This is a genomic window from Odoribacter sp. N54.MGS-14 (genome assembly GCF_000980295.1).
Taxonomy (GTDB): Bacteria; Bacteroidota; Bacteroidia; order Bacteroidales; family Marinifilaceae; genus Odoribacter; species Odoribacter splanchnicus.
This window is the reverse complement of the sequence record NZ_LARL01000009.1, coordinates 1-57,671: the sequence shown is the minus strand read 5'-3', so window position 1 is coordinate 57,671 and position 57,671 is coordinate 1. Positions and strand designations below refer to the sequence as shown.

42 protein-coding genes and 1 pseudogene (1 of these 43 running past the window's edge) are annotated in these 57,671 nt (G+C 44.0%); 23 read left to right on the top strand and 20 right to left on the bottom strand.

Going from position 1 to position 57,671, the window contains the following annotated elements:
• From WS42_RS03590 to mscL, 3 genes are all read left to right on the top strand, one after another.
• Nucleotides 1-579 carry the end of a nucleoside kinase gene (locus tag WS42_RS03590; protein WP_013611637.1) on the top strand. Its footprint begins 1,086 nt before the window's first position, so only the last 579 of its 1,665 coding nucleotides appear in the window; its start codon lies off the left edge, out of view; it ends in the stop codon at nucleotides 577-579.
• Between the two features lie 82 nt (nucleotides 580-661).
• On the top strand, nucleotides 662-1,702 hold the full coding sequence (locus WS42_RS03585; protein ID WP_046450756.1) for an efflux RND transporter periplasmic adaptor subunit: 1,041 nt from the start codon (nucleotides 662-664) through the stop codon (nucleotides 1,700-1,702).
• A gap of 24 nt (nucleotides 1,703-1,726) precedes the next feature.
• Nucleotides 1,727-2,152, top strand: coding sequence for a large-conductance mechanosensitive channel protein MscL (gene mscL, locus WS42_RS03580; RefSeq protein ID WP_013611639.1), 426 nt, complete (start codon nucleotides 1,727-1,729; stop codon nucleotides 2,150-2,152).
• 71 nt (nucleotides 2,153-2,223) lie between these two features.
• Here mscL and WS42_RS03575 read toward each other — a convergent pair whose 3' ends face one another.
• Together WS42_RS03575 and WS42_RS03570 are read right to left on the bottom strand one after the other, a co-directional pair.
• Nucleotides 2,224-2,808, bottom strand: coding sequence for a porin family protein (locus tag WS42_RS03575; RefSeq protein WP_022160217.1), 585 nt, complete (start codon nucleotides 2,806-2,808; stop codon nucleotides 2,224-2,226).
• Nucleotides 2,809-2,889: 81 nt separating this feature from the next.
• The gene (locus WS42_RS03570; protein ID WP_046450755.1) at nucleotides 2,890-3,339 is read right to left on the bottom strand and encodes a NanQ anomerase/TabA/YiaL family protein; all 450 of its coding nucleotides are present in this window, start codon (nucleotides 3,337-3,339) and stop codon (nucleotides 2,890-2,892) included.
• Nucleotides 3,340-3,432: 93 nt separating this feature from the next.
• Between WS42_RS03570 and era the strand changes: the two genes are divergently transcribed.
• Together era and der are read left to right on the top strand one after the other, a co-directional pair.
• Nucleotides 3,433-4,314: a GTPase Era gene (gene era / locus WS42_RS03565; RefSeq protein ID WP_022160219.1), complete on the top strand. Its 882-nt coding sequence runs from the start codon at nucleotides 3,433-3,435 to the stop codon at nucleotides 4,312-4,314.
• A 90-nt stretch (nucleotides 4,315-4,404) separates the two neighbouring features.
• Nucleotides 4,405-5,712, top strand: coding sequence for a ribosome biogenesis GTPase Der (gene der, locus WS42_RS03560; protein WP_013611643.1), 1,308 nt, complete (start codon nucleotides 4,405-4,407; stop codon nucleotides 5,710-5,712).
• A gap of 72 nt (nucleotides 5,713-5,784) precedes the next feature.
• On the opposite strand, the gene WS42_RS03555 is transcribed toward der, so the two are convergent.
• Nucleotides 5,785-6,546: a hypothetical protein gene (locus WS42_RS03555; RefSeq protein WP_147378096.1), complete on the bottom strand. Its 762-nt coding sequence runs from the start codon at nucleotides 6,544-6,546 to the stop codon at nucleotides 5,785-5,787.
• A gap of 229 nt (nucleotides 6,547-6,775) precedes the next feature.
• Here WS42_RS03555 and WS42_RS03550 point away from each other — a divergent pair, with 229 nt between their 5' ends.
• The 9 genes from WS42_RS03550 (at nucleotide 6,776) to WS42_RS03510 (ending at nucleotide 15,535) form a co-directional block, all read left to right on the top strand.
• The gene (locus tag WS42_RS03550) at nucleotides 6,776-7,204 is read left to right on the top strand and encodes a SoxR reducing system RseC family protein (RefSeq protein ID WP_013611644.1); all 429 of its coding nucleotides are present in this window, start codon (nucleotides 6,776-6,778) and stop codon (nucleotides 7,202-7,204) included.
• Nucleotides 7,205-7,213: 9 nt separating this feature from the next.
• Nucleotides 7,214-8,206, top strand: coding sequence for a Fe-S cluster domain-containing protein (locus WS42_RS03545; protein ID WP_046450754.1), 993 nt, complete (start codon nucleotides 7,214-7,216; stop codon nucleotides 8,204-8,206).
• 20 nt (nucleotides 8,207-8,226) lie between these two features.
• Nucleotides 8,227-9,558 carry an electron transport complex subunit RsxC gene (gene rsxC / locus WS42_RS03540; protein WP_013611646.1) on the top strand — a complete coding sequence of 444 codons (1,332 nt, stop codon included), beginning with the start codon at nucleotides 8,227-8,229 and terminating at the stop codon, nucleotides 9,556-9,558.
• Nucleotides 9,559-9,583: 25 nt separating this feature from the next.
• Nucleotides 9,584-10,573, top strand: coding sequence for an RnfABCDGE type electron transport complex subunit D (locus WS42_RS03535; protein WP_046402396.1), 990 nt, complete (start codon nucleotides 9,584-9,586; stop codon nucleotides 10,571-10,573).
• A 58-nt stretch (nucleotides 10,574-10,631) separates the two neighbouring features.
• Entirely contained in the window at nucleotides 10,632-11,249 is a 618-nt protein-coding gene (locus tag WS42_RS03530) for an RnfABCDGE type electron transport complex subunit G (RefSeq protein WP_022160222.1), read from the top strand.
• 62 nt (nucleotides 11,250-11,311) lie between these two features.
• Nucleotides 11,312-11,899 (top strand): RnfABCDGE type electron transport complex subunit E, encoded by a 588-nt coding sequence (locus WS42_RS03525; protein ID WP_013611649.1) that lies wholly within the window; start codon nucleotides 11,312-11,314, stop codon nucleotides 11,897-11,899.
• Between the two features lie 84 nt (nucleotides 11,900-11,983).
• Nucleotides 11,984-12,556, top strand: coding sequence for an electron transport complex subunit RsxA (rsxA, locus tag WS42_RS03520; protein ID WP_013611650.1), 573 nt, complete (start codon nucleotides 11,984-11,986; stop codon nucleotides 12,554-12,556).
• 113 nt (nucleotides 12,557-12,669) lie between these two features.
• Nucleotides 12,670-14,082, top strand: a complete 1,413-nt coding sequence (locus WS42_RS03515) for a thioredoxin family protein (RefSeq protein WP_022160223.1) — start codon at nucleotides 12,670-12,672, stop codon at nucleotides 14,080-14,082.
• A 49-nt stretch (nucleotides 14,083-14,131) separates the two neighbouring features.
• Nucleotides 14,132-15,535 (top strand): CCA tRNA nucleotidyltransferase, encoded by a 1,404-nt coding sequence (locus WS42_RS03510; RefSeq protein WP_022160224.1) that lies wholly within the window; start codon nucleotides 14,132-14,134, stop codon nucleotides 15,533-15,535.
• Nucleotide 15,536: 1 nt separating this feature from the next.
• Here the strand turns inward: WS42_RS03510 and WS42_RS03505 are convergent, their stop codons facing one another.
• Together WS42_RS03505 and WS42_RS03500 are read right to left on the bottom strand one after the other, a co-directional pair.
• Nucleotides 15,537-16,418 (bottom strand): diacylglycerol/lipid kinase family protein, encoded by an 882-nt coding sequence (locus WS42_RS03505; RefSeq protein ID WP_013611652.1) that lies wholly within the window; start codon nucleotides 16,416-16,418, stop codon nucleotides 15,537-15,539.
• A gap of 1 nt (nucleotide 16,419) precedes the next feature.
• Nucleotides 16,420-17,739 carry a UDP-glucose dehydrogenase family protein gene (locus WS42_RS03500; RefSeq protein ID WP_013611653.1) on the bottom strand — a complete coding sequence of 440 codons (1,320 nt, stop codon included), beginning with the start codon at nucleotides 17,737-17,739 and terminating at the stop codon, nucleotides 16,420-16,422.
• 302 nt (nucleotides 17,740-18,041) lie between these two features.
• On the opposite strand from WS42_RS03500, the gene WS42_RS03490 reads away from it, so the two are divergent.
• Entirely contained in the window at nucleotides 18,042-23,441 is a 5,400-nt protein-coding gene (locus WS42_RS03490; protein ID WP_286728210.1) for an alpha-2-macroglobulin family protein, read from the top strand.
• A 385-nt stretch (nucleotides 23,442-23,826) separates the two neighbouring features.
• Nucleotides 23,827-24,462, top strand: coding sequence for an AlbA family DNA-binding domain-containing protein (locus WS42_RS03485; RefSeq protein WP_013611655.1), 636 nt, complete (start codon nucleotides 23,827-23,829; stop codon nucleotides 24,460-24,462).
• A gap of 4 nt (nucleotides 24,463-24,466) precedes the next feature.
• Here the strand turns inward: WS42_RS03485 and WS42_RS03480 are convergent, their stop codons facing one another.
• The 5 genes from WS42_RS03480 to WS42_RS03460 form a co-directional block, all read right to left on the bottom strand.
• Complete coding sequence (locus tag WS42_RS03480) at nucleotides 24,467-25,072, bottom strand: MarC family protein (RefSeq protein WP_013611656.1); 606 nt, start codon at nucleotides 25,070-25,072, stop codon at nucleotides 24,467-24,469.
• Between the two features lie 237 nt (nucleotides 25,073-25,309).
• The gene (locus WS42_RS03475; RefSeq protein WP_046450751.1) at nucleotides 25,310-28,222 is read right to left on the bottom strand and encodes a M16 family metallopeptidase; all 2,913 of its coding nucleotides are present in this window, start codon (nucleotides 28,220-28,222) and stop codon (nucleotides 25,310-25,312) included.
• Nucleotides 28,223-28,249: 27 nt separating this feature from the next.
• Entirely contained in the window at nucleotides 28,250-28,831 is a 582-nt protein-coding gene (locus WS42_RS03470) for a flavin reductase family protein (protein WP_046402438.1), read from the bottom strand.
• 130 nt (nucleotides 28,832-28,961) lie between these two features.
• The gene (gene rocD, locus WS42_RS03465) at nucleotides 28,962-30,173 is read right to left on the bottom strand and encodes an ornithine--oxo-acid transaminase (RefSeq protein ID WP_013611659.1); all 1,212 of its coding nucleotides are present in this window, start codon (nucleotides 30,171-30,173) and stop codon (nucleotides 28,962-28,964) included.
• A 149-nt stretch (nucleotides 30,174-30,322) separates the two neighbouring features.
• Nucleotides 30,323-34,855, bottom strand: coding sequence for a translocation/assembly module TamB domain-containing protein (locus WS42_RS03460; RefSeq protein WP_195427009.1), 4,533 nt, complete (start codon nucleotides 34,853-34,855; stop codon nucleotides 30,323-30,325).
• Between the two features lie 75 nt (nucleotides 34,856-34,930).
• On the opposite strand from WS42_RS03460, the gene tsaD reads away from it, so the two are divergent.
• Together tsaD and WS42_RS03450 are read left to right on the top strand one after the other, a co-directional pair.
• Nucleotides 34,931-35,950, top strand: a complete 1,020-nt coding sequence (tsaD, locus tag WS42_RS03455) for a tRNA (adenosine(37)-N6)-threonylcarbamoyltransferase complex transferase subunit TsaD (RefSeq protein WP_046450749.1) — start codon at nucleotides 34,931-34,933, stop codon at nucleotides 35,948-35,950.
• Between the two features lie 29 nt (nucleotides 35,951-35,979).
• The gene (locus WS42_RS03450) at nucleotides 35,980-36,909 is read left to right on the top strand and encodes an NAD(P)-dependent oxidoreductase (protein ID WP_046403588.1); all 930 of its coding nucleotides are present in this window, start codon (nucleotides 35,980-35,982) and stop codon (nucleotides 36,907-36,909) included.
• A 697-nt stretch (nucleotides 36,910-37,606) separates the two neighbouring features.
• Here the strand turns inward: WS42_RS03450 and WS42_RS03445 are convergent.
• The 10 genes and pseudogenes from WS42_RS03445 to WS42_RS03400 all read right to left on the bottom strand — a co-directional run bounded on the left by WS42_RS03445 (nucleotide 37,607) and on the right by WS42_RS03400 (nucleotide 52,225).
• Complete coding sequence (locus WS42_RS03445) at nucleotides 37,607-38,476, bottom strand: ChaN family lipoprotein (RefSeq protein ID WP_046450760.1); 870 nt, start codon at nucleotides 38,474-38,476, stop codon at nucleotides 37,607-37,609.
• Between the two features lie 10 nt (nucleotides 38,477-38,486).
• A complete protein-coding gene (locus WS42_RS03440) occupies nucleotides 38,487-38,819 on the bottom strand; it encodes a DUF2149 domain-containing protein (RefSeq protein ID WP_013611665.1) in 333 nt (110 codons plus the stop codon).
• Nucleotides 38,816-39,418 (bottom strand): MotA/TolQ/ExbB proton channel family protein, encoded by a 603-nt coding sequence (locus tag WS42_RS03435; RefSeq protein WP_013611666.1) that lies wholly within the window; start codon nucleotides 39,416-39,418, stop codon nucleotides 38,816-38,818. Before WS42_RS03435 ends, WS42_RS03440 begins: the two co-directional genes overlap by 4 nt.
• A 29-nt stretch (nucleotides 39,419-39,447) precedes the next feature.
• Nucleotides 39,448-40,158, bottom strand: coding sequence for an HmuT family protein (hmuT, locus tag WS42_RS03430; protein ID WP_046402406.1), 711 nt, complete (start codon nucleotides 40,156-40,158; stop codon nucleotides 39,448-39,450).
• Nucleotides 40,159-40,166: 8 nt separating this feature from the next.
• Nucleotides 40,167-44,252, bottom strand: a complete 4,086-nt coding sequence (locus tag WS42_RS03425) for a cobaltochelatase subunit CobN (RefSeq protein ID WP_046450748.1) — start codon at nucleotides 44,250-44,252, stop codon at nucleotides 40,167-40,169.
• Nucleotides 44,253-44,354: 102 nt separating this feature from the next.
• Nucleotides 44,355-45,767 (bottom strand): HmuY family protein, encoded by a 1,413-nt coding sequence (locus WS42_RS03420; RefSeq protein ID WP_022160969.1) that lies wholly within the window; start codon nucleotides 45,765-45,767, stop codon nucleotides 44,355-44,357.
• A gap of 28 nt (nucleotides 45,768-45,795) precedes the next feature.
• Complete coding sequence (locus tag WS42_RS03415) at nucleotides 45,796-48,102, bottom strand: TonB-dependent receptor (protein ID WP_046450747.1); 2,307 nt, start codon at nucleotides 48,100-48,102, stop codon at nucleotides 45,796-45,798.
• A gap of 264 nt (nucleotides 48,103-48,366) precedes the next feature.
• Nucleotides 48,367-48,720: pseudogene (locus WS42_RS03410) on the bottom strand (DUF362 domain-containing protein); the annotation flags it as partial.
• A gap of 45 nt (nucleotides 48,721-48,765) precedes the next feature.
• Nucleotides 48,766-50,682: a TonB-dependent receptor gene (locus WS42_RS03405; RefSeq protein WP_046450759.1), complete on the bottom strand. Its 1,917-nt coding sequence runs from the start codon at nucleotides 50,680-50,682 to the stop codon at nucleotides 48,766-48,768.
• A gap of 190 nt (nucleotides 50,683-50,872) precedes the next feature.
• A complete protein-coding gene (locus tag WS42_RS03400) occupies nucleotides 50,873-52,225 on the bottom strand; it encodes an MATE family efflux transporter (RefSeq protein ID WP_046450758.1) in 1,353 nt (450 codons plus the stop codon).
• Between the two features lie 287 nt (nucleotides 52,226-52,512).
• On the opposite strand from WS42_RS03400, the gene WS42_RS03395 reads away from it, so the two are divergent.
• The 5 genes from WS42_RS03395 to WS42_RS03370 form a co-directional block, all read left to right on the top strand.
• On the top strand, nucleotides 52,513-54,207 hold the full coding sequence (locus WS42_RS03395) for an NUDIX domain-containing protein (protein WP_046402411.1): 1,695 nt from the start codon (nucleotides 52,513-52,515) through the stop codon (nucleotides 54,205-54,207).
• Nucleotides 54,208-54,243: 36 nt separating this feature from the next.
• Nucleotides 54,244-54,762 (top strand): dCTP deaminase, encoded by a 519-nt coding sequence (dcd, locus tag WS42_RS03390; protein WP_013611674.1) that lies wholly within the window; start codon nucleotides 54,244-54,246, stop codon nucleotides 54,760-54,762.
• 61 nt (nucleotides 54,763-54,823) lie between these two features.
• A complete protein-coding gene (locus tag WS42_RS03385) occupies nucleotides 54,824-55,384 on the top strand; it encodes an AAA family ATPase (protein WP_013611675.1) in 561 nt (186 codons plus the stop codon).
• A complete protein-coding gene (locus WS42_RS03380; protein WP_046450746.1) occupies nucleotides 55,368-56,363 on the top strand; it encodes a hypothetical protein in 996 nt (331 codons plus the stop codon). Before WS42_RS03385 ends, WS42_RS03380 begins: the two co-directional genes overlap by 17 nt.
• A gap of 654 nt (nucleotides 56,364-57,017) precedes the next feature.
• Nucleotides 57,018-57,671: Fic family protein (locus tag WS42_RS03370; RefSeq protein WP_046450744.1), on the top strand; the 654-nt coding region annotated here is incomplete at its 3' end.

Here is a 57,671-nt window from a genome sequence, read left to right as displayed (position 1 = left end):
TTACTAAAAGGGGAAGAAGTCGAAATTCCTAAATTCTCTTTCGAAACCGGACAACGTTATTATGACGGTGAAAAGCTAAAAATCGCCCGGAACAATGTGATCATCGTCGAAGGTATTCATGGGCTGAATCCCCAACTCACCCGGTTGCTGCCGCCGGAAACCCTTTTCAAGATATTCGTTTCTGCGCTGACCTCTATCGCTATCGATAATCACAACCTGATCAATCCTACAGATAATCGTCTGATCCGGCGTATGGTACGCGATTACAAATACCGGAATTATTCCGCCCTCGATACCCTGAAACGTTGGGAAAGTGTATTACTGGGCGAACAAAAACATATCGTACCCTACCAGGAAGAAGCCGACGCGATCTTCAATTCTGCTTTGATTTATGAATTAGGAGCATTAAAAACACAGGCAGAACCTTTACTCCGGGAAGTAACCCAACAGCACCCCGAACATTCCAAGGCTTTACGCTTATTGAAATTTTTCTCTTACATCCGGGCTGTACCGACCCGTGAAATTCCACCGACCTCGATCATCCGGGAATTTTTAGGAGGAAGCAGTTTTAAATACTAAAAAACAGTAAATATATCTCTTTCCTTGCAACCAGTGAGGTGACTTTCATCGTAAAAATGAAAAAACATTTACGATTTTTACGATGAAATTTCGTTACCTGGTTTTCATATCGATACTTTCTTTTTGTCTGGCGTGTCAGGGAAAAAAAAAAGCTACTCTTTCCGAGCTGCCCCGGCCGGTAAGGGTGATAAAAGTCGAAGCCTTAGGCACTTTCGACCATCAATATACCGGAACCGTAACAGCCCGGAATTTCAGTATACTGGCCTTCCGTTTGCCGGGTACCCTGACCGAAGTCAATGTCAACACCGGCCAAAAAATAAAAAAAGGAACGGTGATCGCCCGAATCGATCCCTATGATTACCAACGGCAATATCAAACCGCTTTAGCCAATTATAAAACAACCGAATCTATCTACGAACGTAATCAGCGCCTCTATGCTGCCAATGCCGTAGCCAAACAAAACCTGGAAATAGCCCAAACCGATTATATTCAGGCCACTTCAGCCCTGAATATGGCCCGGCGTACTCTGGATTACACCGTACTGACCGCACCATTCGACGGGTTTATCGAACAACGCTTCGTCGAGAATCACGAAGAAATACTTACCGGGCAATCGATCGTCCGTCTGATAGATCCTAAAGACATCGAAGTTAATTTCATGCTTCCCGAAACCAGTATCCAACTACTCGACATCCCGAAAAAGATCTATGTCGAATTCGATTCCCAAAAAGGAAAACTTTTCACGACAGAGGTCAAAGAGTATATCTATTCCTCGAACGGTTCGGGGATACCGGTGACTCTACTTATTACGGACAAACAGTTCGCCCCGTATCGGCAAAATGTATTTCCAGGATTTTCGTGTAAAGTGATCGTTGAAGTCGACAATATGATATCCGACAAATTCGTCCTTCCGGCCAGTGCCTTACAAGAAGCACACCATCAGGAATATGTATGGATCGTCGACCCGGCAAGCCATACAGCTCATCGTCAACAAGTCAGGATAAAAAAATACAACGATCACATCCTTGTCGAGGCTGGCTTGAACCCGGACGATCTGATTATTATAGCCGGAATAGCTTCCATCCAGGAAGGACAAAAAGTGAGACCAATCAAAAATCAGTAAATAAACACCCAAAATAAGACCAATATGAGCTTTTTAAAAGAATTCAAAACTTTTGCCATGCGTGGCAATGTTGTAGACATGGCTGTCGGTATCATTATCGGAGGCGCCTTCGGTAAGATCGTCTCTTCTCTGGTAAGCGATATCATTATGCCCCCGATCGGACTGCTGATCGGAGGAGTAAAGTTTGAAAGTCTGAAAATCGTCCTGAAACATGCACATACCGATGCCGTTACAGGAAAAGTCACTGAAGCCGTCAGTATCAATTACGGCAATTTTATCAATACAGCCCTGGATTTTCTGATTATCGCCTTTTCTATCTTCTTATTCGTCAAGCTGATCAACAGTATGAAAAGAAAAGAAGAAACTAAGCCCACTCCTCCACCGGCTCCAAGTAAAGAAGAACAATTGCTGACCGAAATCCGGGATTTATTGAAAGGAAAAAATAGTTGAAAGGGCTGAAAACCATAAAAAAGCTCCCGGTGATGTGCCGGGAGCTTTTTATATGACCGATTCATTTTATCCTAGAACAATCCACCTAACCGATATCCAACCGACAGCTGGAATACACGGTTTTTATTGTTCCCATTATAATTATCCTTATCGAAAGCATTACTCAACCCCAGATTATAACGGGCCGAGAACATAAAATCATCCCAATTATAAGAAAGCCCGATAGCAAAATTCACGGCCAGTGTATTTATATCATTCATTTTATGTTTGACCGTCGTACCGTCGTCTTTATACTTTGCTTTAGCATTCAGGGCAAAACCGAACTCCGGTCCCAGGTCGACGCTCAATTCATCCAACACATATAACTTGGCCAATACCGGAATATTCAGGTAATTAGCCCGCAATTTAAGTTTATCGCCATTGACTTTATCCCGGGCTCCTTGTCTTGAATACACCAATTCGGGCTGGATAGCAAGATAATCGTTAAACCTGAATTCAGCGAATCCACCCACATGGAAACTCAGTTTATTTTTCTTATCGAAATTCGAAATATTGGTCATATTCAAACCGACTTTCGGTCCGACTACAATTTCCGTCTGTGCCTTTGCACCGACCACCATCAAAACAACAACAACTAGTGTAAATAATTTTTTCATACTTTAAATTGTTTTTAATTATCTAACATCACATAGCAAAAACTATGCCTTTCCATACGCAAATCTCTCCCGATTGTTAATCTATAATTTAACTTTAACCACCATTTTCTTCATTTTACCGTTCCCGATGCAAGGAGCATGAGCATCTTCCGGGAAAAAGATCACAAAGTCTCCAACCGGCAGCGTAAAATACAAAGCAGGCCGTTCCTGATAAAACAGGATATCATTTTGTACCTGATAGCCTTCTTCTTCTTCCATCGCCAAGCGGCCCCGCTCTTCCCACCCGAAAGTTTCCTCCTGCAATAAGGGGATCTGGATATCGATAAACCGGTTATGTGCTTCCAGTTTCGCCGCTTCCCTGGATTTCCCCGTCACTTCATCCACATTCACCCAAATTTTATCTTCTTCAAGTATTATTTTCCCGGCAGTCACCTGCTGCCAATCCCCCGACCGAACATATTCGAATACCTTTTTGAAATCGGGATGCAGAATTTCAAATCGTTTCGTCTGTGTTAATGAACCTATTATCATTTTTTTTATTTTTTTTCAGTAGGTAGCAAAAGTATTAAAATTCCGTATAAATCGCTATCTTTGCCGGATAAAACCATAATATCGAAACCGAATATGCATAAAGCTGGATTTGTCAATATCGTAGGAAATCCGAATGTAGGGAAATCTACTTTAATGAACCGATTGGTCGGAGAGAAAATTTCTATTATCACCTCCAAATCACAAACTACCCGTCACCGGATCAAGGGAATCGTAAATACCGACGACTATCAGATTGTATTTTCGGATACTCCGGGAGTGGTAAAGCCCAGCTATAAGATGCAGGAATATATGCTGGAATTTTCTAAATCGGCTTTAGTCGATGCCGATATCATTCTTTATGTAACCGATGTAGTCGAAAACATAGAGAAAAACCTGGATTTTATCGATAAAGTCAATAAATCGGACATCCCGGTATTGTTGGTTATCAATAAAATAGATCTTACCACTCAAGAGAAATTAGAAGCACTGTTCGATAAATGGAAAAGCCTGATTCCCCGGGCAGAAATTTTTCCTCTTTCGGCAACCGAGAATTTCAATGTCGACAATTTATACAAACGGATTGTAGAATTATTACCCGAAGGTGAACCTTTTTTCCCCAAGGACGAACTGACCGATTTACCTTCCCGGTTCTTTGTGAACGAGATTATCCGTGAAAAAATTTTGCAGTATTACGACAAAGAAGTACCCTATTCCGTAGAAGTGGAAGTGGAAGAATTTAAAGAAGACGACAAACGGATCAACATCATGGCTGTCATCTATGTAGAACGTTCTTCCCAAAAAGGGATTATCATCGGAAGCCAGGGAGAAGCCCTGAAAAAAGTCGGTACCCAGGCCCGGCTCGATATCGAAGCCTTCTTCGGTAAAAAAGTATTTCTCAATTTATACGTCAAAGTGCTGAAAGACTGGCGTAATAAAGACAGTGAGTTAAAAAATTTCGGATATGCAAACAAATAAAGTAAAAGGTTAAAAGTTAAAAGCTATAGGCCGATCGATTTTCAGCCCTAGCTTTTAGCCTTTAGCCTTTAGCTTTTTACTTTATATTTTATGAGTAACATAGTAGCAATAGTAGGAAGGCCCAATGTAGGGAAATCGACACTTTTCAACCGCCTTGTCGGAACACGGAAAGCGATTGTAAATGAAGAAAGCGGTGTGACACGTGACCGGAACTACGGTAAATCGTCCTGGAACGGGAAGGATTTTTCAGTCATCGATACCGGTGGATATGTCTCCAACAGTGACGATATTTTTGAAGAGGAGATCAATAAACAAGTCATTCTGGCTCTCGACGAGGCAGATGTCATTCTTTTTATGGTAGACGCCGAGATCGGAGTGACCGACCTGGATCAAAATTTTGCCCGTTTATTACGGAATATCGATAAACCGGTTTACCTGGTAGCCAACAAGGTCGATAATCACGAGCGGCTTTATGAAGCCCAAGATTTTTACCGATTGGGAATAAAAGGAGATTTATTTTGTATCTCTTCGGTCAGTGGCTCGGGAACAGGTGATTTGTTAGACCAGGTCGTCTCTCATTTTCAAGAGAATACGATCGAAGATACCGACCACCTTCCGCGAATCACGATCGTCGGACGTCCCAATGTCGGAAAATCTTCTACGATCAATGCCCTGATCGGAGAAGAACGGAATATCGTTACGGACATCGCCGGAACGACCCGTGATACGTTGAATACCCGTTACAACCGTTTTGGTTACGATTTTCTATTGGTCGATACGGCAGGATTACGTAAAAAGGCAAAAGTAAGCGAGGACGTCGAATTTTACTCGGTCATGCGTTCGATCCGTGCCATCGAAGAATCGGATGTGTGTATACTTCTGATCGATGCGACACGAGGAATGGAAGCCCAGGATCTCAATATCTTCCATCTGATCGAAAGAAACCGGAAAGGAGTAGTTATTGTCGTCAATAAATGGGATCTGGTAGAAAAAGACGGGAAAACACTGATCGAATACGAAAAAAGCCTGCGTGAAAAAATAGCTCCGTTCAAAGATGTCGATATCATCTTTGCTTCAGCCCTGACCAAACAACGATTATTGAAAGTATTGGAGGCTGCCCTGCAAGTGTATGCAAACCGGACTCAAAAAATAAAAACATCGGAGCTCAACCGGATCATGCTTGAGGCCATCGAAAATTATCCACCTCCAAGTCTTAAAGGGAAATACGTCAAAATCAAATACATCACCCAGTTGCCGACCCATGCCCCTTCTTTTGCTTTCTATTGCAATCTGCCGCAATATGTAAAAGATCCCTACAAGCGGTATCTGGAAAATCAAATCCGGGAAAACTGGAAATTTACCGGTGTCCCGATTCAGATTTTCATGCGCAAGAAATAAGACTTTCTTAAAATAAATGTCACATAACTCTTTCAAAAGATCGGTTATGTGACATTTTTATCGAAACAACGTTCAATAGTACACTTCCTCCATCAGATAAGGAGTAAAATCAAAACCGGAACGGTCTTTAAACGAATCGGCCAGCGGAATAATAAATTTAGCAGCCACTTTATCTTTATCTGTACGTAAACTAAATACATTTTCCGGTTGGTAAATCCCCCCTGCGGGAATCTGAAATAGCAGTAGTCTTTTCAAATTCTGGTCATGAAGCACCATATGGAATCCGCTTTTTACTTTTTCAAGCGTCGGTTCTAACCACCACACAGACTGTACGTTATTAATATTTGAATAGATTGTCGTCTGATTATCCAATACTTTCCCCAATTTCTCTTCCAGAATCAGAAGTGCCTTTTTCTTTTTCAAAGCGGTTTCCTGTATATAGCTTACCATCCATTTTCCTTCTTCCCCTGTTTCCCGCTCATCCTCAGCTGTACATGTCTCAGGTCGGCGATCATATGTACGATGACAAGGTTTGCATAAGATCCGGATTACATTTTCAGGCGGCTGATGTGCCTGATCGAATATTTCCTGAAAAACATTCAAATCTATCTTAACCACTCCGTCTTCCGTAAAATCCTTTAAAATTTCACCAATAATCACAAGCCGCTCTTTACCGTGCAAATGAGCTGCATCCAACTGTTTCGTATGCGAACCGCATTCCTCACACTTTCCTATTTTCTTACGATAAGCAGAGGTAAGAGACTGTACCCGATTTCTCGCATATCCACCGAGAAATCTCATAAATTCTTCAACTGTTCCTTCAAAATAAGCCATAATATTATTTTTATAAATATCTTCCACATTCAATCTACCAACTCATTAATTCAACAATAGTTACAAATATAAATATATTTTTACTTCCAGTTTCTTTTACCAACCGATTCCAATCCGATACTTTCAAAATAATCCCGATCTAACAGATAAATCCTTAGCTAAAATTAACTTTTTACCTTTTACTTTTAACCTTTAAATATTACCTTTGCATCTGTTTTAAAAAGGGAATATGGGTAAAAGCAGCAGAGTACAACATGAAGGTATTGTAAAAAGCATCTCTACACAAACGTTGGAGGTGAGTATTATCAGTCACTCTGCTTGTTCGGGTTGTCATGCTAAAAGTGCCTGCGGAATTGCCGATATGAAAGAAAAAGTTATCACGGCTCAACGTCCCAGGGAAGAGCTTCGTCCGGGAGACAAAGTAATCGTATACGCATCGGTAAATAACGCCTTCTACTCGGTATTACTGGCTTATATTATGCCGTCCATATTGATTATCGCCACCATCTTTTTTTTAGAGAAATCCGGAAGTAGTGAACTATACGCAGCGATCAGCAGCCTCATCCTACTGGCCGGATATTTTATTATCCTGTATTTCTGCCGGAATAAAATTGCCCGGAAAATTAATTTTACCGTTGAAAAAATAGCCAACTATTAAATATAAAACATGAGTACACTAGTTATTACTATTATTTCGTTATGTGCTATTGGAGTTGTATCTGCGGTGATACTCTATTTCGTAGCGCAAAAATTCAAGGTGGAAGAAGATCCGCGTATCGACATTGTCGAAGGCTTACTTCCGGGGGCCAATTGTGGCGGATGTGGCTATCCGGGCTGCCGGGGATTAGCAGAAGCTGCCGTAAAATCGGAAACGATGGAAGGTATCCTGTGTCCGGTAGGAGGAGCAGAAACCATGAATAAAGTTGCAGCAGCCTTAGGCCGGGAAGTAAAAGCCCAGGCGCCTAAAATTGCTGTAGTCAGATGTAACGGAACTTGTGAAAACCGTCCCCGCACCAGCCAATACGACGGAGCCCGTTCTTGTGCCATCGAACATTCCTTATATGTCGGCGATACAGCCTGCGGATTCGGCTGTCTGGGATGTGGCGACTGTGTTGCAGCCTGCCCGTTCGATGCGATACACATGGATTCTACGACATTATTGCCTGTAGTCGACGATGACAAATGTGTAGCCTGTGGCGCCTGCGTGAAAGCCTGTCCCCGGAACATCATCGAATTGCGCAACAAAGGACCGAAAGACCGGCGGGTATTTGTTTCCTGCGTCAATAAAGACAAAGGCGGAGTAGCCCGGAAAGCTTGTAAAGCAGCTTGTATCGGTTGCGGGAAATGTGCCAAGGAATGTCCGTTCGATGCAATTACGGTGGAAAACAATCTGGCTTATATCGATTACAGTAAATGCCGTCTATGCCGGAAGTGTGTCGGCGTATGTCCTACCGGAGCGATCCACGAAGTGAACTTTCCTCCCCGGAAGACAGAAACCGAAGCTGAAAAAAACCAGCAAACCACGATCAAACCGACTAACAGTTGTGCAACCTCCGGACAAACGGCAACCGATCCGGTAGGTAAAGCACCGGTCAGTGCTTCTCCTCAGGTCGAGTCTATAGAAGCACAGAAAACACCAGAAACAGATAGTAAAAATTAAAAATCTAAAACTTATACGCTGTGTTAAAGACATTCAAAATCGGTGGTGTCCATCCACCTGAAAATAAATTATCGGCAGCTGGGAAAATACAGGTCTTACCTATTCCCGAAAAGGTGATTATTCCGCTCGGTCAGCACATCGGAGCTCCGGCAACCCCTATCGTTCAGAAAGGTGATAAAGTAAAAACCGGACAGTTGATAGCACAAGCTTCAGGTTTTGTTTCAGCTAACATACATAGTTCGGTTTCCGGCACAGTATCGGCAATCGATAACATCATCGATGCCGCCGGATTATCGAAACCTGCCATCACCATTCAAGTGGAAGGCGACGAATGGATACCCGAAATCGACCGGTCGGAAAAGCCGGCACATAATATTACTTTATCGAAAGAAGAAATAGTCAAAGCAATCGCTGCTGCCGGTATCGTCGGTATGGGTGGAGCGACATTTCCTACTCAGGTAAAACTGACCCCTCCTCCCGGCAATAAAGCCGAAGTATTGATTATCAACGGAGTGGAATGTGAACCTTACCTGACCGCCGATCATCGGATCATGCTCGAGAAAGCCGAAGAAATTATTATCGGTGTACAAATTCTGATGAAAGCGATCGATGTTAAACGGGCTATTATCGGCATCGAGAACAATAAAAAAGATGCGATAGCTCATTTGCAGGATATAGCCGGAAAAGTACTTGGCGTAGAAATATGTCCGTTAAAAGTGAAATATCCGCAAGGAGGTGAAAAACAACTGATTCAGGCTACGGTCAACCGGGCGGTTCCTTCCGGAGCACTTCCGATCGCCGTAGGAGCCGTTGTACAGAATGTGGGAACAGCCCTGGCGGTTTACGAGGCCGTAATGAAAAACAAACCCCTGATCGAACGGGTAGTCACCGTCACCGGTAAATCGGTAAAAAATCCGGGTAATTTCCTCTGCCGTATCGGTACACCGATTTCGAAGCTGATCGAAGCAGCCGGAGGTATGCCTGAAGATACGGCTAAAGTGATCGGCGGAGGTCCTATGATGGGAAGAACGATGGTAAACATCGATTCACCGGTGATGAAAGGCACCAGTGGTGTATTGCTGATCAACGAAAAGGAAGCGGCCCGCCGACCCATGCGTAATTGTATCCGTTGCGGTAAATGTGTTTCTGCCTGCCCGATGGGGCTCGAACCGTATTTACTGATGAAATTATCGCAATTCAATCTGTTGGAACGTATGGAAGAAGAAAAAGTCATGGACTGCATCGAATGTGGATCATGCAGTTTTACCTGTCCCTCAGATCGTCCGTTGCTCGACTATATCCGTTTAGGTAAAGCCCGGACAGGTGCTATGATCCGTAGTAGAAAGAAATAAATAACGTCAATGGTGTAGATCAAATATTATGAATAAATTACTAATATCTCCTTCTCCGCACGTTCACAGTGGCGATTCTATCGAAAAGAACATGTATGGAGTACTTATAGCGCTCATTCCGGCTTTCATCTGTTCTGTGCTGTTTTTCGGCATGGGAGCTATCATCGTCACCCTGACTTCGGTGGTGGCTTGCCTCTTTTTTGAATATGTAATTCAAAAGTTTCTTCTCAAGCAGCAACCGACGATTTTCGACGGTTCAGCTTTGATTACCGGTGTATTACTGGCTTTCAACGTACCTTCGAACTTACCGGTCTGGATTATCGTTATCGGTGCCCTGGTGGCAATCGGCATCGGTAAAATGAGCTTCGGCGGCTTGGGGTGTAACATTTTCAACCCGGCTTTGGTAGGCCGTGTATTTTTGCTTATCTCTTTCCCTGTGCAAATGACCACCTGGCCGCTTGCTCAGGGATTTGCAGGATCTTATATCGATGCACAAACCGGTGCCACTCCTTTAGCTATGCTCAAAGAAGCGGTGAAAAGCGGACAATCCGTTACCGATTTATTATCGGCCGAAAGTTTTATCGGTTACAAGAACATGCTGATCGGAAACATGGGTGGTAGTTTGGGTGAAGTTGCGGCATTGGCCTTACTGATCGGTTTTGCCTATATGCTATTCCGGAAAATCATTACCTGGCATATTCCGGTAAGCATTTTCGTCACTGTAATTGTATTTTCGGGTATTCTGAATCTTTGCAATCCCTCTTTATATGCAGGTCCTGTTTTCCATTTGTTATCCGGAGGTTTGATGTTAGGTGCAATCTTTATGGCTACCGATTACGTTACTTCACCGATGAGCAACAAAGGAATGATCATCTATGGAATAGGAATCGGCCTCCTCACGGTTGTGATCCGCGTGTTCGGTGCCTATCCGGAAGGAATGTCGTTCGCTATCCTGATCATGAATGCTTTCACTCCGCTGATCAACAGATATTGTAAACCAGTGAGATTTGCATAATTTATGATTTACGGTCCCGATCGACCGGTGTAAATCAAAAATCTTAAATATATTAACGATGGGAAAGAAATTAGAGTCTAACTTTACAAATATGGTGGTGGTCCTGTTTAGTGTCACCCTGATTGCTTCAGCAGCCGTAGGCTATGTCTACTCACTGACAGCAGGCCCGATCGAAGCAGCCAAGCAAGCCAAACAAGTAAATGCGATCCGCGAGGTGATTCCGGGAGAGTTCGACAACGACCCGAATGCCGACGTTTGGAAAAGCCAGACCGCTGACGGCGGAGAACTGGAATTTTATCCGGCGAAGAAAAACGGAGAACTGATAGGAACAGCAGTAAAAACCTATACCAACAACGGATTCGGAGGAAAAATATGGTTAATGGTAGGATTCAATCCGGATGGTAGCGTAGCCAATTATTCGGTGCTGGAACACAAAGAAACGCCGGGATTAGGTTCCAAAATGGATGTATGGTTCACCCCCAACGGGAAAGGAAATATTACGGGTAAAACTCCCGGTACCCAAGGGTTGAAAGTATCGAAAGACGGTGGAGACGTAGATGCGATCACAGCAGCAACCATCTCGTCACGGGCATTTCTGGACGCTGTAAACCGGGCAGCAGCCGGTTTGGCAGGCAATGCGGATGCAGCTTCCGGAGCAACACAACAAACAAAATAATTTATGATTTCAGATTTACGATGAATCTAAAATCGTAAATTCAAAACAAAAATTCCAATTCTATGAATAATTTAAAAGTCTTAACCAACGGCATATTCAAAGAAAATCCGACTTTTGCGCTTTTATTGGGTATGTGTCCGACCTTAGGGGTGACCACTTCGGCTATCAACGGCATGGGAATGGGGCTGGCTACGGCATTTGTACTGGTGATGTCCAATCTGGTGATCTCACTGGTTACCAATATCATTCCAGATAAGATCCGTATTCCTTCCTTTATCGTCATCATCGCAGCTTTCGTAACTGTGGTGGATATGTGTATGGCCGCTTATCTGCCTTCGCTGCATGAATCATTGGGTTTGTTTATTCCTTTGATCGTAGTGAACTGTATCGTATTGGGACGTGCAGAAGCTTTTGCTTCTAAAAATAAAGCGATTCCTTCCATGCTCGACGGTTTGGGCATGGGACTGGGCTTTACATTGAGCCTGACGCTTTTAGGAACGATCCGTGAAATACTGGGAAGTGGTAAAGCATTCAATTTCCCGATCTTCAACGAGAATTACGGTATGCTGATCTTCGTCCTGGCTCCGGGAGCATTCCTGGCATTGGGTTATTTGATCGCTATCGTAAACCGGATCAGAAAAACAAATTAAATTTCAGATTTTAGATTTACGGCTTACGATTCCTGTTTCATTTCTATCACAAAGCTGAAATCATAAATCAAAAACAATCGAATTATGGAATATATCTTAATATTTATCGCTGCGGTCTTTGTCAATAACATCGTACTGGCACAATTTTTAGGAATCTGTCCGTTCCTGGGCGTATCTAAAAAGGTCTCTACGGCTTTAGGGATGACCGGAGCCGTAACCTTCGTGATGATCCTGGCCACCCTGGTTACTTTTATCGTCCAAAAGACTATCCTGGATCCGTTCGGAATCGGTTTTATGCAAACCATTACTTTTATTCTGATCATTGCAGCCTTGGTACAAATGGTAGAAATCATATTGAAAAAGGTCAGTCCTTCGCTTTATCAGGCATTAGGTGTGTTCTTGCCCTTGATCACCACCAACTGTGCTGTACTGGGAGTTGCCATTATGGTGATCCAAAAAGATTTCAACTTACTCGAGTCTTTGGTATTCGCAGCCTCTACAGCGATCGGTTTCGGATTGGCCCTGACGATTTTTGCCGGTATCCGTGAACACCTCGAACTGGTTGCCATCCCCAAAGGGATGAAAGGTTCTCCTATCGCATTGATTACAGCCGGCCTGCTGGCCATGGCCTTTATGGGATTCTCCGGGATCGTATAAAGACTAACGCCCATATCTATAAAGAATAAGCGGTATTAAATAAGTACCGCTTATTCTTTATATTTAAACCCTCCTCCTTCCTGTACGTCATAACCAGAATCCAAATTACAGCGATGAAATTCATTTTATTATGCATCTTGCTTTTTGCCTGTAACTTTTCGGGAAATGCGATCCATTTTTTCAACGGTACTTACGAAGAAGCCTTACAATTGGCTAAAAAAGAAAAGAAGAACCTGTTTATTAGTTTTACAGCCAGTTGGTGCGGTCCCTGCCGGATGATGAAAAAGGTAGTATTCGAAGATCCTCAGGTAGTCCAATACGCCGACCAACACTATATCTGTCTGAATGCAGATATTGAATATCCTGAATTCCGATTGCTCCAATGCAGAGTAAATCCCAACAGGGCGGGCATAATCCCGCACATCTGCATTCTGACGCCGGACGGAAAAATCATCAAAGAATCCTCCTCCGTTACGACAGGCCAAATGATGAAATTTCTAAAAACAGATCCGCAAGCGGTCCCCCTCAGAGATTTAGTACCTGCCAACTCCCCGTCTTTACAGATGGAATCCCCCCACCTATTCCAGTACCGGACCCCCTACAGTCAGGTTCTGGCCCAGGCAAAGCGTGAAAATAAAAATATGCTCCTTTGTTTTTCTTCCCATTTCTGTGGTCCCTGCAGGCAAATGGAAGAAACTATTTTTCAGAATCCCGGAATCATACAAACGGTCGGAGAACGGTGTATCCCCGGTTATTTCGAAATCGGGGATCTGAAGGATAGGGCCTTATGTTACCGTTACCACAATACCCAAACCGCAATTCCTTATCTGGTATTAGTCAGTCCGGACGAAAAGATCCTTCGTCGGCATACCGGTTATATGGATTCGACCGCTTTCATGAATTTCCTGCAACCGGCCGCTTCTGCCCTCGACAGTATTTCCCCGCAAACTTTCCATCTCCAGGAGAGCGAACCGACTTGCTTCCAAAAATTTTTATATAAACAGAGACATCATGCCTGGAAATTACAGATTACGGCAGCCATTAACACAACCACCCTGAAAACCTCAGGTTCGTTATCCGCAGTCGATTTTAACTACCGGATCGGTTATGAAGTCGGATTTTCCTTTGCTCATCAGAGAAAACATTGGGCGGTGATGCCGGGACTGTATTTCACCTCTAAAGGAGGTAAGAACCAAGAGGTTACTATCCGGCAAAACTATCTGGAACTTCCGGTGAAATTTACCTGGCTTTACCAGGATCGCCAGAACGGCTGGTGGAAAGGCTTGAGTGTGAGTCCTTACGGGGCTGTCCGTATCGGAGAAAAACTTAAAAACAACACCGGATACGGCAACGATTTATTTAAAACCAGTCCCTGGGATTACGGTTTACGGTTTGCCACCAACATGCGTCTCACTTCTTTTGACTTTGAATTCGGCTACCTGTTAGGTCTGGGAAATATCTCCGATGTACAGGGAGGAAAAATGTATAACCGGGGCTTTTTCCTGAATATGTCCTTATGCTTCTGAAATAGTCGGTTAAATTTCGTATTTTTGCAGGCAAAACTATTCAGACGACATGCAATTACCGTTGAAGCATCCGATTTTTAAAATACTTTCCGGGATAGCCGCCGAAAAAGGCATAGAAGCCTATGTCATCGGTGGCTATGTCCGTGACCTGTTATTACAGCGTCCTTCCCAAGATATCGACATTGTCGTTCACGGCAGTGGTATCGAGCTAGCCGAAACTGCTGCCCGGCGGTTAGGTAATCTGCGGGTATCGGTATTTAAAAACTTCGGTACTGCCATGTTCCGGTATAAAGGTATGGAGATCGAGTTTGTCGGAGCCCGCAAAGAGTCCTACCGGGCTAATTCACGTAAACCCATCGTCGAAGAAGGAACGATCGACGACGACCAAAAACGCCGCGATTTTACGATCAATGCACTGGCTATCTCCTTGAATCAGGAGAATTACGGAGTTTTGATCGATCCTTTCGGAGGCTTGCAGCATCTGGAGGAACGCCTGATCAAAACACCCCTGGACCCGGGCCTCACCTTCTCGGACGATCCCCTACGCATGATGCGAGCCATTCGTTTTGCTTCACAATTGAATTTTCAAATCGAGGAAAATACCTTCCAGGCCATAGCCGAATACCGTCACCGTCTTCCGATCGTATCGATGGAGCGGATTATGGATGAATTCAATAAAATCATGCTTTCCCCCGAACCATCCCGGGGTATCCGTTTATTGGACGAAGCCGGATTATTGGAAATCTTCTTCCCGGAACTGACCGCGCTTAAAGGTGTAGACCGTGTACAGGGAGTCAAACACAAAGATAATTTCTATCATACACTGACCGTCCTGGACACCTTATCGCTGTACAGTCAGGACTTGTGGTTACGCTGGGCCGCTCTGTTGCACGATATCGGCAAACCGGCGACTAAAAAATACATTCAGGGACAGGGGTGGACCTTTTATGGGCATAATCACGTGGGTGAACGCCTGGTCGGTAAAATATTCAACCGTTTAAAACTCCCTCAAAACGAAAAAATGAAGTATGTACAGAAACTGGTCAACCTGCACATGCGTCCTATCGTTTTGTCGGAAGAAACCGTGACCGACTCGGCGGTACGGCGGTTATTGTTCGATGCCGGCGACGATATCGACGACCTGATGACCCTGGCCGAAGCCGATATCACCTCAAAAAACGAAGAGAAAGTAAAGCGTTTTCTCGAAAATTTCAAGACGGTACGCCGCAAACTCAAAGAGGTGGAAGAAAAAGATTCGATCCGGAATTTCCAGCCCCCCATCAGCGGTGAAGAAATCATCGCCACTTTCCATCTGCCTCCCTGTAAAACTATCGGGGATATCAAAAATGCAATTAAAGAGGCGATATTGGATGGAATTATCGGTAACAATTACGAAGAAGCCCGGGAATATATGTTCAAAGTAGCGAAAGAACTTGGAATAGACTCCCAATAAATCAGTCTATTTTCTTGGGAACGACAACTTTCAGTATGCCCTTATGCATTTTCAGGTGAATCGGCGAATGCATGATATAGGCATCCCCGTCGATATGTACACGCTCGATATCGCCTTCTACGATAGCTTCCTCGCACTGAATTTCCTTATAATAGGACAATTTGTACAGTTTCGAATTGATGAAGAAAAGTAAAAACCACAGGATCTCGAAGAAAGCCGGCCGTTTCAGGATGCAGATATCCATCAAACCGTCCCGCACCGAAGCATGAGGGGCGATATAGGCATTGTTGCCGTATTGGGAACTATTGGCAAAGCTAAGGATAAAACAATTTACCTTCATGACTTTGCCGTTGCCGGTGATCTTGTATTTCTTTTCCGGATAACGGAACCATAGTTTAATAGCCGCATAAATATAAGAAAATACTCCCCTCAATTTCAAATGGTTAAATTCATGGGCCACCTCGGCATCGAATCCTACCCCACTGACATTCAGCGAATACTTGCCATTCATCTCCAACACATCGATTTGAGCGAATTGATCGGTCAGTACCTGTTTCAATGCCTTGGTCATAAAAACCGAATAACCCAAATGCCGGGCAAAACCATTGCCACTCCCCAGAGAAACGACCCCAAAAGCAACATCACTACCACACAAAGCTCCTCCCACCTCATTCACTGTACCATCTCCCCCAACCGCTACAATATGAGTATATTTTCCTTCTTGCCGGGCATCTTCGACCAATTTACGGGCATGTCCTGCATACTCGGTAAATACAATATCATAAGGAATAGAATCATACTCCGGAATCCGACGGATCTTCTCCGGCAATTCTTTCCCAAGGCCTAGCCCCGATATCGGATTTACTATAAAAAGAATATGCATATTATCGATTTTTCCCTATCCCATAATAGGTGTATCCAAATTCTCTCATTTGTTCAGGATTGTAAATATTACGTCCATCGAAGATGACTTTTTCTTTCAAGGCTTTCTCTATAAAAGTAAACTTCGGAACTTTAAATTCCTGCCATTCGGTCACGATAATCATGGCATCGGCATCCGTTAAAGCGTCGTACATATTGGCAGCGTACCCGATACGGTCGCCCAGCCGGCGCTTGGCTTCTTCCATTGCAACCGGATCGAAAGCTTTGACGGTCGCTCCCGCTTCCAGCAATTGGCCGATCAGTACCAGAGAAGGAGCCTCCCGCATATCATCGGTTGCCGGCTTAAACGACAATCCCCAAAGTCCGAAATGCTTTCCTTTTACATTTCCTTCATAATGTTTCTGAATCTTATCGAATAAAACCGTCTTTTGCCTCTCATTCACCCGCTCTACCGCTTTCAACAATTCCATTCCATAACCATATTCGTCTCCGGTACGGATCAAGGCCTTCACATCTTTCGGGAAGCAAGACCCGCCATATCCACAACCTGCATTCAGGAATTTTTTACCGATCCGGGTATCGCTCCCGATCCCTTTTTTCACCGCCTCGATATCAGCACCGACGATCTCACACAAATTAGCGATATCGTTCATAAATGAAATACGGGTAGCCAACATCGAATTAGCAGCATATTTCGTCATCTCCGCAGAGGGAATATCCATAAAATAAATGGGAGTATTATTCAGGACAAAAGCATGATACAATCGTTCCATCACTTTTTCCGCCCGGGCCGATTCTACACCGATCACCACCCGGTCAGGCCGCATAAAATCGTTTACCGCATCCCCTTCTTTTAAAAATTCAGGATTCGAAGCGACATCGAACACTACTTCTACTCCCCGCTTATCCAGCTCTTCCTGGACAGCCAATTTCACTTTCCGGTTCGTCCCCACCGGTACAGTGGATTTGGTCACCACCACTACATATTCCTCGATCAAACACCCGATCTCATGCGCCACTCCTATAACATAAGACAAATCGGCACTACCATCCTCATCGGGGGGAGTACCTACTGCAATAAAAACAGCATCGGCATCTACCAAGGCTTCTTTTAAAGAAGTAGTAAAGAACAACCTTTCGTTGGCCCGGTTTTTGATCACCAGCTCAGCCAAACCGGGTTCGTAAATCGGAATTCCTCCCTGATTCAGCTTATCGATCTTCGAAGCATCGACGTCTACACAGGTAACGGTGACTCCGGTTTCTGCCAAACAAGTACCGGAAACAAGTCCAACATATCCGGTTCCTACAACAGCTATTCTCATATTTGCAATTTTCTTTGTTACGAAAGTTTGCTCAGATCAATTCCTATTTTTAACGACTCCTGCCCCTAAAGGTTACAATGATCTATATACTCTGAGCACTTTGATTTATTTTGACAAAAATATAAAAATAAACCCCTTCACCCAGTATCTTTGTAAGATAATTCTCTAATTTTGTTAGACAATAAATTGAAAAACGTATCCAGAACAGGCTGGAAACGTAATATTCAGGTATAAAATAATCTGTTATAAACAAATACCCTTGCGCCATGATACACAGGATGAACCTAGCGGCACTATTTTTTATGGCTGTTCTATTGCTGACAGGCTGTACAAACAAAGAAAAAACCGATTTCAGTAAATACATCACCGGTTATACGAGTGGAGTCATCAAGTCCTCTTCTTCCCTTTCGGTCTATCTGGGTCAACCGTCCGATAAAGGTTTCCAGGCCGGTAGTACCCTCCCGGCCGATTTATTCAGGATATCTCCGGCTATAAAAGGGGAATTGATTCTAAAAGATAACCATAGTATAGAATTCATTCCGGCAGAACGTTTCAAAAACGGTACGACATACAAAGTCACGTTCAATCTGGGAGCACTTTGTAACGTCCCCAAGCCTTATGAGAAATTCAACTTTGAATTCGATATTGTCCCGCTGGTTACGATTTTCGAACCCGGTGTTCTGATCAGCGAACCCGATCATGAAAATGAATTACAATATCAGGGGATGTTGCAAAGTTCGGATGAAACCGATCCGACAGAAATGGAACAAAAACTGACGGCCACCTATAACGGTCAATCCGTCACACCGGAATGGAATCATCAGGGTAACCGGCATTATTTCGCTATCCGCCATCTGTTAAAAGAAAAAGAAAGTAAAACACTGAATTTAAAATTCAGTAAAGACATTAAAGCAACCGACGGCACCGAGATCTCCATCCCCGGTCTGAATGATTTCACGGTGTTGAATGTCAAAGCCAGTGACAGTGAACCACCGGTAATCCGTATCTATATGTCGGAGAATATCGATCCGAACCAGGATTTAAAAGGTTTGTTCAGCCTGGAAGGAGCCTCTACCCTGAATTACAAAATATCGGATAACATCATTTACCTTTATCCGGGTAACGCTATCGAGAATAGTCAACCGAATCTGACTATCCATGCCGGGATACGCAGTGCCAACGGTAATACGTTGCATACCGAATATATCCGGTCGGTACGTCTCTCCAGCACCAAACCACAAGTACAACTCATCGGCAAGGGGATCATCGTCCCGGGCAACAATCAGGTACTCATTCCTTTTTCTGCTATCGGACTGCAAGCCGTCGACCTTGAAATCATTCAGGTGCTCGACCAAAACATGAACTTTTTCCTGCAAGAAAATTCTTATGACGACCGCAGCGAACTGACCCGTACAGCCCGACCGGTATTTATGAAAAAAATCGATCTGAAAAAAGATCATCCCCATATCGACCTCGATAAATGGAATGACTTTACCATCGACTTAAGCGATCTGGTCAATCTGGAGAAAGGTAATATTTATCGTTTCAGACTGAAATTCAAGAAATCATATACCATTCTTTCCTGTGCCGATGAAAGTCCCGACTCGAATTATGGGGATACGGACTGGGACAACCCGGGTTCCTACTACAGCGAATATTATTATCCATCCGGTTTCGACTGGGAACAGCGCGAAAATCCTTGTCATATCTCCTACTACACCGGTGATCGGTTTGCAGCCCGCAATATCATCAATACTTCACTGGGAATTATGGCCAAACAAGGAGCCGACAATCAGTATGTCGTATGCGTTTCCGATCTCAGTACCGCTGAAGCGATTCCGAACTGCAACATCAGTCTTTACAATTATCAGAATCAAAAGATCGATTCGGCAAGGACCGATAAAGAAGGATTCGCGTATTTAAAACCGGCATCTCCGGGCTTTATCGTACTGGCACAGAAGGGTAAAGACAAAGCCTGGTTGCGTTTAGCAGAAAACAGTGCTCTATCCCTCAGTAACTTCGACGTCAGCGGACAACATGTACAAATGGAGGTAAAAGGATTCATTTATGGTGAAAGGGGGGTATGGCGTCCGGGAGATGAAATCTATTTATCCCTGATCCTGGAGGACAAGCTCGGTGTCTTACCGGAAGGTCACCCGATCGTTGCACAACTGGTCGATCCCAACGGGCATATTACCCAAACTTTAAAAGGAGCGATTACTCCCAATAATATCCATTGTTTTACCTTCAAAACCGAACCCGAAGACCAAACCGGTTATTGGCATGTCCTCTTCCGTATCGGTGGCCTGACTTTCAAACAGACATTACGCATCGAAACAGTGAAACCGAACCGTCTGGCTATACAAATGTTATTTCCTAACGATAAAATTATCGGTACCGGTGTTTCCCTGAAACCTGTAGAAGTGAAGACCAAATGGCTGAACGGAGCACCGACTTCCAATCAAAAAGCGATCACAGAGGTACGTTTATACCATGCCGATGCAGGTTTCTCCGAATTTCCGGATTATCGTTTTTCCGATAAATCCAGGTATTTCGAACCTTCGACAGAAACCCTATTCGACGGGCAAACCGACCAGCAGGGAAATTTTTCATTCAGCCTGAACAAGATCAAAACCGAAGATGCTCCCGGAATATTAAATGCAGTCTTCACCACCCGGGTATTTGAAAACGGTGGGGATTTCAGTATCAGCTCACAAAGTATCCGCTATTCCCCTTACGATGAATATGTAGGAATACGTCTACCTGAAAATGACGATAATTGGTACTCCACCGAGCAACCTGTTCGATTACAAGGCGTTACGGTTACCCCAACAGGAAAACAATCAGGAAATGCGACCATTCAGATTGAAGTATATAAACTCGACTGGCATTGGTGGTGGGATTCGGAAGATGAAAACCTGGGATCTTATGTCAACCGGGAATATAGTAGCAGTGTATTGAGCCAGAAAGTCAAAGCCACCGACGGTCGTTTTCAGTTGGACCTTCACATCCCGAAATATGGACGTTATTTTATCCGGGCCACCGATCCTTCGGGGCATACCTCCGGTTTAATCGCCTATTTCGGTAGCTGGTCGGATAACGCCGATCAAACTGCAGCGACCACCTTACACCTGAGCAGCGACAAAAAATCTTACCGCGTCGGCGAAAAGATAAAAGTTACAATTCCTTCAGCAACAGGTAGTGTAGCCATCGTCAGCCTTGAAAACGGGAAAACCGTCAGCAACATGAAACGGATCAATACCTCTGCCGGTAACACCACCTTCGAGTTGGAGGCCACCAGCGAGATGTGTCCCAATACATACATTGCAGTCACTCTGCTTCAACCTCACAACAACCGGGACAACGACCGTCCGATCCGAATGTATGGAGTTGTCAATATCCATGTAGAAGACCCGGCTCTCCATTTGAATCCGAAGATCAAAATGGCTCAGGAACTCCGACCGGGAAAAGAGTTCAATGTGGAAGTTTCTGAAAAAGACGGCAAGGCGATGAATTACACCATTGCGATAGTCGACGAAGGACTGCTTTCGCTGACCACTTTCCGTACTCCGGATCCCTTTGCTGCTTTCTATGCACGGGAAGCCCTGGGCGTAAAAACCTGGGATTTCTACGACTATATCTACGGTGCTTATGGAGCCCGTCTGGATAAAGCTTTTGCTGTGGGTGGCGACGAAGCCTTGAAGGATTTACAGGACGAAAAGACCAACCGGTTCAAACCGGTCGTCTTATTCGACGGTCCTTTCAGTTTGAAAGCCGGAGCTACTCAAAAACACACCTTCAAAATGCCGGAATATATCGGCGAAGTACGGACGATGGTCATTGCAGCTACCAATGGACAATATGGAGCAGCCAGTGTCAACAGTACGGTAAATAAACCCCTCATGGTATCGGTTGCCCTTCCCCGTCTGTTCACACCGGGAGATGTCATCGATATTCCGGTTACCGTTTTTGTCCTGAAAGATCATATCCGGGAAGTCACCGTAAAGATGACTACCGACGACAAAATCACCCTGACAGGAGAAAAAGAACAACACATCCAATTCGATAAAAAAGGAGAACAAGTTGTCTATTTTAAGGCTCGGATCAATAGCCAAACCGGGATGTCGACACTTCGGACAGAAGCGACATCGGGCAATGAAACAGCTATTGTCACCGAGGATGTTCAGGTACGTATTCCTAATCCGAGAATGACAGAGATCGAAGAAAAAGAAGCTAAAGCAGGAGAGACTGTTTCTTTCGATACCCGCATTACAGGAACCGAACCGCTTTCTGTCCTGGAGGTATCCTCTATCCCACCGTTAAACCTGGAACAACGCCTCAGTTACTTGCTCGACTACCCTCATGGCTGTGCAGAGCAAATCACTTCACAGGCATTTCCGCAATTAGCTTTATCCTGGCTTCTGGCATTAAGCCCGGAACAACAGATCACGGCAGAAAATAACGTCAGAGAAGTCATCAACCGTCTGAGAAGTTATCAGACCCCGGAAGGAGGCTTTGCTTACTGGCCTGGAGAGCCGTATATTTCGGAATGGGCTACCTCTTATGCTGTAAATTTCCTGGCAAATGCCCAAAAACAAGGCTATGCAGTCCCGATTCAGATGTTACAGCATGCCACGAACTATATGCGTCAGGTGGCTAACAGCTGGAACCGCACAGAACCGTGGTCACAGCAAGACCAAGCCTATCGTTTGTATGTATTGGCTTTAGCCGGTAAACCCGATCTGGCAGCCATGAACCGACTGAAAGAGACCCGCTTGCAACGTCCGGTTTCACAATGGCTGCTGGCCTCCGCTTATGCTTTAAGTAATCAACAGGAAATCGCTACGAAAATGATACGCGATCTGTCCTTCGAAGTCACCCCTTACCGGGAAACGGGAGGAACGTTCGGTTCTACTACCCGGGACAATGCCCTGATTCTGCAATCGATGGTCATCCTGAACATGCAACAAGATGCTTACCGCATGTTAGAGAAGATTTCTAAAGCCATGGGATCCGGCAATTGGTACAGTACCCAGGAAACCTCTTTCGCTCTTTATGCAGCCGCCCAGTTCGTACAAAAATACCTGGGCAGCCAAAAAGGAATCGATATCACAGTAAAAACAAATTCAGGTAACGAAAACGTCAAAACCGACAAGACAATCTGGCAAAAACAACTCGTTTTGCAGGGTGACAAAGCTTCGGTTACGGTGACGAACAACGGTCAAGGTTCACTTTTTGTCCGTCAGATCAATAGTTCCGCCCCTCTGGAAGTAGTCAAGGAAAAAGTTATGTCCGGAATGTCGATGCATGTGCGTTATTATAATGACAAAGGTACTCCGCTCAACATCGAACAGCTGCAACAGGGGGAAGACATTACAACCGAAATTACAATCAAAAACACGGGCCTGACCGGTACTTATCAGGAACTGGCTTTAAACTATCCGGTACCTTCCGGCTTCGAGATCATCAATGACCGTCTTACCGGAAACACCAGTGCCTGGAAAGAGGCAGAATATGTCGATATCCGGGACGACCGTTTTTATGTCTATTTCAGCTTGGAACAAAATCAGTCTAAGACTTTCCGTTTCCGTTGCAATGCAGCGTTCCGCGGAGAATATATGTTACCGGCAATTTATTGTTCAGCTATGTACGACAATAGTATACAGGCTATTTTACCGGGAGGAAAAGTGAAGATTGAATGAGTTGTAGAGTTGCTGAGTTAAAAGAGTTACTGAGTTAAAAGAGTTACTGAGTTAAAAGAGTTACTGAGTTACTAAGTTTTTGAGTTTTTGAGTTTCTGAATTATTAAGTTATTGAGTTAGAAGAGTTAGAAGAGTTAGAAGAGTTACAAGGCATTAGCTTAATAATTTAAATACAAAGCAAGATCATATTTGCAACACATTGTTAAAGTAAATATATGACTACAAACATTAGCCTATGCACTCAGGGGTCACACCAATCCAATAACAAACTCTTTCAACTCAACAACTTTATAACTCAGCAACTCAGCAACTCAGCAACTCTTTTAACTCAGCAACTCTTTTAACTCAGCAACTCAGCAACTCTATAACTCAGCAACTCTATACCATGAACAGTAAAGATTATATTTATAAACTGATAGAAGAAGGAGAGCACCAACAACAGGATTTCAAATTCGAGATCTCGGATGCACGGAAAATAGCCAAATCTTTATCGGCTTTTTCCAATACGGACGGAGGGCGCTTGCTTATTGGGGTGAAAGATAACGGAAAAATTGCAGGAGTGCGTTCGGAGGAGGAAATTTACATGATCGAGGCAGCAGCAAAATTGTATTGCCAACCTCAGGTAAACTGTCAAATGCAGATTCACGATATCGACGGACACACTGTGTTGGAAGTCATTGTACCTCCCGGAACAACCAAACCTTATTATGCCAAAGATCAGACAAATAAATGCTGGGCTTATATCCGTATAAAAGACGAGAATATCCTCGCTACTCCGGTACATTTAAAAGTCTGGCAACAAGAAGGGACCCCAAAAGGTTCCTTTCTTCATTATACAGAACAAGAACGATTACTATTGGATTATCTCACAACCCATCCGGCTATAACCCTTAATCAGTATTGTCGTCTGGCCCGTATTCCCCGGATAAAAGCAGAAAATACACTGGCAAAATTCATCCGCTTCGAATTAATCGAACCCATATTTGAAAATCATCGGTTTTATTTCCGAGGCTGTACCTGATCGTTCAGGCTAATGTCTTAATAAATAAAGTAATACCGTCGAATACCATTTGAAGGCCGATCGTAGCAACGATCAATCCGATAATCCGGATCAAAGGATTCATAAAATTATATTTAATCAGAAAACTACCGATCCTTCGGGCTTTCAGCATAAAGAAAAGGTTCACAGCTAAAGCCAGTAAAATAGCAACGATCGTGACAAAACGGCTATACTGAACAGGGAAAGTAACTGCAGCAGTAATCGTAGCAGGTCCGGCAATCATCGGAATAGCTATAGGTACAGTGGTTAAATCGGCAATCTTAATATGTTCATCCACTTTCATAAAAAATCCTTTCAACAAACCGGACAAACCGTTATACATCAGCACAGCCCCACAAGTAATCTGAAAAGAGTAAAGCTCGACCCGAAAAACATAACTAAAAGTCACCTGTCCCAGATAAAGAAAAAAAATCAGAATAAGCATTGCCGTAATCGTCGATTTAATCGAAATATACCGTAACTCGGTTGGAGAAAAACGTTCCTGCAAAGACGTGACGATCAACACCTTCTGTATCGGATTTACCAAAGCCAGAATGGCCACGAAACAACTCAATATTAAATTAAATTTCATTACTTTCCCCTATTAGATCTGCTCAACAAAGATAGTACAAAGGAATGGGGTTTCAAATTTATTTTGAGTCAGTGATAAAGAGTTACAAAGGTTACAGAAGTTACAGAGATCGCAAGGATTTAACCGCCCCTATACAACCTCTTCCCTCCCTCATGTAACTCAGTAACTCTTTTAACTCAGCAACTCAGTAACTCTTTTAACTCAGCAACTCAGTAACTCTTTTAACTCAGCAACTCTCTAATACCCAAAAATCTGTTCGGTAGTCAGTCGCTCTACGGGACCATAAGAAGATAATTTTTTCATATCCAATTCTTTTTCATCTCCCAATACACAATAGGTATATTTGCGGTCTTTCACCCATTTTTCCTGAAAATCCTTTACCTGATCCAGGGTCAGTTTCTGCAAATCGTCGAATAACATTTTCCGGCGGTCACTGTCCAATCCCAGGTCCTTTGCTTCCTGATAGGCATCGAAAATTCCGGCTCCGGTAATCCGGTCGGTCCGTAACCGGGCAATCAAAGCTTCTTTTGCCAGATTAAAGGCAGCTTCAGACTCAGGCATATGATTGATAACTTCATCGAATGCAGTCAAAGCATCTCCCATCTTATCATTCTGAGTAGCGATAAAAGTAGAATAAATATAAGGCTTGTCCAGACGGGAAGGCTCACCCAAACCGGCAGATGCCGAATAAGCCAATCCCCGGGCTTCACGCAATTCCTGGAATACGATCGAATTCATACCTCCCCCGAAATACTCGTTATATAAGGTAGCTACCGGATAAATATTCGGATCGAATTTTTCTCCCCGGTTAGAAATAGCAGCCATATATACCTGAGCAGCAGCATACGGAGCTAACAAAACCTTACTTTCTCCGGTTTCTCTGATCTTAAAAAGCGAAGCCTTATCTGCAGCGATCAGCTTTTCAGGCACCTGATGGTACCGATTCACTTCTGCCACAACTTCTTCCTGGGTCTTCGGGCCGTAATAAAGGACAGTATGTTCGGTCTTGCTCAGATCACGAAGGTGGGCCAACAGCTCTTCCGACTTTAAATTTTGTATTTCATCAGCCGAAAGCACATTGGTCGCAGGCGATTTCGGTCCGTATAAACCATATTGCATCAGCATTCTGAAATTTGCCTGCTGATTTAATTTTGTATTCGCTCTCCCTTCCAGAATATCACCTTTCATAATTTCCAGTACTTCCGGATTGGGTTGAGCATCTGCCAGCAGAGATTCGACCAATTGAATCGCCTCTCCCATATTTTCGGATAAACCCGAAATAGTGAGATAGGTACGGTCAGCTCCCGGACGAATACCAAAATCACAAGCCAAACGGTAAAACTCTTCCTTCACCTGTTCCGGACTCAATTCGGAAGTACCCAAATAATCCAGATAGCCGGCAGCAGTGGAAAGATAACGATCCTCATTATTTCCTTTCTCAAAAGCATAAGTTAAAGAGAACAGGTCGTTCGTCGGGTTTTTCTTATACCACAAAGGAATATCGGATTTGAGTTTTCCTTGAGCCATATCTTTTGAAAAATCGACAAATACAGGTTCGATGGGTTTTACCGGTGCTGTCCGGATCTCCCGCAAAAAAGCACTACTCTTATCCCGGTTGGTCACAATCGGAGTGATGGCCGGTTTAGTCATTTTCTTTACACTTTCGTCTTTCCCCTGCCGTTTATTGACCACGACATAATTATCTTTCAGATGAGTATTGGCAAAATCTATCAGCTCTTGTTTGGTAATTTTACTCATCCGGTCGAGTGAAGCCACTTCATCGGCCCAATTCGTACCGTTGACAAACGACTCGACAAACCAGGTTGCTCTGTCTTCATTGCTTTCCAATTGTTTTTGTCTGTCGCGTTTGTTATTATTGATCGTCGCAGCGATCAGGTTCTCGTCGAATTCTCCTTTTTTCAACTTTCCGATTTCTTCCAACAGCAATGTACGTACTTCTTCGAGGGTTTGTCCGTTTTTAGGTGTTCCTTCCATTAAAAATACACTGTAGTCAGCTAATAAGAAAGGATAGGCAGCAGCTCCCAACATTTTCTGTTGTTGATTGATATCCAGGTCGATCAAACCGGCTTGTCCGTTGTACAACACCTGAGCCAGCAGATTCAGGGTTTCTACGTCCTCACTGTTTGCTCCCGGAAATCTCCACGCCAAAGTCACATTTTCAGCTTCCGGTCCCACCACTTCTTTCACTATAGGAGAGGTAATCGGCTGCTCCGGTTGAAAGTTCAGTTCAGGCAAGTTCTGACTCGGTTTCATTCCACCGAAATAACGGTTTATCGTTTCGATCATTACATCGGGATCAAAATCTCCGGAAAGACAAACCGCAATATTATTAGGCACATACCATTGAGTATAGAAATTCTTAATATTCGTAATAGACGGATTTTTCAGATTTTCCTGTGTTCCCAAAATGGTTTGAGTTCCATAAGGATGGTGGGGGAAGAGACCGGCCATCACCTGATCGATCACTTTACGGTTATCTTTGGTCAGGGACATATTTTTTTCTTCATAAACAGCTTCCAGTTCGGTATGAAATCCCCGGATAACAGGATGCTGAAACCGATCGGCCTGTATTTTAGCCCAGTTCTCTACCTGATTCGAAGGAATATCTTCCTCAAAAACAGTCTGGTCGTAAGAAGTATAGGCATTTGTCCCGGTAGCTCCGATCGCCGCCATCAATTTATCGTATTCATTGGGAATAGCGATCTTAGAGGCCTCATAAGACACACTGTCGATCTGACGATAGAGAGCAGTCCGCTGAGCCTCGTCCGTCGTTTTCCGATATACCTCGAACAAAGCTTCTATCCGGTCCAGCATCGGTTTCTCCTGTTCGTAATTCTGTGTTCCGAAACTATCCGTTCCTTTGAACATCAGGTGCTCAAAATAGTGGGCCAACCCGGTCGTCTCTGCCGGATCGTTCTTTCCACCGGCGCGGACGGCGACATAGGTCTGAATCCGGGGTTGATCTTTATTGACCGTCATATACACCTTTAAGCCATTGTCTAAAGTATAAATCCGGGCATTCAACGGATCTCCGGGCACCGACTCATACTTAAAGCGGGAATGATCCCCGCACGCAGCGATCAGGACCAGTACACCCAATAGCCACATCGTTTGAAACATTTTTTTCATCTTATCTTTTCATTAAAATTCCTTCTCTTATTTCTTATTTTTCTTCTTCTTTTTCTCCACGGACCATCCGAATTTCCCGATCTTCTTGCCCAGACCGAAATATTCCCCATGAGTATACACCAAAGGATTTGCACGGTCGAGTTCAAATTTTCCCGTTTCGGGGTTCAGATACCGGTCATCGGCCTGTACATTCACCACTTCGGCCAGAAACAGATCATGTGATCCCAGAGGGACGATCTCTTTCACCCGGCATTCGATGCATACAGGGGCTTCTTCAACAATCGGCGCCCGAACCACTCCGGCCTTTCCGGGCGTGAGTTTCATCTCTTCGAATTTCCGGTAATCGCGCCCTGAACGAACTCCACACCAATCCGTAGCAAAAGCCAGGTCTTCGGTTGTCAGGTTGATAACGAATTCGCCCTGTCGCCGAATGATCGGATAAGAATACCGCTCCGGCCTTACCGAAATATAACACATGGGCGGATTGGTACAAACCGTTCCAGTCCAAGCCACTGTAAACAAATTATATTCTTCGGGAGTCGCACCGCAACTCACCAGCACTGCCGGTAAAGGATAAATCATCGTTCCCGGTTTCCAATTGTGTTTCATACCCATTCGTTTTCCAGACCGTCGTATGAACCGATCAGCCTGCGACAAAGATACAAAAAGACGAAAGGCATTCTCTCGCCCTTCGTCTTTTATTTTAGCAGCCGGCACCTATGCTCCGGCTGTTGTCAAGCTATTCGAATTCAGCTATCGTATTTTCTATAATACCGATGGCTTCCATGAGTTCCATCTTGTTGATCACCAAAGGTGGGGCAAAACGGATAATATGCTGGTGGGTCGGTTTAGCCAATAAGCCTTTATCTCTCAATTTCAAACATACATCCCAAGCGGTTTTACCGTTCTTAGGCTTAATCACAACGGCATTCAACAATCCTTTACCACGTACCAGTTCGATCATATCCGAATGGATTTTACTGATCCGATCCCGGAACACTTGTCCCAATTTCTCCGCATTCTCGGCTAGTTTTTCGTCCCGTACCACTTCCAAAGCAGCAATGGACACTCTGGCTGCAATCGGATTCCCCCCATAGGTCGATCCATGTTCGCCGGGCTTGATACAAAGCATAATATCGTCGTTGGCCAGTACACAGGAAACCGGCATCATTCCCCCCGACATCGCTTTACCTAGCACCAGGATATCCGGATGTACTCCTTCATGGTCACAAGCCAGTAATCTACCGGTACGTGCAATTCCCGTTTGTACCTCATCGGCAATAAACAAGACATTTTTGGATTTACACAGTTCATAGGCTTTTTTCAGATATCCTTCATCCGGCACAAAAACACCGGCTTCCCCCTGAATCGGTTCCAACAGAAAACCGGCCACATCAGGATCCTGAAGTGCTTTCTCCAAAGCCGGAATATCATTATAAGGAATCTTGATGAATCCGGGAGTGAAAGGTCCGTATCCGGCATACGATTCGGGATCGTTAGAGAGCGAAACGATCGTAATGGTACGTCCATGAAAATTCCCGTCACAAACGATAATCTTGGCCTTTCCATCGGGTACCCCCTTTTTCATATAAGCCCATTTCCGACAGAGTTTCAACGCTGTTTCATCGGCCTCTGCTCCTGTATTCATCGGTAACACCTTGTCATAACCAAAGAATCGGGTCACAAATTCTTCCCATTCTCCCAGCACATCATTATAAAAAGCCCGCGAAGTCAATGCCAGTTTCTGAGCCTGATCGGTCATTGCCTTCACAATCTTCGGATGACAATGTCCCTGGTTCACAGCCGAATAAGCAGAAAGAAAATCGAAATACTTTTTTCCATCTGTATCCCAGACATAAATACCTTCTCCCCGTTCGAGTACCACAGGTAGCGGGTGATAGTTGTGAGCCCCGTAACGAGCTTCTCTGTCTATAAATTCTTGTGCTGTCATAATATATAAAGTTTAAGTTCGTAATCGTTTGCAGCATGCAATTTGTAAAAAAAACAGCATATTAAAAACAATTTCCCGTTTTTTTTATAAAATCATTTTCAAACCGGAATTTATCATAACGGTGAAAACAGACAGAACACCTATCCCGCTTACTTTCTCTTTCGTAAAAAGCCGAAATATTTCCGCAACAGTTCCCGCAAAGTATCGAATGATTCCTGATAAGACACCCCTACTCCCTGAATGGTTTCCGTATTATTATATAGCAGCTTCTCGTTCGTATGGGAGTAAGCCTTCATTTTCAACGATCCTTGTTTATTTAACTTCACTTCGATATCGAAGTCTCCGGCAATATTATTTTTGCGATTCTCGTCCCCGGCAGCGTTCCGATTACCTCCGACATCCATATTTCCGTTAGCAGAAATCGTAATCCGGTCATCGAGAAGCTGAGTTGAGACAGCCAGTTCGAACTCATCCGATGTCATTTCTTTTTCCCGGTCTCCCCGACGGTAAGCAAACCCGATATCTACATTGCTGCTAAACTGTGAAAACCAACGGGATAACTGATTGGAAAACATCTCCGTCAAAGTCGTCACCCCTGCCGTCTGGGCTTGTAAACCATAATCCCCCGTATTGTCTGTCCGGTAGAATCGATTCAATACCAACAGAGAAAACATTTGTTTATTAATCTCGTCCTGGCTGGAAAAAAGACTCTGGATATAACTTTTACTCTGGGTTTCCAGTGTCGGGAAGTTTATATCGAATTTTACTACCGGATTGGTCAGGTTATCACTCAGATTCAGGATACATTCCACCGGAACCTTTCTTCCCGATTCCGTAGCGATCTTTTCATCGGGATTCGACTCATCGGAAGAGAGTTTTTCTGCCGGTAACAATTCGGTAATCGTCGTTTTCAAATTATATACCGCATTGATATTCAACATTGCCTCATAAGGCGAACCGCTCCAGGAAATCGTTCCCCCGGGAGTAAGTACAAATTTTTTATTCACCAGGTTGCTCAAAGTAAAGAGATAATCCCCTTTTGCAATCTGATATTCCCCGAACATATTCAGATTTCCGTCTTTATCGAAAGTGATCTTAATATCTCCGTTTCCCGTAGTTTTCAGAATATCTCCGACCGTCGGGTCAAAAATCACCTGTACATTCAGCTTATCGTTGACCTCCAGGTTCGCATTCAAATTAATATCCGATACTGCCGATTTAGGTTGTATCTTCTGATTCTCCGGCTGTCCGGTATGGACAAAATGCAAAAAATTATTGGACTGCTCCGTCATGCCTGCCGACAAGGGAAGATACAAACGGGAATCATTCTCCGTCCGGGCATTGATCGTGACATTATCCACCCCATTATGGTTATCCAAATCGGCCAACCCACTCAGATATACCTGACCATAAAACGATTCGTTATCTGCAAAACCGGTATTCAGCACCATAAACTTTTCAAACCGGGCATCGAGGCGGTAACGATTTTCCCAAAACTGATATTCTCCATTCAACACCGCTTGCTGCCCATGAATATCTTTCATATAAAAATTACGAAACAACAGATGATTATTTACGATATGAACGCTATCGTGAACAAAAAATTTAGTATTCAAAACATTGACTTTCATCCCTACCGAATCGAAATAGACAAAACCGGAAATATCCGGCTTATAGGTATTTCCTGAAATCCGCACATTCCCGGACAAATTCCCGGCAGTCTCCGTAACAAAATCAGAAGCATAGATTCCTAACCGCTCCAATCCCACTTTTTCCAAATGTATGCCGACATCAATCGTATCCTTCTCGGGCGTATAATACCCCTGTACCACTAAGGGCACAGCATCGTCTACTCTGTTTTCAGCTCCGACAATGACGTTTCTGTTATCCGCATCCCAATACGAACGCAGGCTCAACGATCCTAAAGTATCCCGGTTAATTCCCCAGTTATCGACATTAAAATCGGTAATCAACATAAAATTTTTATAATAATCCTGAAGAGTCAGCGAACCGGTAGCGATTCCGAACAAAAATGGCCGGTGTTTCAAAGCGATCCGGCTTACATTCTCCAGATTGAAATTCTCGAGTTTCACGAATAGCTTTTCTTCAGTAGATTCGGAGAGTTTACCGTTAACCGACAAACTCTCTTTTCCCCGCTGTATAAAAAAGTCACTTACATCAATCTCTTTACCGGCGATAAAAACCGAAGATTCCTTGACCCGCCAAACGCTATCGTTCATCACAATGACTCCCGGATGAATCCGGATTTCCGTGTTATAACCATACTTTTCATCGGGAGAGAAAACGACACAGGCAGACAATTCCCCGCTATAAGTCTTATCTCCCCAATTACACCAGCTCAATCTATTGTCCAGATGGTTATCCGCAAGCGTTAATTCATTCCTGACATTATAAAGCTGGTATCCATTGCCATAAATGAGACGGTCGGTAGTATATTTCATATCCAGCCGTTGCATATCCCCCACAAGATCGATTTTGGAATGAAGCAGGCTGATATCCTCATAACCGATCGAATCGGTCGTCAGGCGAAGACGCAATTGTCCGGTTTCATTCCGGTAATCGGAAGTAATCAATGTACCCGAAGCTATATACAAATCAGGATAGAGAACCTGCAAAATCCGGCCGGCATCTTTTACCTGCACGGTATATTGAAAATCGAACTTTTCAGGTTCTTTCCGTTTCGGATACTTCCGGGTCTTTTTAGGCTGATGTACCGAATAAGCCGGTAAATAATTTTGCATCAATCGAAAAACAAACGGAGCAGGGCGCAATTCCCGAAAATTTCCCGAAATAAAAAGATCCACGACATCCGATTTTAAAGTAGTAGTATTATGGTCTCCCTTCTGGTTATCCTCCATACTAATTTTATCTATCGTGAATGTAGCTGTATCACAGGTATATTTGAAATCCGTCAGGGATAAATTGGTAAAACTCTTATTTTCCTGCCCGGCATGAATGATCTCGAACGAAGTTTCGAGCGCCTCCTGTCCCCCTTTTATATCCAAACCGAATGCCGCCAATTCATCGATCCGTAACTGTCCCCGGGTACTCAAAAAATTCAGGGAATCACTCAAATCATAAGCCAGCAATACCCCTCCCTGCATCTGCTCGTTCTCCACGGTGGCCATCACATCCAGCTTTCCCGTCTCATAAGTCATGGCCACTTTCATATCTTTGACATTCCCTTGATGGATATTCAGACGCTCCACTTTCGAATCTATATGAAACGAAGGTCCCCGGGTATCCCAGACTCCTGCATAACTACCGGACAAACTACCGTATCCCAGCATCGACAGCCCGGACAACTTTCCACAGTCGACCTGATAAAAATGAAAATCCCCACCCATGGCATCACAATCGGGCTTTTTGTCCGGACAAGGAGCATAACGAAACGTCAGATTTCCTGCCAAAGCCGGAGTAATACTCTTCGCCTTCACCATAAAATCCGATAATGTACCTTCGAAACAAATCGACTCGAAATCGACAAAAGAAAAATGATGCAGAGGTTCCGGAACCGGAATATACCTATCGAACCAGGGCAAATAGACGGTTTCCAGATCATCGGGATTCAAATGCGCCTTATACAAATCGATATGAAACCGTGTATTCCATACATCCGGCAACCCTTCCGATTTAAAACTTCCCTGAAAAACGGTTTTATCCCCTAACTCAAAATAAAGGTCATGACCTTCCAGCTTATTGATGGTGTTATTGACAATACCGCTGCATTTCACCGTATTATCGATCCCTCTCAGCACTCCGTTAAAATATGCCAGATCGATAAAACTCACCGACGAGGGCCCTAATTCATAATATTGTTGCATCCGGGTCGTAAAATAACGCCAGTCGTGCTGATCGGGTGTCCAGCTGAATTCCAGTTTCATCAAGTCGAGACTACTCCGTTCAAGTTCTATCCGTGCATCCGTAATCGTCAAATTACTCTCCCGGATCCGAACCCGTCCATCCAATTCCTTCATCCTCAATCCCGACTTCTCGATAAAACTCAAACCGGAAACGACGATCTGTGAATATTCATCCCCAAAGTCAAAATCTGTAATATCGACATTCAAATCCCGGCATTCCACATCCGTCCAGTTAACGCCATAATCCACCGGTTCATATTCTTCTTCACGATAAGTGAAACGGGAATCCCGCAGACTGACCTTCTTCAATCCCATCAACCAACCGCTCTGTTTTTCACCGCCCTCCCCCTCTGTATCGGCAGGAGCGACCCGCTGTAAAGAATCCAGAAACATCTCTATATTTGTCGGCGATCCTTCCCCACGCGATATCCATAAATTAAAATCAGCCTGATTCAAAACAATTTCACCGATCGTGAAACTCTTGTTTACGATATTGAAAGAATCTGCCTTTACCCGCAAATCCTGGCAATATAATAAAGTATCGTTTTTAAAGTCTTTTAATAAAACTTCTTTCAGTACCAAAGATTTTACCGGACGGAAATCGACATGGCCGATCTGAATAGTAACACCGGTAGACGCTTTAACCTGCTGAGTAATATATTGAACCAACGCAGTTTGTACATACGAAGTCTGTAACAGGAGATAAAGCATCCCTGCCAGTAACACCACTCCCGTTGCACAAAACAATAATATCCGAAGAACCTTTTTTATACCCGCAGTTATTTTTAGTTTGCTCACAAAAATATTAATATTGCATCAGATTTGAAAACGATTGGAGTTCAAAGATTAGAGAATAAAGTTTAAAGAATAAATATGACTGTAATTTTAGGAATCGAGTCTTCTTGTGACGATACCTCTGCTGCAATATTGAAAGATGGCCTTGTGCTAAGTAATGTCATTGCCAGCCAGAAAGTGCATGAAGCTTATGGCGGAGTTGTCCCTGAACTGGCCTCACGGGCACACCAGCAAAATATAATTCCCGTGGTATCAGAAGCCATCAAAAGGGCCGGTATCGAAGTGAAAGACATCGATGCTGTAGCTTTTACCCGCGGACCGGGGTTATTGGGCTCGCTCCTGGTAGGAACTTCTTTTGCTAAAGGTTTTGCCCTGGCCAATCATTTACCTATGATAGAAGTAAACCACCTGCAGGCGCACATCCTGGCTAATTTTATCAAAGAACCGGGAGTGGAAAGCCGGCAGCCTCCTTTCCCTTTCCTGACCCTGCTGGTATCGGGCGGAAATTCGCAGTTGATCGTTGTACACGATTACCTGAAAATGGAAATGATCGGACAAACGATCGACGATGCTGCGGGGGAAGCCTTCGACAAATGTGCCAAAGTGATGGGATTACCCTATCCCGGCGGTCCGATTATCGACCGACTCGCGAAAGAAGGTAATCCGGAACGCTTCACTTTCAACAAACCGCAAATACCGGGGCTCGATTACAGTTTCAGCGGACTGAAAACTTCATTCCTCTATTTTCTGCGGGATGAACTGAAAAACAATCCCGATTTCATTCAGGATAACCTGAACGACTTATGTGCTTCTCTTCAAAAGACTGTTATCGATATTCTGATGTCTAAATTGAAAAAAGCAGCCAAACAAACGGGAATAAAACAAATAGCCATCGGCGGAGGTGTTTCGGCCAATTCGGCTTTACAAAAAGCAGTACATGACGAAGCAGCCCGCTCAGGCTGGGAAGTTTTTATTCCGCGTCTGGGATTTTCCCTCGATAATGCCGGGATGGTAGCCGTTACCGGTTATTACAAATACCTGGCAGGACAATTTATCGGCCTGGACGCAGCTCCCTTTGCCCGAACCACTCTCGAGTAAATCCGTATAATCCCTATAATAACGATGTTATGAAACTCCTTGTCACCTACAATATTCCCCGGGAACCCTTCCAGAATCTGCCTGCAGATTGGGAAATCACCTTTCCGGAAAAGGAAGAATTCAGTAAAACGGAATTGCTGCGCATACTACCCGATTACGATATTATGCTGGCCATATTTCATGCTCCGATCGACAGGGAAATCATCGATGCCGGAAAAAAGCTGAAGCTAATCAGCAATTATGGAGTGGGTTATAATAATATCGATATCACCTATGCCCGTGAAAAGGGTATAGCTGTGACCAATACCCCGAAAGCGGTCAATAGTCCTACGGCCGAGCTGGCACTGGCCCTGATGCTGAGTGCAGCCCGCCGGATTGCCGAATGCAATCAACGTATCCGCATAGAAAAAGAAAGTATGTGGGGCACTATGCGCAACCTGGGATTCGGATTGGAAGGAAAGACCTTGGGCATTATAGGCCTGGGCAATATCGGTAAAAATGTCGCCCGTAAAGCAGAAGCTTTCGGAATGAATATCATTTACTATAATCACCACACCGAAGTTCCCGGTTACCGACGGGTCGAACTGGATACCCTGCTCCGGGAATCCGACTTCGTCACTCTTCATACCCCCTTGACTCCCGCTACCCGGCACCTGATCGGACAGCGTGAACTGAGTTTGATGAAACCGACAGCCATTCTCGTCAATACAGCCCGGGGAGCTGTTGTCGATGAGCAAGCACTGGCCGAAGTATTGAAAAAACGTCAAATAGCAGGTGCAGCCCTGGATGTCTTCGAAGACGAACCTCACATCACAGAAACCCTCTACGCTTTGGAGAACGTCGTACTCACCCCCCACATCGGAACCGGCACCATCGATGCCCGCATCGCCATGGGTCGTGAAGCCCTCGAAAACATCCGTCATTTCCTGGCAGGTAATCCAACCAATGTCGTCAATTAATATCATAGTTACAGCGGTCAGGGTTAATTTTTCCGTTAAAACTATTCTAAATGTAGAATTATTTTGTTACTTGTTCGTCTTCGGTATTCGTGTTCGGGGACCCGGTCGCTTCTGTCGGTCGTCTACCTTTTTCTTTCACTGACCGGCGGAACTCCTCGCAGGCTCGTCAGACACCACCGGTCGGGCGTTCAGAAAAAGCAAGACGACACCCGACAGAGCTCCAATGGTCCCCGAACACGAACACCTCCGACTTACGTTATCACTACATAGGAAACGAACTGTGACCTGAAAAGTATAAATTTCTATCAAACAGCTGTTTTTCTGAACCCTTACATGAGGGATTAATTCAGCCATCGGTATTTTATAGGAATAATCCGGTCAGGTAACCCAGGTATCCGTACTCCGGTCAGGGTGGCCTGCCCTTTCATTCAATAAAACTTTCCTTCTTTGCCCTGTAGTGCTGACGGAAGATGCAGGGTTTTGTGGCGGAAGACCATTGGAGCAGGAACGAGGGTCCGGTTAGGGTTTCCGAACGCCCGACCGGTGGTGTCTGACGAGCTTGCGAGGAGTTCCGCCGGTCAGTGAAGGAAACCCTAACCGGACCGTTCCAGGCGAACCGGTCTGACGGCACAAAACCCGGAATCGGAATAGAAAGAAAAAATAAACCTACCTATAACTTGAGATTCGCAACTTCTTTTCAATAGGTCGTTGTCATATCCGTAGGGACACAAATATAAAAATCGGCTTTTCGCATGACATCCTTATCCAGTTTATCCGTCTTTTCCTGACGCACCACTTCAACAGTGGCTATTTTCAAACCGGGGCGATACCGGTTGAGATAAGTGATGATTCCGGCTTGGTTAGCAGAATGAAAGCTGCCGTTCAAGTGGACGAAGTACGATCCGATGTTCTGAGCAATCGACCATCCCATCGTTGCATCCTTCAAAGCCTGAGCTTTGGCCAGCTTCTCCGTATCCTCTTTTTTAGCTCCCGGCATTTCCATCGAACGGAAATATGTTTCAACCCCTTCATTCCGGACATAATTTAAAGGCAGCGGTGCGATATAATTTTTCGCTTCTTCCGACAATTGTTCCAAAGCCTCGAATCCTCCGCGGGATACCATAGCGGCATACCTGCGGGGTACATTCGTAGCAACGAAAGGAATCCGGTTGGTTTTAGCAAACTCTACGATCTTTTTATAGTCGGTCGGATAATTCGGCCATAGTTTTGCTTCCTTAGTGAAACGCTCGGCTGTAATCAATCCACTCAAATATTCATCCAACACCAGTTGATCGTCCCGTTCGAACATTTCAGCCCCGATCATCAACCGATCTTTATGAAGAGCATATAGATCCCGGACAATCTCATATTCCATCCAATGTGCTATCGGGCAATTGTGTATCTCTCCGATAAATACAACCTGTTGTTCACCCAAAACACTCATCATATGGGCATAGTCGGTTTCCTGCCCGTCGGCATCGAATAAAGTATAGGCTCTTTTCTCCTGAGCAACGACCAAGCCGCCAGTCAGACAGAACCAAAGTATTATTATCATTCCTATTTTCATCATCTTTCTATTATTCAGGCACATAGATAATTTCTCCGTTTTCAAGTTCATAAGCTATACCAACCCTTTTTCCTTTCGAGCCGGAGCTTTGTTCGTTCGAAGGCGTATATTTATTGATTTTATTTCCCTCTTTCATGATAATCTCCATATTGTCTTTCCCAGGATTTTTCACGATAGTAAAATCTTCCTGAGTAAAAACTTCGGTCATATTCATGTGCATCACCATTGCCACCATCAGGGCTACCGCAAAAACCATAGCCACATCGAACAGGTTGACCACCACACTCAGCGGATCGGCATCTTCCTGAACGGCAAATTTGCTCTTTCGCCTCGCTGTTCTCATGCTTCTGTATTTTTCTCGTTTAACTTCCGGGCCACATAATCCAGATTATTCACATCTTTTGCATACCAGCGTTGTTTAAATTGCAACGACACCAAACCGACGGCACTAACTACCAAACCGACAACCGTAGTTGCAAAAACCACCTGCATATTATAAGCCATACCGGCGATATCTCCGGTAGAAAGTCCTACCAAGGCAGGGCTCATAGCAATCAAGGTGCCGATCAATCCCAATACCGGTCCCATCTTAGCCAGTAACTTCGAAAGAATAACATCCTTCTCTGCATCGTTCTCAAAATTCGTGATCAGATAATCCGAATAATCCGGACTGGGAGGTGTGGTCAATAAATCACGGAGATAGCGGATATACAAAGAGTTATCCCTACCGGGTAAAGCACCTTTCAGTTCACCGATCGTATCGGGCGTCAGTTCTTTGATCAGTCTGTTCATCTGTTTGTCATTTTTCCGTTTGGTCATGTATTGATTATAAACTCCTCCGATTAGCAACAACGACCGGATAAACAGTAATAATAAAAGAATAATATCCGGTATAAGCAGGCTGTTGGCCACCCAAAAAAGCACTTGTGAAATAGTTTCCATAGATTATAGTTTAATTTAAATATTATCGATTATTTACGAGAAGTCGTTTGGTGGGTACTTCGTTTCTGTAAAAGGACCCATTTCAATTTATTCCAACCCATACCCAGCAAGAAAAAGATCAGAAACAAGCCAAAAGCAAAAGCCAATGCCTTCCAATTTGTCGGTTCTTTAACTGCCTGATAGGTAACATTTCCATTCACTGTAGTCAGCAAGCCGATGATACAAACAAAAAGACTAACGAGAAAATGTACTTCCAGCCGCAATTCTTTTTCAGGTAAAAGATACCTGAAAAAGTAACACAGCAGAGGAATCATCACCACCACTCCTATAGCAAAAACATAGGACAGGATCGAAAAGGATATCCCCGGAAAACTAAAGATCAGCTCGGTCTGTAAATAAAACAGAACGGGAAAAATAAGCAGGGTCGGATACCATTTCAAAGACTTCACCCACCACTTTTCCTGTTGGCCGAACCATCCCCGCAATACAGCCACACAATACGCAAAACAAACGACAGCCTCGAGCGTAATGATCACTGCCATATTTTGCAAAGCCACTGTATTCTGAAGGTAGTCGGCCAGCTGGGTTTTGGATTGCAGGATAGCAACCGGATAAGTAGCGGTAATGAAAATACCACAGATCAATCCGAACAAAGCTGCCTGCCAGCCTTTCCAAAAACTAAGCTTCAACAGGCAATTGACCAGGATAAATAAGATAAGTATACTGATAACTAATTCCATATCGATATTTAATTCCCTTTTCTTTTTTTCTTCAAAACCAGCAACAGTATCACAAACAGAGCGAATACCCCACCAGCGATCCATACGCCGTTCAACACATTTTTCTCTCCCCGTTCAGCCTGAGCTACCTCATCTTTTTTCAGGACCATTCCTTTTTTATCGGTAGCCACCTGAGCCGTTTTCATGGATTGAATCTGCTCTTTGTAAACAGTGGCACGTTCCGGCTGTACCCGGCTGGCGATATAATCCTGCAGTTTGGCATTTCCTCCGGCAAATCCGCTCCCAGCCGATCCGAACTCTTTCACCAGATCGGTATGCAAATTTGCCAGGGTACTGATCTGTTGTTCCGAAGCCTCCCACATCCCCTTCCGGGCAGTCTCGAGCATCACTGCTGTGATCTCCTGCAAAGCGGCCGGATTTTGTTGTTTGAAAAAATCTTCGGTTCCCAACTTGTAAGAATCCGTCACATAAACATCATAAATCTGATTCCACATAGCGTCGTCGATTACTTCAGGCTTGGTGACATTCCACCCGTAAGTGTTCGTTACCACTTCTGTAATCTGTGAAGCACTCGACGCCCCTCCTTTCATCACTTCTTTGATATATTCCGGATTGAAAATCGTCGAACGCGATTCCACTCCGATAGCCTCCTTCAAATCCTGCATTCTCACCCGGTTGCGATTCCGGTAATCGGCAAAATAAGCCTCGGGATCTTTACCGGTGACATTACGTACAGCCAAGTTCATGCCTCCCATAAACTCATATACATGATCCAGGCTCAATGCTCCCCAGGTATTGCTTTGCCGGGGTTGAACGACAACATCCGTATGGTGTAATACGGCCCGCAACAATCCGCTTTTCATTTCTCCCCATTCTTTCTCACTTCCGTAGACAGCCCCCATATTATTGATGTAGGTATCGGCTATTTCTTTTTCATCTTCCCATTTATCCCCACTGGTGATCATTCCCTGAATTCCGGTTCCGTACATGCCGTTCACACCACCGAACACTCGTTTTGCAGACATTTCGCGGGCTTCTTTAGGCGAAACTCCCTGTTCCACCAGTAACCGTTCCGTCTCTACCGTGCTTTCCGCCACCCGATTGTCGTATTTATCATTTGCAGAAGCGGCCGCCATTTCCACAGCTCTCGAGATCAACGCAAGCCGTGAAGCCGCTAAATCCCGGAACTGGCCGGAGGTCTGAACCACCACGTCGATACGGGGACGTCCCAAAGTTTCCGAAGGAATCAAACGCAGGTCCGACACCCGTCCATAAGCATCACGCACCGGCTCTACACCCAACATATAAAGCACTTGTGCTATAGTCGCTCCTTCACTTTCGATAAATTCACTGCTCCAGAAAGTATAACTCACTTTACGAGGATAATCACCGTGAGTCTTCCGGTATTGAGCAAGCGTATTTTCGACCAATTCTTTTCCTTTCGTCCAAGCCTGTTCCGATGGAGTGGCCTCGGCATTGACAGCATATAAATTACGACCGGTAGGTACTGCCTGCGGATTAGCGACTGCATCTCCTCCCGAAGTGGGAGCGATATATCCACCCGACAAAGCATTCAATACCGACTGCATTTCCTGCTCCGGACTATTTTCCAAAGCCAGCTTATAATTCACAATATTCGTAATCGTACGTTCCACTTCGGTGATCGCCCGGGCTTCCGCTTTCTGTTCATTGGTATACTGCACTACCGGTTTCGCCTTACCTTTCCCCATCATCCCCCTTTTCGGAGGAGTAAGAATCGTATGTGCTTCTTTCAATTTTTCAGGAGTGATCCCCGCGATCTGACAAACCAGTGCCTCATCGGCTTTTTTACCGTCCAGTACCTGACTGACCAACCGTTTGGCCGGATCCAGATATCGCTGAGTAAAAAACACCTTACTATTCAATTGTTTATCAGACACTTTTCCATTTTGTTTATCCAAAGCTGCCAAGCTATAAGCTATCGGATCTGTGCTCATCGCCAAAACCGATGAACGAATTTTTTCCGGGGAATAAGGAATACCGGTCGTATAAAGCTGTCCGGTCATTTTTTCATTGGCAATCTCCTCGGCAAAATTCTCGATACGCTCGATCTCCTCGGTCGAATAGGGACGGTCCAACAGGCTATCCAAACGCAGTTCCCGGTGTAATCCCATTTCCACCGCAATTTTCTTTACAGCCAAAGAGGCCTGTAATTGCCCGGATTCATCTGTTTTGTAATAAGTCTGAATCTCATTTTCCAGTTTCTTATACTGTCCCCGGGTCTTACTTTCCATAAAAGGCGGAGTCAGGTAAGAAATAGTCGTTGCATAAGAACGCCTTTTAGCCATCATACTCTCTCCCACATTTCCGATCGTATAATAATAAAAATGAGGGACAGTGCCTACCAGCCGGTCCGGCCAGTCGTAACTACTGAGTGCCACCTGTTTCTGAGGAGTAAATTCCAGACTACCGTGTGTCCCGAAATGGATCATCGCATCGGCACCGAAAGCATATCGGGCCCACAGATAAGCTCCGATATAGGTATGCGGCGGTGCGGTTTTAGCGCCGTGAACAATAGCAAAAGCATCATCCCCGACAGCCGCCATCGGCTGAGGCAATAAGACCACATTGCCCAGATCTATCCGAGCCACCGCCAGATAGGACTTTCCATTTTCTACCGTACTCATATAGTTTCCCGGAGCTTCTCCGTATATCTTCACCACATCTGCATAGAGCCCTTGCGGAAGAGCTTGTTTCACCCATGATTCATATTCCGACTTTTCCACCAGAGCGGGATGACCGTTCTTCATAAAATCGTCGAAAGCACCTTCTGCATAAGTACTCAGTACAGCCCCTTGTGTCATCAGCAACTTTTCGAATTCATTCTCGGTAGCCGGAAGGTTTTCTACTTTATACCCTTCAGCTTTCAGTCTTTTGATCAGATTATAAAGCGAAGGTACCGTCTCCAAGCCCTGTGCCGTCAGCGAAGATTGTCCTGCTCCTTTGAAATAATAGATCGCCACCCTTTTATCGGCATTCGCTTTTTGTTTCAAGCGGATAAAGTGACTGACAATCCCGGTAAAATTCTTTAAGCGTTCGGGGATCGCTTTGAACAGATACACCCCGTCTTTATCCAATTCCTGGTCATTCACCACATAGGGATAGATCGCTCCATCCAACTCCGGCACAACGACACTTTGCGACATAAATCCGCCGAACATCCCCATCGGATCTTTTTCCCATTCCTCCCGGGTTTGCAGGATCGACAGAGGTGAAAAAAGAGGGATATTCCGTTCTTTCAGCCATTCTACAGCTGCATCGGCCTGCCCCATCACCATACGCCCATGGGCAAAATGAATCACCGCATCCGGCTGGATTTCTTTCAGGAAAGCCAACCGTTTCATATAAGAGGAAATCGGATACACATTCAGGCCGGCACGCTGAAATGAAACGATCAGACTGTCGATATTATCCCGGTTGCCACTGAAAGGATCGTTCAAGCCACCGACAATAGCCACTTTGGGTTGCCCTTCCCGATAGAAACCATGTCCTTTTATATAATTCTCATAATCCGTCACTGTAGAGAAAGAAAGATTTTCATCTAAGTGGAAAAGTACATCCGAAGCACTCTCCACCGCAGTGTCGGCCGGAGTGACGAAGAAAAGCTTCCGGTCGATCTGCCGGCGTATATACCGGGCCATATTCCGGTAATTCTTTTTATTTCCATTCCCGATGTAAGAGGTTATATCAGCCTTGGTGATACTATCCAGGTTACAAATATTATTTTCCGGATTCGTAGCTGCATAAATATAAACAGGAGTCCCTTTATCGGCAGCCTTTTGAAGTTGTTCCCGTTGTCCGGCTGTCATCCGTAATCCCATACCGAAACCCAATACAAAGTCATACCGGTCCAGGCGTCCCAATTCCTCCAGAGAGACTTCTTCATACTTTATAAACTGATCTTCATTCGATTTTATTAAGCTGGTCGTTTGAAAATTTTGAAAATTGACCAGTCCGATCCGGGTAGTAGAAGCCCATTTACTCCAAGCCATCCAGCCACACAACAATACCAGAAGAAGTATAACCGTTCCTATCCACTTTTTGTTTTTTGTCATCTTTTAAAATTTAAACTTTCAATTTCGCTTTTTCACACCATTTGGCCGGCAGTCCCGGGAAGTCCGGATCTGCCAGCCAAATCTGATCGCTCATGTCCTACATTATTTCAACAATGCATATTCTATTTCAGGCCGTCCGCGTTCGGTGCCATCGGTACCGGTACCGAACTTCGTAAAACGGAGTTTATAATAGTTTCCATAACTATCTTTCAATACATAAAAACGATCTGTTTTCACGCCGGCATTCGTCACTCCCGGCATAGCAGGTGTACGCCAGGTAGTACCGATCACATTGGCTTTCTTTTCAAAATCGGCCTTCGAGGTTATATCCGTTACCTTAAAATTATCGTAGGTAGTCTGTTCATCCACCATGACCACGGCAGTCTCAACTCCTCCTACACTATTAGAAGTAACCACATCCTGTGAAAAAGAAGTCACAGGACCGGAAGCCATTTGTGAAACGGCAGCAGCATAAGCCCACATAATATCCCATTTTTTCCCCTCGGCCTGTGCATCTACTTTCTCACCGGATTCGAGTGAAAGCCCGACAAAATTATAGATCGGATTTTTCGCTATTTCCACGGTCTTCGGTGTCGTATCCCCTACTTTTCCATATTCTACCCGGTATCCTTCGCCATTACGGGTTACTTTCACTTTATACCAAAGACTTCTATTTTCTGTCCCGTCGGTATTGGTCTTGTTATCGGCAGAAGCGACAAAAAAGACTTTATTTTCAGCTGCATTTTCTGCAATCATCCCGAAAGCTGTTTTAGTCAAATCGCCTTCCACATCATCTACCCAGTCGGCGGAAAAATCTTCAGACATCGCTCCGGCCGCAATATTAGGAGCTTTTTGAGCATCTTCGAGTGTCACAGCTGCAAAGTCAGTTTTCTCCGATGCCACAGCTACCGTAGCATAAGACGAATTTAAAATAACCCTGAATTCATCCCCGCAATAAAATCCCAGATTCCAGCTTTTTCTTTTAATTTGTATCTGACTGTTATTGCTCAGATCGACATATACCATATTGGCATATTTTTCGGCCCCGTCATTTCCTTCCAATGTCAATTTTCCTCCGGTAGAAACAATCGGACTAAAGGACAAGTTCATTTCCTGAAGTGTACCGATTTTATAGCCCTCACTCAGCGACAGGGACAGAATCCGAAACTTCACGTTGCCCTCCGGAGATTTACCGTCGGCTTTAGCTACTGTAAACGAGCCGCTAGCCTGCCCCGCAGGGATATTCACCACCACCTGACCGTTAGTCAGAGCCGGGGTAACGGTAATATCCGACTCGGATACCTCCGTAGAAATCATCTGTACGGTAACATCCAAACTCTCCTTGGTTGCCCGGCTAAGCTTTATCCCCAGATCTATACCGGTACCATCCATACCGGCATCCGATACGGCAAACTCTACGGAGATATCCTGCATTTTCAAACCATCGTCGTCATCACTACAGGAATAACATCCTAAAAATGCGACACAAGCTAAAAGATAAATTACTTTTTTCATGTTTTATTTTATTTGATTTATACTGATACTAATTGAATTTTCCGTTCAATAAGAAACTCAACCCCACCGACCAACTTCGTCCGCAGCCTAAATAGCTGACAGAAGGCGTATCGTTAGGAGATTCGGCAATTGTCTCGAGTGAAGTCAGATTAAAAAGGTTTTTAACTCCTGCATTCAGATGGAGAAATGAAGTCAGTTTTTGAGTAACTGTAAGGTCACCGGTATGATAGCTTTTCATTCCCCTCAGGTAGATTTCACTTTCTTTCTTATTATCGGCTGTCGTATATTCATGATAATAATACTCTTTTCTTTCGCCAGTGTATTTATAGAACAAGCTGATATCCGTACCGGTCTTTTCAATGTGATAACTGATGCTGGTACTCACTTCGGGAGAATACCGGAATCGGGGCATACTTTTATTCCCGGTAGCATACCGGTTGTAGCGCCCGATCAACGACACATTCAGATTTGCCCGAAGTCCTCCCCAGCTCAACGAATTCTCCAAAGATCCGCCTACCGTTTTATAACGGTCGATATTATAATAGGTATTATAATTCGGAATATCGACATTCTGAGCCAGACTGATCTTATCCCTGAAATCATTATAAAATCCGCTCAAAGTGGTTGTCAGATGTATTTTCTCGCTATGCAATACCCGGTAGGCAACAGACCCCGTAATATTGTGGGAATATTCGGCCTTCAAATCCGGATTCCCGTCTATATCATGATTATCATTGTGGAAAGAGAAATAGAGTTCCTGCAAAGTCGGAGAACGGAATCCATAGGCATAGGACAACCGTAAATCCATATGTTTGGTCAACTTGAATTTGGTCAATACCGAGGGGATAGCTATCGGAGCATCGTAATCGGCAACGATAAAGGTCCGTACTCCGGGCCGTAAACTCAGCCATTCCCAGGGTTTATATTCGGCCGAGAGAAAAAAAGCCAGGTCCGAAACTTTCGGTGTACCGTCGATACGTCCGCCTTCACCTTGCGTCCACTGATATTCTACTCCCGGCTGTACACTGAATTCAGGTGCAATATTCCACGCAACCGTAGCCCGGGCTATCCAGGCTTTGTACTGGGTAATGTCCTGACTCGCTTCGGCAGAAGAAAGCCATTTCTCTCCGGTCGACAAATCACTCTCCGTCGTCCGGGTACGCCGTTTATAATCCTGATAAGAAAGAGCTGCATGGACATCCAGACGGTTATCCAGCTTCCAATCCGACTGTAACTGATGGGTATACCTTTTGGTCAGAAAATCTTTATCGGAAACTTTTTCCGGCTGAAGTTCACTCCCATTATTGGGACCGAAAATCTTCTCATCGAGGAAATCCAACCGATACCATACATTCATATTCCGGTTCTGAAATCCGAACATCCCATTCATCAAAGCCTGATCTTTCGGATGCCAGCGTTTCTCCCGGCCGGTCAAATCTCCCTGCCAGCCTCCATGATTATTGCGGGTATATCCCCCATTGACAAAAAGTCCGCTTTTGTGGTTAAATCCCAGATCTATACTCTCATTGTGAAGTCCCTTATCTTTAAAAAAATCATACTCTTTCCCCATAGATTCCTCTTGTACCCGGGCTCCCACTCTCCAGGTATTCTCTTCCGAATACCCATCCCCCTTTTTAGTGATGATATTGATTACCCCTGCCAAAGCATCGGTACCGTAAACCACCGACATCGGTCCCTCGACAATCTCTACCCGTTCGATACTATTCACATCTAACTGGCTCAGACTTTGTTTCGTCGCTCCCCGGTCGATCAATGGAATACCATCCAGCAATATTTTGACATTGTTTCCACTCATCCCCATCAATTCGAAATCCGTTTCACCCAAAGCCATATCGTTGGATAACCGGATTCCGATCTCTGTATTCAGCAAAGACTGTACACTGGTAGGCGCTTTCTGACGGATCTGTTCGCTATTGACCGTCCGCACTTTGTATAAAGAATTACGCATCGATTGAGGAGAAAACTGTCCCGTAACCACGACCTGTTCGAGCTGATTGACATTCTCCCGGATTTCAATATCCGCGAAATGATTTTCTTTTCCCTCTTCGATCGTAACGGGAAATTCCCGGCGATGTGCAGCTATGGATTGGACAATCATCGTATATTGTCCTGCCGGAGCCATAAATTCAAAATATCCTTTCCCATCCGAAGTACCTCCGTAAAACGTATTTTTCAATTGGATATTGATAAATTCAGCAGGAACACCATCGGTCGTTATAACATTTCCCGAAACTTTTACTTTTACACTTTTCTGACCCCAAACAACGAGTACAGAACAAATCAATAGGATTGTAATAAAAATATTTTTCAGCATCGCTTTTTAATTTATTGCGACTGCAAAATTACGGGAAGTAAGTTGGGAGGACAATCACCAAATATGGGTATTCTTCCTGTCCGGAATACCTAAGAATAAACAACGCATCACATACAACTAGCTAAAAACCGGCATCCTTCCTCAGGCCGAAAAATCCCAAAAAGAAAATAGCCGAGTTATGCCGGACGAAAGACATCGATTTATTCCCGGGAAGCACTTCTTTCTTCAGCAAAGAAAAAATAAACCCAGGTAGAATCAATTACGCTATAATTTCATTTCTACAAGTTCATATTTCCGGTTACCCAGCCCGATAATCTCCGGCGTATTCAAGGGTATGAATGCCGTGACACGACTCCATTCGTTCTATCAAGTACACTTTACCGGGATCTCCGGACACATACACCCAATCGACACATGCCTGATCCAGGCCCCCGGAGCAAGTGAAGCCCAAATACCGATATCTCCCGTCTGAGGAGCAGCCGGATGTGCATCACAACCACAATCCACCGACAGGTTATTCGCAATGCTGATATACAAAATACGATCTCCGCAATAGTCGGCAATAGCTTTCGCAGCCTCGGCCATCGATTCCAGGAAATCATCCTGTACCGGAAGATTTCCTCACATCTCTGCCGGATCTTTTGTTTTTACCGACTGTTTCGATTAAAAATTAATATTCATTCCGGCCATCACCGTAGCCTTAGGCATAGGAAATCCGTCGTTGATCTCATACCGTTGTGCCAGTAAGTTCTCTCCCCGGGCCCAGATATGAATCCACGACGCAGCCCGAAACTGTCCCTGCAAATTCCACATCACAAAATCTTCTTTCATATCTCTTCCCGTATTTCCTATTTTTACACCGGTATATAATCCGGCCACATACTGCACACCGGTCCCGGCAGACCAGCGGCCTTTGGAAAAAGTGGCTCCGGCATAAGCCTTGTGCCGGGGAGAAGCCAGTACAGGCTGTTCCATATGCAGATAACTGTAATTGGCATCTACCGACCAGACAGGAGAAAAACGATAAGCAAACTGCACTTCAGCTCCGGTATTTTCGATCTTTCCGGTATTGATATTCATCTGCCTGCCATCGACCGGCATTCTCATAATCAGATTTTCCCCATCGATATAAAAAACATTTACCCCATAAAAAAGCCGCCCATTCATCGAACGCTGCGACCAGGCCAACTCATAATTCCACAGTCGCTCCGGTCTCAAATCGGGATTGGCCGGCCGAAACATATAAAGCTCCCGGATCGTCGGATAGCGGAAACCTTTCCCGGCCATCAGTTTTATCTCTGCATTCGCAGGCAAGTGGAACGACAATCCAGCCTGAGGAACCCATTCGGTCCCCACATGCGAATGATGATCGATACGTACTCCCAGATCCAATGTCAACCAACGGTAAAGATGTTGGCGAAAATCTACATATCCGGCCATTTCGTCCTGCTTCTTATCGACTTGCGGTTGGCGTTCACCACCATTCACAGGTTGATTCCAGGACTCCCCGCCGAAATGAAAGAAATCGACTCCTGCTGTGAGACGGTTTCCTTTAAAGAGTTGTACACTCTGATACCACGACAGTCCCAGCATATCGTCCCGTGAATTAAAACGATAGTCCAGTGGTTCCCCTCCAACGGCATATCCATCGTTAATCCAATGCTTTCCCCAATTATAGAAGAAACTCAAAGCACCCGAAGTTTTTTCATAATTGTTTTCAAGTGCAAAAGAAGTCATACCTCTGGTGATCCGTTGATCATTATCTATCAATGGATCGGTAACCTTACCGGGGTTCGAAGCGTTGAAGTGGGTCAGGTTTACATCAGCCCGTACGTTCCATGCCTGCGAAATCTCATATCCTAATTTCGCATAACCTCCTGCCTGTTCGAATTCCATATCCGGCCGATGTCCGTCGCTCCGGTTATACGAAGCGCTCACCACACTCGTAAAACGTCCGGTTTTCAGTCGGTTCGTTACTTCTGTCTGCAAGGTATTGTAAGAGCCATACCCCAGATTAAAATGGGTTTTCATGCCATCTTCCTGCATTTTACGGGTAACGATATTGATCACACCTCCCATTGCATTCGAACCGTACAATACCGATGCCGGCCCACGCAGGACCTCGACCCGTTCAGCTAAAAACGACTGATAAGCATCGGAAATCGGATGGGCGAAAAGCCCCATATATTGAGGATGTCCGTCGATCAACACCAACAGCCCGGTCGTCGGCACACCTTCCTGCGGAGCACCACCGACTCCACGCAAAGACATCTGCCCGGCAGCACCTCCCGACACCCCGTATCCCATCATCCCCCGAGAGGTAATAAAAAGCCCCGGCACCTGTTCGGTCAACAAGGGAAGCAAAGAAGATTCATTACTCTGCTCGATCTGCTGGCGCCCCACCACCGAAACCGTCATCGGCAAATGGCGAATGTCGGTCTCATTACGCGTACCTGTCACTACCACCTCATCGATCGTATACGACCTGCCCTGTGGCAGACTGTCTCTTATCTCCTGGGCCCGGATAAATCCGCCCGGTAGCAGTAAAACTACTGCAAATAAAATATCAACTACTTTCATTTTCAGATATTGGATCATTTTGAATATATTCCGTCACCACGAATTACTTCTTATTCGGTTACAAAAATAGAAAATAGGTTTCATCCGGTTTGTATCTATTTTACCTGATTTATTACCAATATTACATACCTCTTATTACTTACAACAGTTTATAATAATTCCTGCAATCTTTATCACCTTTGAAGAGAGATCACCACTCCAAAGATTTTCTTTGTTTCATTCGATAATAACACCAACCGAAAATATCTGCCAAAAACCATCCGATAGGAATAGACCACCAGATTCCCCATACACCTATACCCGGAATAGCAGCTAAGGTATAAGCCAGGGCCACCCGGACACCCAGGGATATAACGGTCAACACGACAGACATTCCGGGTTTCCTAACAGCACGATAGAAACCATATAATAAAAACAACCAACCAATGCCACAATAAAAAGCTCCTTCAATCCGTAAATATTCTACACCGATAGAAATAATTTCCGTTTCATGTGCCGGAATAAAGATAAGCATCAGTGGTCTGGCCAAAACAAAAACGAGTACAGAAATAATAAGGCAAAAAATAAGGGTAACCCTAACGGCGACCCGGATTCCTTTGCGGATACGTTCGTGTTTTCCAGCTCCGAAATTCTGAGCAATAAAAGTAGAGAAGGCATTTCCGAAATCCTGAACAGGCATATAAGCAAACGAATCGATTTTAACTGCCGCAGCAAAGCCAGCCATAACAGCCGTACCAAAGCTATTGATCAGTCCCTGCACCATCAGTATACCGAAATTCATGACAGATTGTTGGGCACAAGTCAGCGAAGAATAGGTTGCAATTTCTTTGACCGTGGCCCATTTTAGTTGCATATTCTGGCGGGAAATCCGGAAATCCGGAAACCGGTAAAGGCTATAGAAACAGAGTCCGATCCCCGATACCGCCTGAGCGATGACCGTAGCCCATGCCGCTCCGCGGACTCCCCAACCGAAAGACAGAATAAAAACCAAATCGAGCACAATGTTAAGAACAACAGCTACAGCCAGAAAGACCAAGGGCAGGACAGAATTCCCGACAGCCCGGAGTAAGGAAGCATAATAGTTATAGAGAAAGGTAAATCCGATTCCCCCAAAAATAATCCACAAATAATCCCGCATAAGGATATATACTTCAGCCGGGACCTGCAGTAACCGCAAAATAGGATCGATCCAGACAAAAACCGCAATATTCAGCAATAGCGTAATCACCCCGATCAATACCAGAGAGACAAAAATACTACGTTTCAAAGCTTCATGATCCCTGGCTCCGTACTGAAGTGAAAAAACAACCCCGCTTCCCATACATAAGCCCAAGAGGACCGAAGTCAGAAAAATCATCAACGTATAGGCCGACCCCACAGCAGCCAAAGCCTTGGCTCCCAAAAACCGACCGACGATCAATGTATCGGCGATATTATAGAACTGCTGTAACAAATTTCCCAATATCATCGGAACAGCAAACCACAACATCCCCCATGTAATATTTCCGGTCACCAGACTGTGTGTTTTATTTCTCCCTTCCATCTGTACCCTCTCTATCGATAAACGCCCATCCTGCATAATACACGACTAAATTCAGACCTGCAAAAGTAGGAGAAAAAAGGTAACTCCTGCCCTTAACTGATGTTGAAATTTCAAAAGATCGCGGCCCACAACAAAAAAAAGTAAAGTATATCGAAATTTATTACAAAGGTTTAGGGGATGTGTTCGTTCTGTTTCTCAAATATTTGCTAAATTTGCCGAACGGTATAGCTGTTTTTAGTCAGGTGCATCGATAATATTGATCTGATTTGTTTTAAGTGGATTACAAAATGGAAACTTCCGAAAATATAAAAAGTTACTATCAGGATTACATCAGCATATATAAGGATGAGACCGATAGACTAAAACAATTCAAAACCTTTATCGATAAAACAGAATCGGATCAATTGTTCGACCGTAAAAATTTTGTCGGCCATATTACCGGCAGTGCGATTATTTTTGATTACAAAAATTCCAAAGTACTTTTAATCAAACACATCATACTTCAACGTTGGTTACAACCGGGAGGCCATATTGAAAAAACGGACGCTTCCATTCTGGATGGTGTTTACAGGGAAATCTTCGAAGAAACGAACATAGCCAAAGACGATTTGATGTTGATTTCTCCTATCTTCGGAAAAAAATTCCCCATCGACATCGACTCGCATCCCATCCCCGAGAATCCGGCCAAACACGAAAAACAACACTTTCATCACGACCTCCGCTATTTTTTTATTTACAAAGGAGAAAAGATCACGGAAGAAAGCGAAAACTTAAAGTGGAGTGATGTATCCAGTTTATCCAGCCAGGTCACCTTCCTGAAATTAGTAAAAAAAATATGGGACCTGCTCGATATCGATTTGAATACGAGATTATTTTATGAAAATATCATCTCAAAAGCCCGGACAACCGGCGAAAATTATATTGCTGTCGTCGTTTCCCATATCATCCCCGATGCCGTTCATTACTTAAGGGCCATCGATACGATCTTCCCTATTCAAACGATCGTCCCCAAGCCCAACTCGATCGACGAAAAGACTTACACGATCGTTCGGAAGGATTTTAAAATTTCGCATGTATGCCGGGAAGACATGGCTCAGGATACAGAAAACGAAGTGATCAGAATCCTGGAAAACACGAATGAAAAAATCCTGCTTTTCGATATTGGCGGATATTTCGCCCATATCCACGAGACCTGGCCTGTAACTATCCTCGAACGGATTGCTTTAATCATCGAAGATACCGAAAACGGCTATCAAAAGTATGAACATGTGATCGGAGACTCGGAGCGAAAGAAGCAGAACTACCCGTTTAAAGTCGTATCTGTAGCCAGAAGTCCTTTAAAAGAAAACGAAGACTTTCTAGTCGGTCAGTCCGTCTTTTTTTCGGCAGATGCCCTGATGAGAGAAGACGGGAAATTGATCCAATACCTGAAATGCGGAATTTTAGGTTATGGAAAAATCGGTCGGTCGATCGCCTCCCATCTCTTGCAGAGAGGAGTAAAACCCGCAGTTTACGATACCAATCCACTGAAAAGAGTATCGGCATTCAATGAACTTAACCGGATTCCGGACCGGGACTCCATAATAAAGGAATCGGACATTCTGTTTTCTGCCACAGGCAACAAATCCCTCAAAATCGAAGATTTCAGGGAATTGAAAAACGGATGTTATATCTTTTCCGTCACGTCTTCGGATGACGAACTGGAATTGGAATTTACCGGAGAATATGAAAAGCAAGAAGTAAGAAAACATATATTCAAATATTCGAATGAGAATATGAACTATTTTTTCCTGGTGAACGACGGGAATGCCGTTAATTTTATTTATAATGCCGTTATGGGAGATTTTATCCATTTGGTCAGGGCTGAAATGATATTGGCGATCAACGGACTGCCCGGTTATGCGCCCGGAAAAATTTCGACGGTCCCTACCGACATCAGAGAAAATATTGCGGAAAGCTGGTTAAAAGTATTCGAACCTTAAAATAAACAGAGATATAGTATAAATTAAATAGAACATATGATCATATCTGGATTAGAAATTAAGAACATGCTGAACAAGGAGATATTCATCGAGCCTTTCGACGACTCGAGATTAAATCCGAATAGTTATAACCTGAGATTACATAACGAATTGCTGGTATATGATTCGCATGTATTGGACATGAAAGTTAAAAATGAAACCAAGACTATCTCGATTCCTCCCGAGGGCCTGGTGCTCGAGCCCGGAATCGTGTATCTCGGCAGAACCGTCGAATATACCAAAACCCTGAATCATGTCCCGATGCTCGAAGGCAGATCGTCGATCGGACGTCTGGGAATATATATACATGTCACCGCCGGTTTCGGAGATGTGGGTTTTTCGGGTTATTGGACTCTGGAAATATCTTGTATTCAACCGGTACGGATATATCCGAATGTCGAAATATGTCAAATATTTTATCATACGATTTTAGGAGATTGCTCCAAAATGTATAAAAGTAAATATCAAAATAACGAAGGCATTCAGGCAAGTAAAATGTATGAAGAATTTCAATAAACCATTCATACAAAATCATCGACGGACGATCCGACAATAAGAAAACTTTACAGTAGCGAATATGAAAAAAATAATAGCCCTGGTGGGCATGAGCGGTACAGGAAAAAGTGAAGCGACTAATTTTCTGAAAGATCAATTTAATTTCGATCTCTTTTACTTCGGCGGTATTGTTCTCAACGAAGTCAAAAAGAGGGGTCTAGAAATCAACAATGAAAACGAGAAAATGGTAAGAGAAGATTTAAGGCGCCAACATGGCAACGGCGTATTGGCCAAAATAGCTTCGGAAACCATCGCAAAAACCGATTCGACCATTCTTTTGGACGGCCTCTATAGCTTTACGGAATATAAAATATTGAAAGAGTTATATCCGGAAAACTTTATCGTAGTAGCTATCCATTCCGATAAAGCATTGAGATATGAAAGACTCGCCCAAAGGAAATTCAGGCCATTGACCAAAACCGAAGTCGACCGGCGCGATTATACCGAGATCGAGAATATCGAAAAAGGTGGTCCTATCGCTATAGCCGATTACCATATCCTGAATAACGGCGACGTTTCGATACTCAGACAAAATCTACTGGAATTAATGGACAAAATACTCACCGATGATAACAGCAGGTAAAGTATCTGAAACGCTGGTTTTAGATGGAATCAAATGGGGAATGGGAATTCTTTTAGTACTCTTGTACGGCTCTGTTCATTCCCAATTGGAACAGTATAATCCGATCATTATCTATATGTCGCTGATTCTGTATATACTGTTGTTTTTAGCAGACTTTATTCCTTCTTACCGGCATAAAGAAAAAACCGATATCCAGTTTAAATTATTCTTATATATAGGTTCTCTGTGCCTATTTTTCATTCTGGTTTTCTTGCTCAAAGCTCCCCAATATACAGCCAGTCATACACCCTTCATCATTTCATTCTGTTTTTTTATCACGGGAAGATTACTCCTCGAGTCCAACCTGAACAGAATGATACAAAGAGAAAAAAAATTAATTAAATCGCTGGGGTTTGCAGCGACAGGCATCCTGATTGAAAAACCAGGCGGAGACGCAGTGAATTTTATCATTATTTTAAATAAAAATTTGAGGCAGGGAAAAGGATTATGGGTTCCACCCGGAGGCCATTTCCTGCCTTATATTGATAACCCCGGGACAAAATTAAAAAATAAAATTTACGAGGAAATCGGGGTGGATTGTGAGGTTATATGTGAAGAAGGGCAAAAACCATCCGAAGTGCACGACACCATAACCAACGAAGTAGAGTGGCTCGTTCCACCTGCATTCCTATTGAAAGAATTTCTCCCGGACCAGTGCAAACAGCACCATTCCCATCATTTTGATTTAATCTATCTTTGCACTACCGATGGCAAAGTAAAAAATAAAACATGTAAGTATAAAAGCAGCACTCTCGTCCGGATCCCGCTAAAAGAATGCCTGGACAGCTTCGAAGCGACAGAACGCGCATTGAATAAAAAGATTCGGGAAAAAGCTAATGAATTGGGATTGGAAACTTATTCCAGAAATGAAAATGTATCCAGAGATTTAATCTGGCGGCTCCATTTAGCTGCCAATAAATACCTGAGTAATCAGAAATAAAAGGGGACATCATCTACCCCTGCTTGCAGACTTACAAAAAGGGCTTTATTTTTGTTATGGCTTATTTATCTCTTATACAAAACATTGACGCTTTTAATCGCTTTAGTACTCCGGTTATTTATAGTGGACTTTATCCGCTTCTCGGATTCTTTTATTAGCTGTTAGTAAAAATCTACATATCGTCTTGAAGTCATTCATACTTTCCTTAGATTCTGCTGACCTCATGAAAAGCAACTCAACGCCGAAAGCCCCCAAAAAATGGTCTTTCAAATTACTTCCAATGCAGAACAAGATGCTCAGGGTGGTAGTCTACCGATTGCCTTGATATTACGATTTTGTAAACAACGAAGTATTACAACACCGGATTTAATAGCTTTGCCTGAACAATGGGACAAGGAGTTTGAATGGCATAACTTGAAAAGAGCAAATAGCTATCACGATAAGATGAAATAATATCCGTCATGTTCGTGCATTAAAAACGGTTTTAAATATAGCTATTCAGGGTAATGTCGGTAATCTTGAAACCTATCTTTTTCAAACCGCTATGGAACAATGACCGGAAAGAAAATTTTCAGCTCGTAATCTTCTTTTTCCATTCAATACAAGCTTTCATTTTTATTCCTTATTTTTGTAATCAACTAAAAATATAGCAACATGAATAGTAAGTTGGTTGATTTATTAAGAGAAGTGGATTCATTGAAAGTGCGGTTATCTTCTTTGCGTCCTTTGCCAGTAGAGGCATTAAAGAAAATTCAGGATGCTTTAGATATCGAATACACTTACGAGAGTAACCGTATAGAAGGAAACACGCTTACCCTACAGGAAACGGCACTTGTTGTCAACGAAGGAATCACTATCTTTGGTAAATCCATGCGTGAACACCTGGAGGCAATCAATCATGCAGAAGCTATTGACTATATAAAGGAGGTTGCTAAACAGGATATTGGAATAAGTCAAAGAACGATCAAGGAGATTCATGCACTTGTATTACACGGTATAGATAGGGAGAACACCGGAAGTTATAGAACCGTACCCGTGATGATCTCGGGTTGTACTCACGTGCCGCCTCAACCTTATTTGTTGGAGAAACTAATGGAAGATTTCATGCTGGCATTTCAACGCATGGAAAAAGAAAATGTTCATCCAGTTATTATCGCCGCCTATTTACATAATGAACTGGTGAGGATACATCCATTTATAGATGGCAACGGGCGTACTTCTCGACTTCTGATGAACCTCTACCTGTTACAGAAAGGTTATACCATTGTTACCCTGAAAAGTGATAATGATATGAAGTTACGTTATTAT

Coding starts and splice junctions, on each gene's coding strand:
- WS42_RS03505 (WP_013611652.1), bottom strand. CDS start 16,418: ATGCATATTCTTTTTATAGTAAATCCGATATCGGGGCTAGGCCTTGGG.
- WS42_RS03555 (WP_147378096.1), bottom strand. CDS start 6,546: ATGGCTTATTTTGAAGGAACAGTTGAAGAATTTATGAGATTTCTCGGT.
- WS42_RS03485 (WP_013611655.1), top strand. CDS start 23,827: ATGAACAGTAAAGATTATATTTATAAACTGATAGAAGAAGGAGAGCAC.
- der (WP_013611643.1), top strand. CDS start 4,405: ATGAGTAACATAGTAGCAATAGTAGGAAGGCCCAATGTAGGGAAATCG.
- WS42_RS03500 (WP_013611653.1), bottom strand. CDS start 17,739: ATGAGAATAGCTGTTGTAGGAACCGGATATGTTGGACTTGTTTCCGGT.
- rocD (WP_013611659.1), bottom strand. CDS start 30,173: ATGACAGCACAAGAATTTATAGACAGAGAAGCTCGTTACGGGGCTCAC.
- WS42_RS03435 (WP_013611666.1), bottom strand. CDS start 39,418: ATGGAAACTATTTCACAAGTGCTTTTTTGGGTGGCCAACAGCCTGCTT.
- mscL (WP_013611639.1), top strand. CDS start 1,727: ATGAGCTTTTTAAAAGAATTCAAAACTTTTGCCATGCGTGGCAATGTT.
- hmuT (WP_046402406.1), bottom strand. CDS start 40,158: ATGGAATTAGTTATCAGTATACTTATCTTATTTATCCTGGTCAATTGC.
- WS42_RS03550 (WP_013611644.1), top strand. CDS start 6,776: ATGGGTAAAAGCAGCAGAGTACAACATGAAGGTATTGTAAAAAGCATC.
- WS42_RS03380 (WP_046450746.1), top strand. CDS start 55,368: ATGATAACAGCAGGTAAAGTATCTGAAACGCTGGTTTTAGATGGAATC.
- WS42_RS03400 (WP_046450758.1), bottom strand. CDS start 52,225: ATGGAAGGGAGAAATAAAACACACAGTCTGGTGACCGGAAATATTACA.
- WS42_RS03445 (WP_046450760.1), bottom strand. CDS start 38,476: ATGAAAATAGGAATGATAATAATACTTTGGTTCTGTCTGACTGGCGGC.
- dcd (WP_013611674.1), top strand. CDS start 54,244: ATGATCATATCTGGATTAGAAATTAAGAACATGCTGAACAAGGAGATA.
- WS42_RS03425 (WP_046450748.1), bottom strand. CDS start 44,252: ATGACAAAAAACAAAAAGTGGATAGGAACGGTTATACTTCTTCTGGTA.
- WS42_RS03405 (WP_046450759.1), bottom strand. CDS start 50,682: ATGAAAGTAGTTGATATTTTATTTGCAGTAGTTTTACTGCTACCGGGC.
- tsaD (WP_046450749.1), top strand. CDS start 34,931: ATGACTGTAATTTTAGGAATCGAGTCTTCTTGTGACGATACCTCTGCT.
- WS42_RS03525 (WP_013611649.1), top strand. CDS start 11,312: ATGAATAATTTAAAAGTCTTAACCAACGGCATATTCAAAGAAAATCCG.
- WS42_RS03475 (WP_046450751.1), bottom strand. CDS start 28,222: ATGAAAAAAATGTTTCAAACGATGTGGCTATTGGGTGTACTGGTCCTG.
- WS42_RS03490 (WP_286728210.1), top strand. CDS start 18,042: ATGGCTGTTCTATTGCTGACAGGCTGTACAAACAAAGAAAAAACCGAT.
- WS42_RS03585 (WP_046450756.1), top strand. CDS start 662: ATGAAATTTCGTTACCTGGTTTTCATATCGATACTTTCTTTTTGTCTG.
- WS42_RS03420 (WP_022160969.1), bottom strand. CDS start 45,767: ATGAAAAAAGTAATTTATCTTTTAGCTTGTGTCGCATTTTTAGGATGT.
- WS42_RS03545 (WP_046450754.1), top strand. CDS start 7,214: ATGAGTACACTAGTTATTACTATTATTTCGTTATGTGCTATTGGAGTT.
- WS42_RS03470 (WP_046402438.1), bottom strand. CDS start 28,831: ATGAAACACAATTGGAAACCGGGAACGATGATTTATCCTTTACCGGCA.
- WS42_RS03480 (WP_013611656.1), bottom strand. CDS start 25,072: ATGAAATTTAATTTAATATTGAGTTGTTTCGTGGCCATTCTGGCTTTG.
- WS42_RS03570 (WP_046450755.1), bottom strand. CDS start 3,339: ATGATAATAGGTTCATTAACACAGACGAAACGATTTGAAATTCTGCAT.
- WS42_RS03385 (WP_013611675.1), top strand. CDS start 54,824: ATGAAAAAAATAATAGCCCTGGTGGGCATGAGCGGTACAGGAAAAAGT.
- era (WP_022160219.1), top strand. CDS start 3,433: ATGCATAAAGCTGGATTTGTCAATATCGTAGGAAATCCGAATGTAGGG.
- WS42_RS03440 (WP_013611665.1), bottom strand. CDS start 38,819: ATGAGAACAGCGAGGCGAAAGAGCAAATTTGCCGTTCAGGAAGATGCC.
- rsxA (WP_013611650.1), top strand. CDS start 11,984: ATGGAATATATCTTAATATTTATCGCTGCGGTCTTTGTCAATAACATC.
- WS42_RS03510 (WP_022160224.1), top strand. CDS start 14,132: ATGCAATTACCGTTGAAGCATCCGATTTTTAAAATACTTTCCGGGATA.
- WS42_RS03575 (WP_022160217.1), bottom strand. CDS start 2,808: ATGAAAAAATTATTTACACTAGTTGTTGTTGTTTTGATGGTGGTCGGT.
- WS42_RS03450 (WP_046403588.1), top strand. CDS start 35,980: ATGAAACTCCTTGTCACCTACAATATTCCCCGGGAACCCTTCCAGAAT.
- WS42_RS03395 (WP_046402411.1), top strand. CDS start 52,513: ATGGAAACTTCCGAAAATATAAAAAGTTACTATCAGGATTACATCAGC.
- WS42_RS03530 (WP_022160222.1), top strand. CDS start 10,632: ATGGGAAAGAAATTAGAGTCTAACTTTACAAATATGGTGGTGGTCCTG.
- WS42_RS03415 (WP_046450747.1), bottom strand. CDS start 48,102: ATGCTGAAAAATATTTTTATTACAATCCTATTGATTTGTTCTGTACTC.
- WS42_RS03515 (WP_022160223.1), top strand. CDS start 12,670: ATGAAATTCATTTTATTATGCATCTTGCTTTTTGCCTGTAACTTTTCG.